The sequence below is a fragment of the Mucilaginibacter sp. P4_D1 genome (assembly GCF_056401935.1).
Genome location: NZ_JBFUIJ010000020.1, coordinates 57,672 through 115,342 on the forward strand (window position 1 = coordinate 57,672; position 57,671 = coordinate 115,342).

A 57,671-nucleotide genomic window follows, 5' to 3' on the forward strand; every position below is an offset into this window, starting at 1 on the left:
CCAAAGTAGTTGATAACCCTGAACTAACCAATGATGCCTACACCCAGTTCCGCTCCACGCTACTGAATGCCGCACCCGGCCGGTATGATTTCGTTCGCAACCTTGATCTTAAATTCAAAACTTTTAAGGCCGGAAAACAATCCGCCACACTTGGTTTTGAATATAAATACGATAATAGCTGGACGCGTAGCTCTTAAACTGCGGATTTCTCGCAGCGCTTCAACCTGAATCTCGACGGCAACGTCGCCTTCAAACGCGAACTGAACCCCAACAACCCTCTCGAATCCAAATTTACGTTTAACCTGTCCTGGTTCTGGGGCGGCCAGTCCCGCGACAACACCACTGAAGAAGCAGCCGAAGTAATCAGCGGCCTCCTCGTAAAGATAATATTGGATATCTGCCTGGCTAAGATACGCTGCGATCTCGCGGCATCTCGGTTTATCCACCCTTTTATGGCTAAGAAAATCGCAGGGCCGGTTTCGAACCTCATCGCTTTCAAAAATTACAGGTGTGCTTTACTGCCAATGGCTTTATTGATCCCCTTGGTCATCTCCAAAAATACAATAAGCACCAATAAAACGGGTGTGTGGAGGGCTCGGAACCGGGAAATTATTTTTTTTTTTAGCGACCTACTTGCAATTATTAATCTTATTTATTTAAATTACAACTTATTCTAAACCAATTCAATGAGTCCCGAAAGTAAACCTAAACCGACGGAAATACAGCAACTTTCAGAGTTTCTGTATGCCACTATAAGTGATGACATTTTAAGAAGGACAGGACAGTGCGTACTTATCCTTGGACCAGAACTTTCTATCAATGAAAATGGGGTCGGTTACAAAAAAAGGTTCAGGGAAATTGTCGATGACACCACCAATAATTCAAAGTATTTATACAGGGATAACCTTTTTCATTTCAACGACGATATTGAACGGCGATTAGTGATGAGCCAGATCATGGACTTCTACAAAAAAGTCGGAGACCCCATGCTGCTCGAAATGATCTCGCGAATTCCTTTTTCACTGATCATCAATGTGTGTCCTGACGAGGCGTTAAATAACGTTTATCGCAAAAAAGGGTATAAATTCGAGGAGGCGTATTTTTCTGCCACAAATGTAAATTTGAAGGCGGAAGTAAACGTTCCGACAAAAGAATGCCCGTTGATCTATAATATCTTTGGTTCCATCGAGTTCCCTCAATCGCTAATCTTTGATCATAATAAATTATATCAAACTATAGCGCAACTCCTTCCGCCATTATCCTTGCCACGGAATTTGGAGCAGTATCTGTTAAATACAGCTAACAGCTTTATATTCTTAGGCTTCAATTTTGATTCGTGGTATTATCAGCTGATATGTCACAAACTTGGCCTGGCACCCAAAGTTAATGTTTGTACCCCGAACATAGAAGAGGATGACCATGTGAGCATCCTAATGAAGAAAACCTTTAGCATGGATTTCACAGCTGACACGCCGGCTCAATTTATTCATGAATTGCTGATCAGATGCGAAAGCCAATTACGCGCAGCTGACACGCGTGGGAGATACAGCGCGTTTGTTTCTTACGCCTGGAACGGGCCTGAACAGGCTGACAGAGCCTTCATCGTGGATCTTATCGAGAAAAGCTTCATGAAAAAGCTTCCTGACACATTTAAATTGTTCAGTGATCATTCTGACCTGCACTATGGTGACAGCATAAATTCCTTTATGCACATGATCGGTACTGGTAAAACGGTATTCCTCGTTGTTAGCGATAAATATCTGAGGTCAAGGTATTGTATGACAGAGGCGCTTCGGGTCAATGACTATAATGATCCCGACAAACGAACGTACATTGTTTTACTTGAAGATGCTGCCAAAGTGATCAATGCCGATAACGTAAGTACAGAATCTGAAAGCACCTATGCTTTATTTTGGAGGTCGGAATGTGAGAGATTGTTAAAAAAAGGAGGTTTTGAAGATAAGAAAAAACTAGCACAGGCGATAGATATCTACAGGTTTATAGATTCGTTCATCGAATTGGTAACCGAGAGAGTGAACTTCTCTTTGCAGTATAAAGATATCCTCACGAATGCGGCAGGCGAGCTGGATATAATCGAAGGAAAAAAAGATAAATATGAGAAATTTATAAATGAAGTGGTCACCAAATTAACTGCGAACTGATATGGCTGGAAAAAAACTTCGCTATCCTGGCTTAAATTATTTTTCAGAAAAAGATGCGAATATATTCTGCGGCAGGAGCGAGGATTCGCAAAGGTTATATACGCAGATCATGGTTGGCCAGACCCTTGTATTGCACGCCGAATCGGGAACAGGAAAAAGCTCATTGATCAGGGCGGGCTTGTTGCCCCTGCTTCGTAACCTTCAACCTGAACTGGTCACCAGGATATTTAAATTTGATGAGCGGAGTTTTGCGCTCAAAAAGTCGGATGATTTTGACCCTAAAAACAGCAATGCGCTTGTGCAGGATATTATTAGTTCATTAAAAACTGGTTTAGATCCGGGTGATGAACTGCCGTTTTTAAAAGGAGCGGAGGAAAGCCTTTGGCTGATCGCAAAAAAAATATCAAAGAACAAAGAGGCTGGCGCAAGGCAGCCGCGCTTACTGCTGATCTTTGACCAATTCGAGGAATTTCAGACGTTTGCCAGCCCGGTCATTAAAACGTTTAAAAAGGAAGTAGGGGACCTGATGAGCCTCGATATCCCTCAAACCTATTATGACCGCATGCAGCGCCAGCTCGATGAAATGTTAACAGACCGGGAACTAACCCCGGTACAACGGGAAGTATATAACCGGGAAATCCGGTTCCTGATGGAACCCCTTAATGTAAAACTGGTGTTTGTTGTCCGGGAAGACAAGTTAGGAACAATAACCTATCTGTCAGACATACTGCCCGATATTTATAAGAATGATTTTTACCTGCGTTCGTTAACCACTCCCAATGCTAAACTTGCATTTATGAGGCCTTGCCAGGCAGAAGGTGAATTTGAATCACCACCGTTCCAGTTTGATAATGAACAATTGGTGGATGACCTAATCCTGGCTTTAAAGGATAAAGATACCGACCTGGTTGATCCTATAGAGATCCAGATCGTTTGCAGCAATATTGAACGGAATATCATCCACCGGCCAAAACTAAAACTATTATACTCAACGCTGAAAGTCGCGAAAAGTGACATTCCCGACATACTGGATATTATCAATAATTTTTACATAACCAGCTGGACGAATGTAAATGAGGTCTTATCGGTGAAATTTCCTGCGATCACAGAAGAAGTATTGGATAAGGTGCATAAAAAGATCGTTAAAGAATTGGTTGTCGGAGATCATCGTAATCTTGTAAATGAAGAAAAGTTGGTTTCTGATCCAAATAAAGGCGAAAGTCAAATTGCTGTAGCAACGCTGCTATCGGCAGGTTTGGTGCGTTCAATTTCGGCCGATAATGAAAAATATATTCAACTTTGCCATGATCGCTTTATTAAACCGGTATTGGAGGACAAGCTGAAGATCAAAGCGCTTGAACAGGCGGAAAAAGAGCAACAAAACTTAGCGGCCGCGCTACTTGCACGGCAGGAAAAGAATAAGCTCAATCGAATGCTATGGATCGGCGTGGGCATTGTTCTTTTTATCATTTTTGGTGCAATTGGCTATAATTTGTTACAGGCAAAAGCAAACAGGGAAAAACAACAAACGTTGGACATAGCACGCATCACCCGTCGAACTAATCCACAACTCAGTTTCCTGATTGCACAAAGCTGGCTGGACGACCACGGGAATGATGCCGATTTTAAAGCGTTTGCTGATGGATTTCGCGCATCGACCACACCGTCTCTTTTGGGAATCTTTTATCAGCCCTCTAAAATCAGTGAAGTTGCAATCGATCACGATAAGCTATCAGTGCTGGGTAGTAATGCTTTTGTCAACTGGGACATTAAATCAAGGCTGATTGATTCGAATAAAGACATATTCATGGGTGAATGCCTGCACCGTTTCACCAGAAACAAAAAAGTTTATTTCATGCTGCACACCGGGAAATACCTTGAAGTTCGTGATGAAAATAAAAAAATAATACTCCAGGACCAGATCGGCAATAAACAACCCACCACTGCTGTTTCGCATAATGGCCGGTGGATATTGGTAGGTAAAGATTTACTGGAGTTTGAAAATCCCAAGAAGATCATCAGCCTACCGGTATTTAATCCGGTTAAACATTCAGAAGTAGTGGCAGCGGCGTTCTTAAGGGACCCATCGCATTTGGCAGTTTCATTTACCACGGGTTATAAGATCATTTACAAGATCGACCGGGATGATATTTCCAAAACAAAGGTTATACTTGTACTGCCTCCATCCAACCACCAGTTATATACTGCTGCTAATGCAATTGCTATAGATACTGCAAATAAATACCTGGTGGCGGGTAATACAAAGAATGAGGTTGAAGTTTGGAGGTTACCAGCACTTAGAGGACTAGACTTCCTGTCAGCTGTAGTTCCAGATAAGGAGTTTCAAAGCAGGGTCGCTGATAGTATTATGATGTCGAAGCCGCTTTACATATTAAAAGGACATTCCGATAATATTTTAAGCATAGCCATCTCAGCAAGCGGAAAATACATATTAAGCGGTAGTCGTGATCATTATGCAATTCTTTGGCAACTGGCGACAGGAAAAAAGATCGCTGCATTAAAAGGGATGACCTCATCCGTAGTCATGACAGCATTCTCCAAAACGGAAGATGAATTAATTACCACAACAGCCCAAGGCGAGATGTACGTTTGGAGTACAAATAACATCGCACGTCTTTATAAAGAAAATAGGCTCAATAGATTTTCTCCATTTGATTATTACAACGCGGGCCTGGATCAGTCTAACCCACTTGTTAAGGACTTTTCTGACACAACGTCCGATATTATCAGATCTTACCAGTTAACATTTGATTACATTAGCAATATGCCGGATTCAAATGCTTATCTTCATGACGATGATTATTTGCATAATCTTGACCGCGCCTTTAAAGAAATAGCAAACAGGTACAATCGGTTGGCATCTAATCCAGCCTTCAAGCACTTGACCATTCCTCAACAACAATATATCAAGCAACTGTATAACCGTTTGATACTTCGTAAAAGCACGCTTTTAGATGAATCGGATGATGAGGAAAAAGCAAAAGTTCTGCGAAAGGGGGAGCAACTTTTGCAGGATGCCCGGATACAGGTACAAATCTTAGATACGAGTGATATGCGATCCGCTCTTATTATAAGTGAAAAACTGATCAATTATTCTATATACTACAGGGACTTGATCAAAAACTACAATAGCAGCCTCGAGTATCTTAATGCGGCCAACGATCTAATTCTAAAATATGAGAAAAAAAACCCTGATAACCCCGATTTGCTGTATAGTCAAACAGTGATCACCTATTATATGGCTTTAAACTATTTATACCTAAAGCAAATCAATAATGCGCAAGTAAAAGCCAAGGAGTTAAATCAGATTAACAATGGCAATCAATTGTCAAATGTAGTGATGATCCTATCTGATCTTTACAACAATAGTTATGACGCCGCCCTAAGTAATTTTTATTCCAAAGAAAACATTGTGATCTGGACTGGTGACCAAAATATTTCTTTACGTACAAGGCTCATTGCTTTATTAACAACTATTCGAAGTAAAAGACAACTGACACCAGCAGCCGCCAAATTCCTGGCAGCGATTCAATTAAGGCCTAACCCGGTCAAGCTTGTTAAAGTTAAACGACATAAAACTAAACACAGGCACGCATGAAATTAGAACCAAAAGCTAATTTCAATTATTAATAGGTCGGCATATCGAATTCATACTGGACATTCCGCCATGCTTGACCATGCTCTTCCGTGCGAATTAGATCAATTAGTGGTGTTGTTGAATAATAGTTATGACAATTTTAATTCAGCTATTTAGCATGGTCAAAGTGTAACGGAACACCCTGAACTCCTTTTCCAGAACGCGGTGATCATTGGCTCTGGAAAATCCAATCAGGAACTGATTTAGCGAAATATGTTCGTTCCTATTTCATTCCGAATTTCTCAAATTGGTCTTCTGAAGTTGAGTTCAGGAAGTCTGTTGAAAAATTGATTCAAGGTCTGCGACTCGAAAAACAATGATCCTACCCGCAAACGGGCCAGCAACGGTTCATCATCAAAAAGGGGGAGGACGGTCCTGGTTTGATTTGCCTATGTAAATTTAACGCTAAATTCACATAAATGCAATTCATTTCAATAAGCTTCAGATAGGGGTCGCAGTCCATACTTAGGCCAAGCTGCTGCCGGAGAAAGCCCAGGGGCGCGTAGAACGCCGACAGGTTGCCGTTGCTATACGCCGTGATGATTCTGCTGCGGTCCGCATTCAGCGCGATGCCGGGGATCCTGTTTTGCATGTGCAAGACGGTGAGGTCAAATTCGAAGAGCTGCTTACCCGCATAATCCCAGCTAATGACCTGAATATCCCAGATCCGGAGCATGTGCCCGGACAAGGTGACGAACCTTGTGTCCGAGAGCCAGGTCAGGGCATTAATCTCCAGCGGTTGACCGAAGAGAGCGCCGGTAAGAGGAAACATATCCGTTTAAAGAAGATCGATACCAGCGAATATGCGGCTTTAAGCGACCCCGGCGATCTGAAATTTATCGAGTCGGCTAACAAAAACCACCTCCCGATTACGCCTGCGCTGGAAAATATCAAATAACATTTTACAGGCGAGTGGTCGATCGAGTCGAGCTCCAGATCCTCCAAGATGACGCGTTTATACTCGCGGTCTTCAGTTTTGAAACATATGTAACATCTTCTTGCCATGGTGATAGGTTTAGGTTTGCAAAGCAAATGTAACTTTTAACTTTATTTCAAACCGTTTTTTTTTTTCTCGAGGTATTGTGCAACCAACTCATGGCCAATCTGTAGTTGATTCCCATCAAATTGAACCAGTGAATATTTCTCAAGAACGTCCAGATCGTTTTTGGCAGATAATGGATATTCGTCCTTGGAACGCAGAATCCGTTTGCCATCAAAAAACAGGGAAAATAATAAACTGGCCTGTGACGGAGTGAGTTGTTGAAAGGTCTGATCAAGGACTTTTTCGATTGTAACCTGCAAAATGTTTAGACGATCCTCTGTAATCCCAATAGCCTGGTCCATGCTTAACGGGGCATCTCGAAGCGTTAGTTTTTCATCTTCCAGTTTTAGTAGTTCCAGCTCGTTTTGCAACCGCTTATTTTCTTTTTCAAAATTGGATATTATCCGTGAATTCTCGTAGGTAAGTATTAAATTATTGCTTCCTTCGATAATTTCGTCAACTACGTCCGCGGAGTGTTCAATTATTCCCCCCTGCTGTTGGCTTTTTACAATGTTATCAACTTGCTCTCGTAGCGTTGGCCACATTACCGAAAATAATTTCTCACGTTGGTTAATTTCTAATTCGGTGCCAGTATTTTCATGCAGTATGCCAACAAGTTTCTCCATTCCGCTTTGATCCAGCGAAACTGATTGGAATTGGGATAACGGACCATCAAGCTCGCTCGCTGTAATGTCAAAAAGAAGGGGGATTACTTTACCATCAACCGGCCTGGCGATTGCGCCGGCTTCGAAATGAATCCATGGCGAATTCTTGTTCTCCTGGGTTACGCAAATAATTGCGATGTTGCAATGTTCAAGAGCATTGCTCAATACTAGGGCCCATCTTTCGCCCGGTGAGATATCTCTTTGTGAAATCCAGAAATCGGCTTTTTGAACTACAATGCCAAGCCAGTCCTGAATTTGCCGTGCAATGGCTCTGCTTGTGTCACCGGACCATGATATAAATACCTTCATTGTTTTTTTTATGATTTTATGACAGCTCTACCCTTAAAACGATGCCCCACCAGGCATGAAGGCATAAAATTTAGTCAAGCCATTTTACCTGTGGCCTTCTCTTTTTCATTTTTCTTATCCAGTTTGTCCAGCGATTGTTTCATTTGCTGCACCCAGCCGTCGTACTCATTTTTTAAAGTCGTTTCGGTGCGGAGCACCAGTTCGTCCCTGTTTTCAATGAGTGATTGCGCGGCGGGAGGCAAGCCATCCCACCATAGCATAATTTCGTTCAGGTTGACGGCATTTTGATTATAGGTGCTGACGGAATTTTCCCATTGCATCTGCCCGATCCAAGCGCTGATAGTTGTGCCAACCGTCGTGGCCACCGCTATCCAAACCTGCTGGCCGAAAACTGCAAGCAGCGCCCCGGCACCGGCCAGTATATATGTGGTCCATTGCAACCAGTCCAGTTTTTTTCGGAGCTCGCAGGTTTTTGTTTCGTAGTAGCTGACCTGGCCCTTCAGGCGTATTCGGATATAGTCTTCCGGTGATAGTTTGCTGAAGCCATCGTCAAGGGCTTCTTCACCGTACATTTTGGGCGGATATCCTTTAGCAGCGTCGTAGGGCTCAATATAGGTGCTGTTTATTTCTGTCCCCATGGCTTTGGTGACAATCCCTGACAGGCGTTGAGCAAAAAGGGGGCCCGGGGTCTTTCGGTAGGCACCGGTCCGGGTCCTGTAGGCAAATATCTCTCTTTTTAAATTTTCGGCTGCGGCCCGGAAAAAGATCCATTTCTTTCCGTTTTTGAAATTGTGAGAGGCGACGGTCACGACGGTGAGCACGACCGGGAGCGTGACGCTAAGCGCATAAAAGAACCATTGCCAATCGCTGAAGTCTGCCTGTTTGGTCCCGGTAAATAACACATGATACAAGGTCGCTGTCAAAGCGACTGCGATGCCCAGCCGGATGAGATTTTTCTGAAAGCTTTTATGCTTGTCCTGTTGTAGTTTGGCATTCAGGTCGAATTTGGCGAATTGTACCCAGGCGCTGTATAAAATGGCGTCGGTCGTCAGTGTTCGTTCGATCTGTTCGCTAAGTATTTTTGGCGGGCCGTCCAGGTCATAAAACAAAAGGTCGCCGTCCTGCAGGATTTCCCGTATCGCTTTATCCGGCGGCGGCGTTTTTTTTTTATCCCATGCCGCAAAGAGGGTGTCGGCAAAACCGCCGCTGTTTTTAATAATGATCAAGGTAATGCCTTCACGAACGGCGTTCAGGGCCTCCTTTGCAGTAATTGATCCGCCGCCGATCAAAACCGCCACCGAAGGTTTGTTTTTTTGCCCTATGGTTAAGGCCCGGGCCAGTTTGAACATGGTTTTGGTTTCGTCGCCCCACTGGGTCCCGCCCGTAACCAGCAGGAAATGGGAATGATGTTCATCAAGTGGGGTAAGGTGCTCGCCAGCTTTGCCCGGATAGCTGACTAGTTGCTCCGGAACTACGCCGACCAGTGGAAGGCAATAATTATCTTCCGCTATAGACGCGCCCATGAGCTGCATGATTCCCGCACGGGTGCCACCGTCGATGATGACGCCTTTTTTTTCTTTAATGGCAGGTATCAGGCCATTTTGAAAAAGCGTTGTGATCTGGTTTTTTTTTGTTTCATCGAGGGTGTCTGCTCCGCCAAACAGCAACAAGACGGTTTCATAATTTGGCAGTTTAAGGGCCGCCGCAATTTCTTCGCTGGTTGCTGCAGCGGACACGTTGTAACTGAATGCTTCGTGTTCATCGAAAGCGATATTGAAGGCGGCGATAGGTTCTTTTGCCTGATTCATGAGCTTGCTGTATTTATTTTGTGTTTTTAACGCTGTTAATCACTTCTAATATGGCGTAGCGGGCTTTTGCACGTGCGATAATGTTACCCTGTTCACGTGAACCGCTCAACCAGTTGGTCACTTCGCTGAACCGGGTTTTAACGGTTTGCGGGTTAATGCAGCCTTTAAGGAAAAATAGCTGGATGTGGGTATTCTTTTCCCAAAGGTATAAGCCAAATGGCGCTTTAATGACCGTGAGATCCGGATAGCCTACCAAATTTTTGGCCTGTCCTTCGGTCACATTCCCATAGACGCCTACAAAATGAATAATGCCGCATGCTAAATCTGACCCGAGGATTTGATCTTGCTCTTTTAAAAAGGGACGCCCGACCAGGTTGCGGGCCTCGGCTACCGACATATGATCCGGTATCCCGTAATATTGCCTGATCACCTGGGCAAAAGTAGCTAAGGGCGCAAATACCGCTTCCATTTTTTCTTCGAGTTGTTCCTTCCGCTCAGCATAACTTAATTTACTCCAATCCAGCGTTTCACCAAAAATGCTGGAACCAGCCACGATCGATTTTTGCGTGGTCATTGCTTTATTTATCGCGGCAAGAATGTATTGTTTGATTTGGGTAAGGCAATTCGCTGTCAGTTCCGCCATCGTCGTTGCCGGAACAGCTATCCGGGGTAAAAAGGAATTTATAATATCTGTCGTAAATGCCAGGTTCCGTTCAAAGGCATCGCCCTCAGCGGGCAGGTCCGCAAATGCCGTCAGGTCCAGCATAAAAGTCATATCTGAAAACTCGTTCATAGCCGCCAGCAATTCTTCATGGCAAATGCCGTTGGTGGATTCGGCGCCGGCTACCGACCAGCCAGCTTCGCCGTTGTAAAGTATGATGATAATATTGGATCCGCGCAATACCCGCATACAGGATTCGAATGCGTTTGTTGCGATGGAAGCGTTGAAGTTTTCTTCATTGATCAGGACTTCCAGTACCAACTGGTCCAGAAAAGTCTGTTTCTCCAGGTCAGCGAGAAGGGCGTGCCTGAGGTCTGTCAGGGTCGGATTGCCTGGCAGGCCTTTAAGGACGGAATTGACCCGGCTGGAAAAAAAAACTTTGATCTTTTCCATTTACAGGGGAACATTTGCCGGAGTGCCGGCGTTTTGACAATAACACTTTTGGCAGTTAAATACCTTAAGGGCTAAAAACACTTTCCAATCTCCAGATTTAGCCATATTGATATGATTTAGCAGCGTAAATATAATGATTACTGTTTAATGGGATTTTGGTAAATTTAGATTTAATTTCTTTAAATTGCTGACATTCAGCATTGGATTAATTTTGCCTGAACTGCCTTATGCCTGATCATCATCAAAAGCCATTATTTGACGCATTTATTTCCTATTCGCACACCGACTGCGGGGCTATCGCCCCGGCCATTCAAAAGGGGATCCAAACTATTGGCCGCCCCTGGTATAAACTGTCCAGAAACCTGAACGTCTTCCGCGATGAATTGAACCTGAAAGCCAGCCCGCATTTATGGAGCAGCATTGAAGAGGCACTGAAGGGTTCTGATTATTTTATTCTTTTTGCTTCCCCGCTGGCCGGCGCCTCGGGATGGGTTGCTGATGAAATAGCTGTCTGGATCGAAAAAAACTACGCAGAAACGGATGGTCTGAAAAAAATATTTGTGGTACTGACCGAGGGGGAGCTTGCGTGGAATAAAGAAAAGAACGATTTCGACTGGGCAGTCACCAACACGCTGCCGCAGCAGACACTGACCGGGCGGTTCAAGCAAGTCCCGGAATGGATCGATCTCCGGCCTTATGTTAAGCAAAGTGAAAACGGGAGGGAAGTGGATATCAAAGCAGCAGGTTTTACCACTGCAATGACCAAGATCATTGGCGGGATTGAAGACAGGGAGCCCTGGCTGGTGGAATCCGACGAGTTAAAAAGTCAGAAAAATGCACGGACGGTGCGCACCGTAATAGGACTGTTATTGCTTTGCCTGACGGTGGCTATCTTTATTTTATATCAGAAAGCAAATACGGCGCAAAAAACAGCCGTGGCCGAAAGAAAAATAGCCGTCGCTCAAAAGGATACGGCAATTCAGAACCTGAAGAAATTTAAAGTCGAAGAGTTCAACCGCAATATCCGTAACGGCAGGGTATACCTTGACGCCCAGGAATACGATTTGGCCCGGTCCGCTTTTTTGAGCGCCGATTCTACCTTAAAAAACCATGATTTTGGTAGCATTCCGGCCATCGCCGGCCGAAAAGCAGAAGTGGAAGGCGCGCTGCAGGAATGCATGGAAAAATTGAACAGGCAAAGTGCGACGAAATGAAAAGTTTGATCTTAACGATATTCGTAATTTTTGCGAGCCTGACCGCCACGGCGCAATCGTGTTCGGGTATATATGACCAGGCCCGGTCCCTTTTCACAAATGGTAAATATGACCTGGCCCTTAAAAAACTTGAAGCCTACAAATTGTGCGCCCCTGACAAAATTCCCCGGGCTGATTCCCTGATCGTCAAAATCTATCAAACAGTCAATAGCCAGCGGGTCGAGGCCGAGTACCAGACCACTATTGCCAATCAGCGCGCGAAAGTTATTGAAACCCAAAAAGATTCTATAGAACGGGAGAATATAGCCAACAAAGCCGCCACACAGGCCTTGCAAGTCAATGAACTGGATCCCACGTCAGCTATCCAATATGTTTATGCCGGCTTGTGTTTTTCACCGGGCAACCCTTCCCTGGCCGAAATAAAAAGAAGAATATTTGCGGATGAGATGATCCGGAAAAATCTGGCAGGCGCGTCCCGGAATAATACCACTGCGATCGGCCAGGTGACCGGAGATCTGCTTTATTCCGGCGACGACGAAGGTAATATCAAGCTGTGGGACGCCGGTGGTAAAAAATTAATTGCGACCATAAAAGTCTTCAACGGCCGGATTTCGGCAGTTACCGCGATAGGGTCCCGTTACCTGCTGGTCTCCGGAAACGATAGTAAAGATTTCAGGCATCCGGCGGCGGGCCTGAAACTGGTGGATTTGAATGGTCCCGGGATAAAGCAGATCGCCGCTGATATGCCCGCGATGGTTGACCATATTTCGTATAAGGGAGACAGCAGCACGGTCGTTTTGAGCGATGCGCAGAACAGGCTCAGCAGTTTTTCACGCGCAGGGCTGTCGCTTAAAGTCCTGAAAACGGACAGCAACAAGATCATAGGTATCCAATGCTGGCAAAAAGCGAAGCGTACGTTTTATGCGACGGCATTTGGCATTTACGAACTTGAAAGTGGTAAAACCATCTATAAAGCAAAACCCAACGTATTCATCACTTATTTTGGATTTTGCCAGTCCACAGGGATGATGTACATCGGAATAGGAGAGGACCTGGTGCTGTTCGATTATTTAAGCAACAACGAGCACTTGCTGTACCCTATCCACCGGCAAATGATCACCTCCTGTCATTGTGCAGACAGCACTGGCGCTTTTTTAACGACGAGCCTTGACGGAAACGCTGTTTTGTGGACCGCGGACGGAAACGTGAATAAGATATTAAAAGGCAACAAGCCGGAACTCTATGACGGATACCTTCCCCCGGACGCGGGGTATGCGATAACGGTTGGGCGAAGGGAATTGAATGCAGGAACGTCAGCCGATACGAATACTGTAAAATACTGGTACCTAAAAGGGTTCTTTAATAAAATTGTAAAGTATGCTCACTTTACCGGTGCAACTGCTGTAATCAACACAGGTACAACGGATCTTTTTATTACTTCCGGCGTAACGGGGTCGATAAAGATATGGGACACTAACCTGAAGCTGCTCCACACCAGGCAGATAGCAGGCGCGGGTATCAGTAAACTGGCCTGGGATCCTGAAAAAATGCTGCTTGCCTTCTGCACGTTTTCGGGCGAAAGCGGAACACTGACGGTCAGCATTAGCGGGGAGATCGGGGAACCGTCATTTATAAAAACGCACACGGCAAGCGCGGTAACCGCCCTTGCTGCCCGTGATCAAAAGATCTATACGGCAGGTAAGGATGGCATGGTCTTCATTCAGTCCTATAAAAATCAGCGCCTGGATTCCATTTACTTTAATGCCGCCATTACAGCAATGGATTATTCCGGGGGCGACGGCCGGCTGCTGATCGCTTCGGGAAACAAGGCTATTCTCTTTGCAGCTCCCGCGAATCAAGTCCCGTTCGAACACAAACAGCGGATCAATGCACTGGCCTGGCTTTCACCGAAGCGTTTCGTAACGCTATCGGGGCAAATGCTGCGCATTTGGGACGTAAACAATAACCGGAAGCCCATTTTGGAAGTCAATAACAATATTCAGAACGAAATGATGTCACTGTATATCGACAAAGAAAACAAAGTCATTTATACCGGTACCTGGTCAGGGTACATCATCTGCTGGGATTATTCCGGAAAGCAGCTATACGAGTTTGACCAGCTGGCCGGTCTCGGCAACACGAATATCGTTAACGGGATCGCTGCCAGTAACGATGGTTCCAGGATCATTACTGCAGATTATAATGGAAACATTGGCGCATTMTATTCCCCATTTGCATTTTTGGAAAGTGAGCTGAAAATTAATATTGATTGTGGGAAGTTTTTGAAAATGATGAAATGAAAAAATGATACTGAATAGTAGTTATTAGCTTTTATTTAGGCAATTTAGAAGACAGAATTTTTATTTTTAATCGACGATTCATTTTAATGACTGCCTCGGGACCCTGTTTTTTTTCAATAGGTTTCCATAGAAGGTTATCAAACAATTCTACTAACTTGGTAATATTAATTGGTATAAACTGAACATCGCAGTCTTCCGACAAAAATGGAGAATCTTTGCATCTTGCTGAAACTGCCCAGTGCGAATTCGGTGTCGAAGATAATTCTGCATTTTGAAACTTATAGAGATTATCAGATTCCCAACCTTTGATTTCTTTAGCTACTTCTAAACCTCTAATTCTATAGGGCACCTCGTTTTTATTTTTAAAATAAGCCCGATTAATCAGGAATGGGCTCAGTTTATTGAGACCTATTGAATAATTATATTCCCGGTTTTTTCCAAGGACATGAGCATTCAAAGTATCCCCTTTTATTTTCAAGTTAAAAAATTGGCGGTCATTTTCTAATAAGGGGAAATTAAAGAGTTGCCATGATTTTGTATTCCATATCCTAACTGTGTCTCCTGTTGCCAAAATAAGCCATCGCCCGTCTGTTGAAAATTCAATATCGTCTGCACCTTTATTGAATGAATATAAATTGCGTGTTTCGCCCGTTTGTATATTTCTTATTTCAATACCCGAGGTCACTTCTTTATCTATGAACGGAACTGCAAGCCATTTGTCCAGCGGGTCTGCCGCCCCGGCACCTATATAGTGTCTGTTCTTCATGGATTGGAAAGACCAGAACTCAGCTGGCGATTTTTTAGCCTCCCATATCCTTACATCGTTTGCTGAGGATGAAATGAACGTATTTCTTATTCGATACAATTTTTCAACACCTTTTTGATATGCTTTTCTTGTGATCGATCCTGTTGCTATGTCGATAACGCAAATATTTCCGTCATAATCACAAATAGCAAGATCTTTGTTGCCTGATAAAAAGATCATGCTTTTAATAGGAGCTTTGCCATTATAGTCAATAGTTTTTATTTGGGCAGGAAAATCAACATCGATAACTTTAATTGTGAAATCAAGCGCGTTTATAGTATTCCCGGAATAGGCCAAAAGATGATCGCCCTTACTCCATGTATATGAATCGGTAATCCATCCGTCGTGACTAAGCCATTTAAAATACCTTTTTGTTGGGTCCCAAATTCCCAATTCATTTTCACCGTTAGTTGCCAAAGCAAGATACTTTTCATCATCCGACCACTGACCGCCCGTTTCAGAACGGTCAAAAGAAACATTGGTGTCAGTGTTTTTTACCAGTTTCCCACTTTTATTTACCAAAACTAACTCATTATTGTATTTGGCAGCCCAGTAGCCATCGTTTCGTATTGCTAGTGGTTGATAGAGGCCGAGATCGTCGGTAGCCGGGTAATTGTCAGTTTCGTGTTTTATGTAATTTTTTTGGCCTGAAGCAAGGTCCCAAATGAGCGTACTATCTTCCTTGTTCAAATAAATACTAACTTTTTTTTGGTCAAAAAACTGGACCCTTGTTAAAAAGTGTGCTTGTACCTTTTCACTTATTGCTTCATTTCTGTCGTTCCAGAGTTGGAATAGCGGCATTTTACTCCCAGCCCTTCCCTCAAAGGTTTCTGCAAACAGCCGCCAGGAATGATCAACCAGTATTATCCAGGCCTTTTCTGCAGAAATAGGTATTGCAGCAAGATGAAGGTTAGTTAGGTTCAACATAAAGAACTCTTTATTCCCGCTGCCCGAATCTTCTGTTAATAAAACAAAGGGCTCTTTAATATCCTCAACGGTATATCCCGCAAATGCGCTTTTGAAGTATAGATCTATTTTAGAAAGRGCGCCCATTATTAATTTACGGTTTTCATAGTCTGGACTCATAGTATAAGCCTGCTGGGCTAAGCGAAACGCAATGAGCGGCTCGTGGGTTATTTGGTTCATCGCTTCAATCCGTAAATCCATCATCTTTTCCGTGTCTTTTAAATTGTCAGATCGGGATTGTAATAGGTCAACTTGCCGGCTTATGCTGTCAGCAGTATGGTGCAGGCTAAAGTTGGTCTTCATAAGTTTCAGCGAATTGTTTTGAATAGACTTGTTTTTGTGTGTCAAGAATTGATTACTAGCAGACAATCTTCTCGTAGAATCGCTAATGGCACTTAATCTGTTTGCTTTAAATGAAATTTCGTTCCTTAATGAGCTCTGATAAACCAACGTGGCTGCTCCAACAAGAATTATTAAGGCAACTGACAACAGCATAGTTATCAAAAACCGTCTCCATGTGTTCATAAACGAACCAGCAGCTGAAAGCTTTTTTATGACTTTGGGATCTGGCACCCCTTCGAGTAATGCCGCCAGTGTATCCGGTTCGTAAACAAAATTTGAAAGTCTGCCCCAGTTCGGCTTTCTGGAAGAGGCCGAGCTGAGTGCCTGGTCGACATTGATCGAAATAATGCGCGAGAAGGGCCTTCGGTACCATTTATCGATCCGGTTCGCTAAATATCCTGAAAGTTCGTCGTAAACATTTTCGGATTCATAAACACCTGCGGTTACAATCATAACCAGGCACCGGGCGGAACAAGCTAGTTTAACAAATTCATCTATGGAAGTTCCCGAATTATCTTTTTCCGACTCGTCACGGAAAACTATAAGTCCCTTTTTCTCCAAAACTTCATGTAAATTTTCAGCATAAACTTCAGCATCAAGGTGCCGGTAAGATATAAAAATATCATACCCTCCAAGTTTGGTGGCAAGTTTTCTTGTGACGCCTTTTGGTTTAATTCGCAAAATATTTTAGTAACTCTGATTATATACCGAAATTACTCGAATTATTGGAAATGGCCAAGCGTCCGGAGTTTACTTCGAACGATTTTAACAGGCTGGAATGTCATCAAAACAAAATCTAAAGAACGTCAAAATTGGTTTGGAAACTTTTATTCTGGAACATCCGGAAATTCCTTTTGTTAATTTCCTTCATTTAAATATCAAAAGGATGGAATATGATTTTTATCTTAACCAATCGCAGAAAAACGTATTGGCAGATGCGATAAAAGAAATTAAAAAATTGCCTTGATCGCATGCTTAAGCTTTGACTATCAGACGGAGCAAAAATAGTATTGTATCCGCGGTAGAAAATATTCCTTACATTTATCCGCCCAAAAACCTGGATCATGGCCAAAAAGAAAATTTTCATTAGTTACGATTATAATAATGACCGGCATTATAAGAACCTGTTGCTGGCCTGGGATAAACACAGGGACTTTGACTTTTCGATAAACGATCATTCTATCGATATATCTGTCGACAGCACCAGGGCAAAGTATATCAAATCTGTCATTTCAAGAGCTATAAACGATGCTACCTATTTTTTAGTGATCGTCGGTGCAAAAACTTATCGAAGTGAATGGGTAGCCTGGGAAATTGAAAAAGCTGAATCGCTCGGAAAAAGAATAGTTGCGGTGAAAACCGACCGGGAAAACCCCTCGCCCGACGAATTGTATGGTATCGGGGCAAGCTGGGCCATGTCTTTTACTTATTTGTCGATAGTAAACGCCATCAATAATGCCCGCTGATGAAAAAGACTTGTTTTGTGATCATTGGCTTTGGGCCTAAAAAAGACCATGCAACCAACAGGATGCTCGACCTGGATAAGACCTTCGAAAACCTCATTAAGCCCGTTTTTAAAGAGCTCAAGATCGATTGTTTCAGGGCCAAAGAGATAAGGCATACCGGAACGATCGATGTTCCAATGTATGAGTGGATATACAAGGCCGATATAGTTGTAGCGGATATTTCCACCCTAAACCCGAATGCCCTTTACGAACTTGGTGTCAGGCATGCTTTAAGGCCATTTTCAACGATCGTGATATCGGAAAAAGAATTAGACCCGCCATTCGATACCAACCACACGGTTATAGAAAAGTACGAGCACCTTGGCTCAGATATTGGGGTTTCGGAGGCCCGCAGGTTTAAAAAATCATTAAAATTAAAAGTTCAGGCAATACTTGATGCGCAAAAAAATGACAGCCCGGTCTATACCTTCCTGCCAAAACTGATCCCGCCCAAATTTGAGGAAGCTGCGCTTACACCCATTGTATTAGAAAAAACAATTGATCCGTCCTTTTCTGACCTTATACAAGATGCGGAAAGGGCAAAAGAGAAAAACGAATTAAAAATCGCTGCAGAGCTGTACAAAGTTTGCCTTGATTTTGAGCCCGGCAATACCTTTTTGCGGCAGCGGCTGGCACTCGTAACGTACAAAGCAGGGAAGCCCAACCCGGTGAAGGCATTGGAAGAGGCCGAAAAGATTTTGGACGACCTGAATCCGGAAACGACTACCGATGCAGAAACGCTCGGTTTGTCAGGCGCGATCAATAAGCGTCTTTATGAGATTAACGGAAACCTGAAATGTTTGGACAAGGCGTTATGGTTTTATGAACGCGGTTATTATATCCAGCAGGATTATTATACCGGGATCAATTACGCCTACCAATTGTCGCTGAAAGCAAGTATTACTGACGATAGAATGGAAGCTTATAGTTACTTTCTGTTAGCTAACCGGGTAAGGTTAAACGTGGAAAAATGGTGTCTCGGGCTTATTGCGGATAACAATTTTAAGGAGAACCCTGATATAGAGTGGATTTACCAGACCTTAGCGCAGGTTTACCTAGCCATGGAACGGAGAGAGGAACTTAACCAGGTAATCGATAAGATTCAAGCGTTCTCAAAAGGGGCATTTGACCTTCACACTTTTAATGAACAAAACTGGAAGCTAATTGAAATTTTAGAAAATTTCAAAAAGAAGCACGGCGCCTGAACATAAATGTGACTTTAACCTAAAAACATGGCAAAGAAAAAAGTATTTATCAGCTACGACCACAGTGAAGATCTGCTGTACAAGAACCTGTTACTGGCCTGGCACGCGAACGATTCATTCGAATTTGAATTTGACCAGCGGTCGCCGAACGTGCCCATTGACAGCTATGACGCCGTCAAGATAAAACAATCCCTGACCACAATGATGAAGAGCGCCAACTACCTGCTGGTGATCATCGGCGCAAAATCATATACGAGTAAATGGATGGCCTGGGAAATCGACAGGGCGAAACAATGGGACTCGAAACTAAAGCTGGCTGCCATTAAGATTAGCTATTTCAATACCACACCGTCCGGCTTGTTAGCTTGTAACGTTGCCTTTGCTTCGGCTTTCGAACAGGACAAGATCATGGACGCTTTGAATAGAGCGACCAATAATTATTGATGAAGAAAGGTATCAATAAAGCGAACAAGCTGGAAAAGGCCTTCTCCCTGCTTGAATCAGGTTACGGCAGAAATGATCTGTGTGTTTTTTTGAGTTATAAAAGCGAGGACAAAGCCAGCGCCAGGAAGATCGCCGACTATCTCCGTGAGGCGGGCATCGATTATTACCTCGATGAATTCGACGATGCCCTGCAGCAAGCCGCACTTGCAAAAGATCCGCATGCGGTGACCGAAAGTATAAAAAAAGGAATCCGGGAAAGCACCCATATGCTAGTTATCGTTTCCGCGGTTACTTTTGATTCGCCCTGGATACCTTTCGAGATTGGCTTCGGTCATGCGGCGATCGGTACCCAGGGGCATAGGCTGGCTTTGCTGACCCTTAAAAGCGCCGCGGACCTGCCGCTGCCCGATTTTATGCGGACCGCCTATGACATCCGGGGAACAAAAAAGCCTGAATGTCTATATTTTCGGCATCACTGGCTTAAATGAATCGCTTTTAAAGTCTGAAACCCGCATCTTTTCGCATACAATGCATAATCATGTACTCGACAATGTGCTCAAATGGGACGCTTAAATAGGCTCACCTTTTTCCCCGGTGCAAATATCAGCGGTCAAAAATGAGCAAATGCACCTGGGCCGGTAGCCAAACGAGCGTCAGCACGATGAACAGGCTTAACATCTTCACCAGGTTGACTTTGACCGAGAAAATGCTGAGTAAAAGCTGCAGGCTAAGCACGGCGCCAAAAATAAGCGTTGCGATGCCGCCTATTTCGATCCAGTCATGAATAAAAGGCCGGCAGAAAAAAATCTCCGCGACGATCAGCAGCAGGGAAGGTATGCCGATCATCCAGCGGAGTTTCGGTACGAGCCGCCATATCTTAAAGAATTTTTCGTGTGAGATGTCCAGCAGCCGCAACATGGGCGGATGAGCATCGATGAACGGCATCCTGACCGGCGGCTCCGGGGATCCAAATAACGGGAAATTCCCGGGGATTACGATCATTACACAGGGATATGACTACGCGCTACCTTCGCACCGGCTGGATTTCGGTTTAAACCCGCTCAGGTGGTACCGGCCATTTATCCGCATGTTCCCCGGGCATGGCAGCTGGCTCAAACCCCCCCATGCAATTGCGGGGCATACTGGATGCGCATGTTCAGCGAGATATCGTCTATACATGATTTTCCTGTTTAACGAAATGATCATCTGCACCGGCGACCTGTTCTGTAAAATGCCGGGCGTTGGCAATAAAGTATTCCAATCGATTCCCGCTGTTCGGTCGGGGAAAAGGGCTGGACCGACGAACTGCACCCCCTTGCCCAAACATTTTCGGATGACCGCCGAACCTTTATCGACTGCATCAACGCGAAACCCTCGCTGCACGGACAGGTATATGTTGTTAACCAATTACACCCATTGCCATGAAAATACTCCTCTGGATCGTTTTTATCAGCCTCGTCCTGTTGATGGGCTTCCAGGCGCATGTCTTAAAATATGCAACAAGGCAGCAATATACCATCGTCCGCCTAGAAAAAGCCGGCAAGGCAGAAGGGCAAACCATACTGAAAGCATGGAACGGCCTGCCTTATCGGAACGGTACTATGCTGGAGCTGGCAGTACGAAATACGCACTGGGACTTTTTATTTATTTTTTGCTATGTCTCCCTGCTATTGCTCCATTCCAACGACCGGATGCAAAAGGAGAAGGCGCTTTGGCTCAATACCCTGCTGCGGCTGAATCTGCCCCAGGCAATACTGGCAGGTCTGCTGGATATTGCGGAGAATACCATCCTCCTGCATAATTTCCGCCATGTTGCGGACGGACGCTATTACCTGGAGACACTGTTCGTCACTGCCCCGAAGTTTGCTTTTGCAGGTTGGGCATTGCTGTTTTTTTTGGTATCCCTTGCAAAAAGCCAGCTCCGGAGCTGGCTTCCGGCCGAAAGGCCAAATAGCCCCGTAACCGCATAGACGCAGCTATCGGAAGTGATTGATTTTTGTAAAATATTGGCAGGATAGCCGTTTTGTTTTCGGTTTTTATATTTTGATAAGTTTCAGAATAGCAGGGGCCGACAAGAGGCAATTGTATTACTTCAACTTATATTTCACCTTTAGGTCATTGTCCATTTGCCACACCGTACCCAATTGCTTTTGGACATCAACCTGCCTGATCAATAATTCGGGATTAATGGTTTTAATAATTACCTGGCCATTCTGGTCGCCTTTGTTTTCCTCCTCTTTCGTTTCGCCGGAATGCCAGCGCAATCCATGGGTAGCCTTGTTTTTGATATAGATATAATTGGAATTATCCGCAAATCCCACTTCATCGGGCGCTTTTTTGAGATCGTCAAAATTATAGATCTCGTTACCATGAAAGTCCCACAACCTCACGGTTCCGTCTTCTGAGTAGGTCAGAATCCATTTGCCGTCTTTGGAGACATCCACTTTCATGATCTTTTTATAATGCCCTGTCAGTTCCAGCGGTTTTTGCGTTTCAATATCCCAGATGGTGATATTGCGGTCAAAATCATAGGTGATGATAAATTTCTCATTTGGGGAAATCTTTGCATCTGCAATTCTGATATCCTTGCCCTTGAATTGAAAGGAACGGTTTTCTTTAATATCCCAAAGTTGAGGGATCCGCGCCAGGTCCGCTTTCCCGGAAAGCCCAAACGAAAACATAGCACCGAGCGTTTCGGTCAGGCCTTCTTCAACGTCTAAAACGCCGACGGTAAGAAAATAACGTTTGTCTTTTGTAAACATCGAACTGAAGCTCATCATCCCCTGGTTGTTTTTAAATAGCGGGCGATTGTTGCCGATATCCCAGTAAATCATTTTACCAAAAATATTTGTGGTCATCGCGTGCTGCCAGTCGCCGTTAAAGGTAATTTGCTGGGGCACTGTATCCCTGTAAGTCCAGATCTTTTTCCCGGTAAGGGTAAAAAGCGAAACAACTGATTTATTATCGATGGTGATGACGGTTCCTCCCTTTCCGTCATGTGCCAATCCGCCCCCCGAATTTTTTGTAATTACGATATGATCGCTTTCCGGCGTGAAAGCTACCGATGTTACCGCTTTTAGAACAGGAAGGATCATCGTTCCGTTCAGATCGTATACCGCAACGGAATCCCTTCCGAAGGTAATAGCGATATGATTGCCGTTAGGGGATATTTCTGTACGATCGATTTGGGATCCTGACTTGATAATATTAATCGAATTCCTGTCTTTCCATAATACACCGACCGAATGATCACCCAGGATCAGGCTATAAGGTTTCTTTTCAGCATTCGTTACGCTGGTTATTTTTTCCCCGAATACATAATTTTTCCATGCGCCCTTATCGAGGATAAGAATAATGTTCTTTTTAATAATATAAGGTACCCCATTTGTTAAAAAACCGGCATCGTCGACATCCCCCAGGCCAGAAAATTCTGATTGTCTGCCGGTTGCTATATCTTTGACAACCACTTTTTTAAAGTCATAGGCAATCAGGGCAGGAGAGTTGATATCCGCCTTCATATCTGTAAAATCACTCATTTTGTTTTCGGCGGGCAGTTTATTGTTCCAGAGGATAAAATAATTATCGTCGCCAAGACTTGCGATCTCCCCCCCGTCAGGGGAAAATTTCAACTGGTTGATCTTGTTGCCGTAATGTCCTTTCAGGATGGTCGGACTATACTTGTCCTTTGTCAGGTAATCCGAAGACGCAGCCTTGTCCGTTAACAGGATTAAATTATTTTTGCTGCTCAATTCCAGGTTCCCATGAAGCTTTTTATCAGGTTGATCACCGGCCTTTTTTGAATCTGCGAGGTGCTTATCGCCGCCAGTCGGGGCTGTACTCCCATCGGCGTTCAGTAAAACAGCTTCGGGTATCAGTGCGTTTAGCAGGCTGCCATCTGCGGAATAGTCTACCTTCAACCGGTTAAACAACCCTTTATTACTGAGTTTGACGGTTTTTTGCCGGCCGGATGCCCGGTCGTAGAATATCAGGAAGGTGTGGCCGTCCTCGCCGCCGATTATAGCGATCGTCCGGCCATCAGGGGAGTAGTCAAAATCCTCCACGCCCTTGAGATAGAACCGGGCTTTGTAAAAGGGGGCTCCCCGGATGCTGGAATAAATGGCGCTATAGCTGTCAACATTATCAGGCGCAGTATAATAAGCGACCTTTGCCAGGTTATAAGAAAGGGTTGGGTCGTAGCCACTTGCTCTTGAAGCATTCATTGCAAGAAAATTGGAATGCGAAAGTCTCCCTGATTTTAGCGCTTCAGCTTTGGCCAGCCGGCTGAGGTTTTCCGCTTTTATTTTTTCAGTCAGCGCTGTGTCCCGTGCTTTATCAGCCGCCTGTTGCCGGGTCAACGCGGCTGATGCCTTTGCATCTGCTTTTACCGCGCGGGCTTCAGCCGCTTTGCTCAGCGAATCCGCCATTAACTTTTTTTGCTCGGCAATGCCTTGTGATTTCAGCGCCATTGCTGCTTTTGTGCTCGCGAACCAGGCGAATCCGATCAGCACCAGGCTAAGACATGCAATTGTCACTGAAAGGTACCTGAGCCTGGTACTTTTTCTCGTAAAATGCATGGCATTGATAATTCTGTCAATAACATCCTGTGCAGGGGCGCCTGACCGCAAGTTATCCAGGGTATCATCGATGAGGGCGAGGCCTTCAACAGCATAGAACCATCGTGCCGCCGGATTGATTGCCCCCCCGATGGTTACCGGTATAATCGGTTGATTCCGGTTCTCTTGCAGGAAAAGCTTAATTTCGTTTTCTATGGGTTTGGATACCTGCGCCGCTTCGCTCCCGACCAGGATAAATGCGGTTGCTTGCCCTACAGCCTTCCGGATGTTGGGCGGCAGTTCCTTTCCGGGGCTGATGCTTGATAACTGGTCAATATAACATTCGTAACCGTTCTTCATCAATCTCGATGCAATCGCGTAAGCATAATCCAGGCTGTCCCTTCTTGAATAAGAGATGAAAATATCATAGCCAAAAATTGCTTTTTTAATTCTGCGAAAGATAGACATAACAAGATAAAGATTAAAAGTGATAACCCCGTACAGCGGCGCTATTGCTGTTATAAGCCCGTTTGCAAATACCCCTGGAAAGCCCCCGCTATAAGCGTGCGTTCTTTTGGAGCAGGCCGGAGCTTTTCCATGAGTAATTTTGCTTGTTTCCAGGTCGATTCATGGTTCCCCTTTGAGTTTTTTTCATAGGAAATCGCTTTGCCGTACATATATGCGGCCTGGTCATATTTTTTCTGGATCAGCATGACCTCCGCTATCGTGGCTGTTTTCCAGTAATTGTTGGGCACCTCCTTGGAGCCTACAATTTGCTCTACCTGCGCGGCGAACCCGGCCGCCTCGTCTAATTCACCCAGGAACACGCTTTTGGCGGCGGCATTGATCCCGGTATAATAATCATCATCTGTCCGCTGAAAGGCTTCTGCATAATAGTCCCTGGATTGTCTGAGGTCCTTGATTTCACCTGATTGCTGGTAACGGTCCATCCAGGTCCTGGCATAAATACCCAGGGTCTCCGGGTCCCTTTCGCCCTGCTCATAAAGTTTAGCCAGAATCCTTTGTGCCTGTTTGAGAAAGTCCGGGCTACCCTTTCTTGCAAGGGCCAGCGCATGGAGCTGTTTTGGCCTGACCGCCATCTTAAACCTTTCTTCCGTCTTTTCCAGGATGTTGATGGCCTCGTCGTATTTTCCTAATTTAGTAAGGTTTTCCGCGGCTTTGCAGGCCAGTGAGGGGGTAGTTTTCCACGGTAGCGTATCCGAGTCGGATAAGGCGATAATATCTTCCGGGTAACCATTCCTTACCGCCGCATCCAACTCCTCGGAAGCGCTCACCGATGCCTGTTCCTGTTCATCGGCAAATTTAACTGTGGCCGCGTCCATTTTTTTACCGACAATGCCATGAACAAGCCGGATCAGTTCCCCGCCGTTCGGCCCGTCCGGGTAGGAAGAGAAGTCTATAAATATCCTGCTATCCGCAAATTCGGGCAGTTCGGCCCGGTCCAGCTTGATCGGGACAAAGTTAAAATCAGGGTTTTTCGTGGATTTGGTTTCCAATCGCTCGTATTCCTTATACACCCAGGCTGAATCCGCAGCAGCATCCGACCAGATCAGTATGCCGGACTGACTTTTTCCAAGCGCTTCATTCAGTCGGTATATCAGTTCCTCGCCTGCTTTTAGTTCGCACTGGTCAATAAATACTTTATACCCCAGTTCGCTTAAAATATCATATAAATTGAGCACCCAGGTACGGTTAACTGACCTGTAGGATAAAAAAACGTTCCATAACTCAGTCTTTCCCAGGTCTTTGGGTTTAGGTGCGTGGTTTAGCCATTCAGTTGGTATCATATGATGAAGGTATTATAGCAATGGTATCAGGGATATTCAGCAAACAGGTGTTGATACGGTGTTAAGGTTCAATTTTTAAATTTAAAAACAATTCGCTGGTATCCAAAACAATATTCGAGGTATAAAAATAATTTTTCTGCCAGAGGGTACCCTAAGCCGCTCCCCAAATTGTCTGGTAGCAAATGAAGCCAGGAACAGACATGACCAAATTCAAAAAATGATATTGCGCCCGGTCGTAACCAGGCGATCTTGTTGCTGGCGAATGGTAAAAAGATATTGATTTCGAAAAACCTGAGGTGGCAGATCGCGGTGCAGGGGTATTCTGTTGTTGATCAGGTTATTGTTTATACGGCTAACCAGCAAAGCAAAGATATTACTTATAATACGCTGACGACGGCGAGGGGTGAGCAATCGCCTTATACACTGGTGCTGGCTGATGGTACGAAGGTTTTGCTTAACTTGCGCCCGCTGCTGGTTAAATCCCAGTCCTGCGGAACGATTTATGATGCGGCCGTCGTTCTGTCCGCGCAGGGAAAGTATGACCTGGCGCTGAAGAGGCTGGCGGGCTATAAGCTGTGCGCTCCGGAGCAGGCCAAGCGGGCGGATCTGCTCATCCTGAAGATCTATCAGACGATCAATGATCAAAAGAACCAGGCAGTCACGCAGCGCAAGCTCGCCACCAGGCGCGCAATGACGATTTCCGCACAGAAGGATTCTAATCAAAATGAGAATATGGCAAATATATTTGCGACACAGGCGTTGCAGCTGAACCAAACCGATCCGACCACTGCGATCCAGTATGTTTATGCCGGGCTGTGCTTTGCACCGCAAAATCCCTCGCTCACAGAGATTCGGAAAAATATCCTGAACAACGAAGTGATCCGGGCGAATCTGCCGGGGGCTGGTCGGTTCGCGACCAACTGGATACAGCGCTTGTCTTCCAGGTTGCTTGTCACATCCGACACGGAAGGCTACCTGCGCTTCTGGGAGGCCGAAGGAAAAAAACTTAATCACAGGTACCGGGTCTTCAAAGGGGCGATAACCGCCTGCACGGTTATCGACAGCAGCCGCGTGCTGGTAGCGGGCAGAAATCATACAGATCCCGGCAACCACATTAATCAGTTAAAGCTGGTGGATACCGCCGGTAACGTAAAGCTCCTGGTAGCGGACCTGACCGATCCTTTGCTGTTCCTGGCTTGTTTGAATTCCACTGGTAAGGCGTATGCCGCTAATTCGCGGGGAGTGGTCAGTGAGCTGGACCTGGCCGGCGGATCGCATGTCATCATCAGGAAGGATAGCAGCGGAATCGTCGGCCTGCAAGCCTATAATGCTGCAAAAAAGATCTTTTACGCCACACCACGCGGTGTATATGAACTGCTCAGCGAAAAATTGGTCTACCAGCCGAACAGTTTCGCCGCGACCACCGCCCTGGGCCTTTGCCCCGCTAACGGGGACCTTTATATCTGCAGCGGAAGGGATATTATCCAGTACAATTATTTTACGCGAAAGGACCGGCCGCTGTATCCCATCCATCAGCACCTGGTGTCTTCCTGCCATTGTGATGCGCTTTCGGGAGATTTCTTGAGTACGGACCTGAATGGCCTGGCTGTGCAATGGAATGCGGCTGGCAGTCTAAAAAATACGCTCAAAGGTAATAAGGGGGAGCTGCTCGACGGTTATCTTTCACCGGGTGCAGGTTACGCCCTTACCGCCGGACGAAAAGAAATGAACAATGTTGTTGATACGATCACCCTTAAATATTGGTATTTAAATGGCTTCCTAAAGAACGCGGTTAGTGAGGCGCACCGGTTCGGCGCCACGTCGGTTGTTTACGCAGTGGGGCGCGATATGTTCATTACCGGAGGTATGGATGACCAGCTCAAATTATGGGATAGGGACCTTCACCTTCTGGATATCCGAAAAATTGGAGGGACCGGGATCGGCCCGCTGGCATGGGATGAACAGCGGGGGGCGGTAATCTTCGGCGACCTGTCCGGCCGGACTGGCTCCCTCAAGGTCGGTAGTCAGGGCAATTTCGGCATGCTTAACATCCTTCAGGGGAAGCAGATCCCGGTTGCCGGTATCGCCGTCGATCGGGGTATGATCTATACGACCAGCAGGAACGGTATCTTATACAGTTATAATGGAAACGGCGCAAAAACGGATTCGGTCTTTTTCGACCGCGAGCTAGGTGCGGTCAGTTTGTCGCGGGATGGGGGGCGTGCCGCGCTGGTGGCGGGCAAGGACGTGTTTATTTATGAATTTAAAACAAAGATTAAACGGGGGCTTCCGCATGTCGTGCGCGTTAATGCCGTGTCCTGGCTGGCGCCCGACCGGCTGGTGACGCTGAGCGGGCAGTTCCTGTATATCTGGGACACCGGTCATCGGGATGCACCATTGCTGAAGATAAACAACAACATCCAGAATGAGATGAATGCCCTGTGTGTGGATGAAGAACACCGGATGATCTACAGCGGTACGAAGAAAGGCTACATCATTTGCTGGGATTACGGCGGGAAACAGCTGTTCGAGTTCGATCAGCTCGGCAGCCTGGCACCACCCAGCATTGTGCAGGACCTTGCACTTGACGGGCAGCACACGCGGCTCCTGGCGGTCGACTATAACGGAAGTCCCGCAGCTTTTTATACACCACCATACTTTTTGGGAACGATCCTGCAGACCGGTATTAATTGTCAACTCTTATTAAAGCAACTCAAATGAGATTACGCCTGACTTGCCTGTTCATGATGGTCTGTCACCTGGTCATGGCCCAGCGGCAAACAAAAGATGCCGACTGCCGGCGGATGCTGGCCGAGGCCCGCGCTTCTGCTGCCGGCGGGCACTACGCCGCTGCGATCAACAAACTTGCGGCGGTCGGTACCCGTTGCCCGGATTCCGCAGCTGCGGTTAGCGGGGAACTGGTCCGGATCTATACCGACATCAATAGTGCTAAGGAGAACGAAAAAAACGCGCGGAAACGAGCCATCACGGCAAAGGACGAAGCCATCCAGGCGGCAAAAATAGCCGAAGCCCGCCGACTGGCGGCCGAGTCGCAGAACAATCTCATCTTGTACCCGGCCTCAGTAGAGGCGAGCGCTGCGGCTGCTGTCAGATCGATGGAACTCTATCCATCCCCGGAAGGGGATCGGGCGCTCCGGGCGCTGCTCCAAGTCGCTGCTCCGTTAAAAAAGGCTATACCGTTTAAGCTTAACCCGGACTATGTAGCTATTTCTGGGCTTATGGCCGCTGCGGGGGGATTTTGCACCGAAACGCTCGAGGACGAACTATTTGTTTATGACGCCAAGACAGACCGGCAGATGATCAAAAAGGATTTTGGTAAATTTAGTATCTCCGCAGTTAGATTTTCACCAGACGGTCAATACCTGGCGGTGATTGCCTATGATATGGTCCAGCAAAAATGCCGGATAGAGGTGATGAGGGGTATAAACCTCGCCCCGGTATTCCGCACGGAACGCACGGCTTATTTTGGAAGTGTAGCGTTCAGCCCGGACAGCCGTTTCCTGGCCTTCGCGGAATCTGCCGGTCAGGTTGTTATCTATGATTTACCGGATGGGAGTATAACCCGCCCGAGTATTCCCATGATCTTGAGCGGAGGCTCGAACCGGTCGCTGGCATTTAGCCCTAGCGGCAACTACCTGTTGATAGAGCAGGCCAGCGCAGTCACCATTTGGTCTGACTGGCTATCCGGTACTTTAAAAAAAGTTTTCTCCCAAACCAGTACGTCGATTTCCGGTTTTCAGTATGATTTTGACAGTACCGGCAATCGCGTAGCACTGGCCATTAATGACACGATACGGTTAACCGACCTGTCCTCCGGATCGACCGGAACAGGTTTTGCCATAAAGCAACTAAAAGCACTGGCTTTTAATGCACAGAATCAGCTGCTCACTTTTGATGGCAACGGTATATTGGGAATTCGGGACCCACTGGCACTGGCCAGCCCCACCAACGTTTATATGGGGCCGGTTGACCTGCCCGACAAAAAGATAATGCTGGCGAACCAAGGGGCTTACCTTGTCACCAGCCGCCGTGACGATGGTAAAGTTTTTAACGCAGCCAGCTTACAGGAAGTAAATTCCGGTAAAGAGGTTACGCGGATGTATCACAGCCAGTATATCAGGTCGGTCGGTCCGGCAGCGCGTGGAAGTTCGGCTATTACTGTCGGAAGTGATGACCAGGTCCGTATCTGGGGCGCGATCGATGAAGGGCAGCGTGTTTACCCGAGTGCAGAAGCGATCAGTTGCTTTAGCCTTTCTGAGGACCAGCAGGTCCTGGCCTTAGCTACTCGTAGTCGGTTAATGCGGACCCGTGAGATCCACATCTCGACTCAGGGTAAGCGGGACGTTGAGTTGGCCGCGTCTGCCGATATCAGTCAGATGCGTTTAAGTGCAGATGCCCGTGATCTCGCCGTACTAACCCGGACCGGAATAGAGTATTGGCACGGGTGGCAGGGTAAAGGGCGCACACTCGAGCGCCATGACCTCCCGTTGCTACACGAACCGACAGCCCTGGGATCTTTTGATAAGATTGGTCGTATAGTTATAGTATGCGACGGGAAAGGTCACCTGTCTGTGTTAAATGCAGCAGATGCTACCCTTATTAAAACAATCAGCTACTATAACCCAACAGGCGTGAACTCGGCCGGTAATGTGTCAACCATTTGTGTGAGTCCGTCGGGGAAGTATGCAGGGCTGGTATTGGATGACGGTGTTGCGCTGATCAGCCTGGCTGAAGGGCGGCAGCTGAAGTTTATCCCGGAGGCGGTCCGGCTGTCAAATTTAGTTTTTAGCCCGGACGAGCGTCAGTTCATGTTCGTGGCTTATAATATACCGGTACAAGGTTACTTAAATCCATATCCAAGCCTGGTCCGCACAGATACCGAAAGTCCGGCGCTGGATGTCATCGATTTGCCTGATACTTATAATGGCGATATAACGGTTGATGACGCCGGAAAACTCATTGCATTTACGTTTGGAAAACTCATTCGAATATACCGGCTCCCCAAAAAAGGGGATAAGGCCCTGGAACTGCTTTCAGAGATACAACGAGAGGCGACGGTTAAAAAATGCGCCTTTTCTGCAGATAGTCGTTGGCTGGTATCTTGCTACGGGCAAACCAGGGATGAGCTCCTTTTTTCGCTGGTCCAGCCAGATGACCTTGTCAGGGCGGTCAAGCGAAGGTTCCCCACGTTGTGGCCGCTGGGGACCGCTCCCTGAACCGAAACCCCGGCCGGTCAGGGCCAGTTCGTTACGATGAAATATATAGCGAAGCACCTTTACAAAACAAGATTTTAAAACGGAAAATAATGGCGGAAAATAAATCGATCAAACTGATTGGAGCGGTCAAAGAGTTGAATATATGGATGGGCGCCATCGTTGATTTTCTTGCCTATAAAGGTTACAAGGTTGAAAGGCAAACTATGGCCAAATTGGATGAGGAGATGTATCAGGTTATCAAAAAATTTAGATAATTGCCAGAAAATTATTATTGGGGTGTTAAGTATCCTAGCTGGCTTATTTAGCGGTCTTGAAAGCTTGTTTCAGCACCAGCAAAAATGGATCAATTTCCGAATGGCTTCAGAACTGTTAAAACAGGAAAAAATATTTTTCCAAAGCCAATCAGGCCCATACTTAACTGATAGCTCGTTGCATTTACTTGTTAGCAGAGTAGAAGGAATTATTGTTTCGTAGAATTCCGAATGGAAAATCATAGCTCAAAATAACGTTTCGGATAAAAAAGACAAATAATTTTCCTAATGAAACTTTATTTATCATCCACTTACAAAGGTCTTAAGATCTATCGTGCAGCTATCGTCAATCTTTTTAATTCAGAAGCGTTATCCAGCAGATTCACGCTTTTGCCGATGGACGGTTTCGTAGCCAAAAGGGGAATCAGAACGTTGAATGCATTAAAGAATAACCAATACATTATGTGGACCTTGAAGGACCAAAGACTACCTTATTCTGAAAAATATAGGGTTGACGATTCTGGTGGACTTTAATTATCCTAAACTATTCAAAGTAAATATATTCTCTGCTTTGAATTTACACAAATTGCTACTCCAAATAGCACAGAGTGAGCTGGTCAAGGTCATAGGAACCTTCAATGGAGGTGGAGGTGTTGTGGACGAAAGAAAAACATTACAGATGTTGCCATTTACAGTTAGAGTGTTTTCTAATTGCTAATATTGGTCAATAAATATCCACAATAAGGAAAACTTTTCACATAGTGATAAATAAAATTTGCAAGAACTATAATATATCACAAAAGATTATGATATTTAATTTTTAGCTATAAACATATTCTCCAGCAGCAAATACAACCAAATCAATCATTAAATGTAGTTCCTATATGTTCATCCATTGTGGCTTTAAGAAAATGTGTGTTAAGAGCAAGATGCTATGAATCTAAACCTTGATCAATCGATCGTCATATCAGAATTTGCGTTAACGCAGCTTAAGACAATAAATTCTCAATCCCGTGATATTCAAAATTTAGTACATAACACAATCCAATCAATTTTACGTCGTGATCTAGCTTTTGAATTATTGCATATTAAAGGATACTTACGTCCTATTTGGCGTCATGAAATTGACAACGAGTATGTGATTTACTATACTTTCGGCAAAGGAAAGGAGAGAGAAGAATTGCGTATAGCTTACTTGGGCGGACATTTTGACCATAACAAAGAAACTTTAGGCAAATTGTTAGTTCTGGCTGGGGAAACGTCTTACGGTGCGCTTTCCGACGAAATTTGCATAAACGAGCTACTGACTATGTGCCAAATTCCTGAATTTCCGGAACGAAAATTAAAGCCTCATGGTACTTTGAAGGAATATTTAACGCCGAGTGAAAAGGATCTACTTGATGCGATATCTCAGGAGAATAGAGAGGAAGACCTTTATGGCATGTCGTATAGAGTTATACCCAATTTGAAGTCAGCAGCTTCTTTTCCGATAAGGCTGAGTCCACAACAAGAAAGAATTTTAGATAAGCCATTGCCTTTATTGCTTCAAGGAGTGGCTGGTAGTGGCAAAACTACAGTTATGGTAGCTTACGCACATCGATTATTACTAAAAACGATGGGGGAATCATCGATATTAATTCTTGCATACACAAATCAATTAAAGTATGCTATTCTGCAAATTTTGGAATCTACTGCAACATTAGTATCCGCAGATGTGTCTTGTATAAAGGTGCAAACCTGGGAAGAATTATGCAATGATCAGGCAGAAACATTAGGAATTAAACCATTCAACTGGGCTCCCGAAAGTTTTTTCCTTGATTTTCTCAATATGTACTTAAAGAAAAATTCAAGTATAAAGAAGGTTGCCGAGATATCGACTGATATACATGAATTCATTCGAGGTACTGTGAAGGGAGGTTCTATGGGGTTATCAACTGTAATACCAACTAGGGCGGAATTTTTGGAGCTAAGGAAAACGCCGCTTGATGAATACATCAAACGCACGGAACTCTATGACCTTATACAACATTATCAATATGCTTTACAAAATCGTAATCTGCTTGACCAAACGGATGTTGCCAGATCACTGATTCAGTATATTGGTAAGTTAAAAAAATACGACTATGTTCTTGTTGATGAAGTCCAAGATTATGCAGCAGTACAACTTGAATTGATTACTCGAATGGCAACTAGCGCCAAAGGAATCCTTTTTACCGGAGATTTGAACCAAGTGCTTTACCCAAGTTATTTTTCTTGGGAAAAAGTAAGATCCGCGATTTGGAATCCGTGGAAAATACAAGCCCCACATCCTATCTCAATTAATTATAACTATCGCAATCCACGCCCAGTTGTTGAAATAGCCAATATACTAATCGAAAAGCGAGACGAGGTAAGTGATCATTCGCAAATAAAAAATATTATAAGTAACCAATCTTTAACACCCAAACCATTAAGATTTGTTGGCACACAGAAAGACATTAATAATATTATTGAACAACTAGCCATAAAAATCGGTTCATTGGCTATTATTCGAGAAGAGCAGCAAGATGAGCTAATTATTCAAAATATAGCAGTCGAACGAATATTTACGCCGCAACTAGCAAAAGGATTGGAATTCAATGTCGTTTGCCTTGTAAATTTCAACGAACGTTATCACCATCTTACTTCGAAGAATTTTTTTTCACAAAGACGATTATTACAGGACTATAACGAAATTTATGTTGCAATTACACGTACACGAGTTCAACTTATTTTACTAGACAGAAATACATCTAATGCAGGTATTTGGGGGATACCTGAAATTTACGATCATATTGAACACGAAAACGACAAAGTGAGCCTGATCAACATAGTCAGTGCCCGTTTTAGTGATAACACTAAGCAGGCATGGGAGTTTGATGCTCGGGATTTCGAGTCGCAACTAGCTTATGCGTCAGCTGGTGAATGTTGGGAACGAGCGGGTAATCCGCTAAAAGCTGCAAAGAACTACGAACTTGCGGAGAAGTGGCAAAAGGCATTAAATATATATTTAGCGAATTACAAATTCCGAGAGTGTGCAGAAGTGTTTGAAAAACTTGAAAAACTTGAAGAAGCTGCTGCTTATTACGAAAAAGCCGGTTTGTTACAAAAAGCAGCAGCCATTTGGGGTAGAATAAGGCAGCATTTCCACGCAGCAAAAATGTATCATGAAGTCGCAAAGTCAAATAACACACATGAGGACTGGCTGAACGCAGGATTTCATTACGAAAAATGCAACGAATTTGAGAGCAGCGCCGAATGCTATTTAAAAGCTTCCGATGAAAAAAATGCTGCCCGGTCTCTAGAACGGTGTAAACAGTTTCTAAAGGCTGCATCGTTATGGGAACGAGCGAACGACCCCAAAAATGCAGCCGCTTGCTATAGTAATTGTCAGCAATATGCGAAGGCAGCTGAAATGTTTGAACTCTGCTTTGAATGGGAAAATGCTGGTGATAATTGGGAACTCGCCACACAATTTCCTGACGCAATAAGATGTTTTCGACGATCGAGCAATAAGGAAAAAACGGCACGATTACTTTCATATACAAACCAATGGCTCGAATCCGCAAAGAACTACGAACAGGCAGGGCTTTATGCTGATGCGGCTGTATGCTATGAAAAATCTAATAATAAAGAACGTGCAGCAACTCTATTTCATCATTCCGGCCAATTTTTGAGAGCTGGTGATTTATGGGAAGAAATGAATCGATTTGAGGATGCATTGCAAAGCTATATAGAGGCAAAACATTCAACTGGAGCAGCAAGGTGTTTCGAAGCATTAAACCTTTGGGATCAAGCCGGCAGACATTGGTTGCTTACTGGTGACTTAGCGAAGGCCGCAAACTGTCTTAACAAATTCGGTGCATATGTAAAGGCTGCTAAAACTTGGGAAAAAATAGCAATGTGGTCAAATGCAGGAGAGTCATGGGAAAAAGCTGATAAATTCTCGAATGCGTTAAAATGTTATCAAAAAGTCGATGATGCTTCTGGAATAGCCCGTTGTTTGGTAAAGTTGACACGATACAGTGATGCAGCACTGTTTTATCAAAAAGCAGGCGACGACTACCAAACTGCGGTATGCTACGATATAATTGGCAACCATACTAAAGCCGCGGAATTTTTCGAAAAGTGTAATGGTTATGCGAAGGCTGCTGAATCCTATGAAAAAGGAGAAAACTTTGACAAGGCAAGTCTATTTTATCAACGTGCAGGGTTACATAAAGAATCTGCAGATTGTTACGTAAGATGCAAAAATTGGTTTAAAGCTGCAAAAATTTATGAACTTTTAAAAGATTTTGAGCAGGCGGCTATTAATTTTGAAAGAGCCGACCATAAAAAAAATGCAGCATTGGCATTTCAGAATGCCCATAAATGGATTGAGGCATCAATCAGATGGCTTGCCCTAAATCAGTATCAGCAGGCCGAATCTTGCCTTCTTCGAGAAATTAATTCAAAAGCAACCATAATGCTTATCAACCAAGAGTTGCTAAAGGACTTAATATATAACTGCGTTCATACCTCACAGCGTTGCAAGGCAAATCGAGATAGAGCTGGGGCTCGTACATGTTTCAGAATGCTAGGCATAATTTTCGAAAAAACAAAAAACTATCAAAACGCAAGAAGATATTATCAAAGGGGGGGGTATTACGGGCATCCCGCAATTTCCAGCTGCCTATGATATTCACACGAGTAGTACAGTCAGTAACATGACAAAAGGATTATTAACGGCTGAAAAGACTTATTTAATAAATACGCCGACTGAATTTCTATGGGCAGTTCATTATTATGATGATTTTGGCATGGATATAAGGACGTTTAGGCAACATTATCTTGGAGGGTCTTCAGCTCTAAATCTGAATAATTATGATGATCTCACGACTAGTTACACTTTCACAAAACAAATAAATTCGGTTACTCGACGGCACTATTTTAAAAATTCTGGGGGAACAGCTACTCTTGCATTAACGGCATTGGACGCGTACACATATGATCAAATAGATAGGAAAAAAAACTATTCCCAAACGATTACGGTCAATGGTGTTGCGCAACCTAAGGTTATGCTACTATCTCAAACCTATAATGAAATTGGACAAATGATAAAAAGGGGGCTGCATTCTGCGGTTTCACCTTACACAAGTTTCTTGCAAAATGTTGATTATCGTTATAATCCCAGAGGATGGTTGTCCAGTATAAATAATTCTGATTTATCAAATGATCAAGGAGTTACAAATGCCGATACCACTGATTTGTTCGGGATGAATATTCTCTATAATGAAGCAACGACAGTAACGCCTCAGTATAATAGTAATATTTCAACTATTAGATCAAAATCCGGCAAATACGGTTCAGTCACTCCGACAAATCTTAATTTTGATTACGCCTATGATCGACTAAACAGATTAACAAATTCATTTTCCTATTCTTCATCAAAATCAGCTTCGACAGCTTATTATAATGAAAATCTTAGCTACGATGAGATCGGAAACATTAAGACACTCGGTCGATATGAATTTTATAATGGTCAACCGCAACAGATAGATTCACTTGCTTATTCATACACAGGCAATCAATTGACCAGGGTGGATGACAATTCTACATTCACCGGATCTTACGGGTTTTTAGAAGCCCAAAAAGCACCTAATGAGTACACATATAATGGCAATGGTTATCTCTCAAAAGATTTAAATAAGGGAATTTCAAACATAACTTATAATGAATTAAATCTACCTGAAGTTATAACTATCAACGGCAAAACTGTTACATACACATATGACTCTGATGGTAATAAATTAAAGAAAGTATATTTAGATGGTGTGAACACCACAACGACTGAGTATGTTAGTGGTATACAATATACCAATGGTGTCATTGATTTTTTACAAACAGAGATTGGCCGTACAAGAAAGAGCGGCAACAATTACATCTATGAATATGATTTGCAAGATCATCTGGGCAATACAAGGGTAACAATCAAACAAGATGCTATTACGTCCAAGCCTATTGTTTTACAGGAGGATGATTATTACTCGTTTGGTTCGACTATAAAATCGAGAGAATATATTGTATTTCCTAAGAATGAGTATCTTTTTAATAAGAAGGAATATCAAGAGGAAACGGGATTCTACGATTATGGTGCGCGCTTCTATGATCCTTTAATAGCCAGATGGAACGGCGTTGATGAGTTAGCAGATAAATTTAACGACCTATCTCCGTATAGCTATACGGCCGACAATCCGCTTAATTTACTTGATCCAGATGGAAAAGATATTGTTTCAGTCGGGCGAGATGTATATTTTGACAACAAAAACAACCCGGATGCGACAAATTTCTTTAAAATACTTAAAGGCACTGCTAAAAGTTTGTATATTGACATTGAACGTAGGCCAGAGTTCAGAAATTCAATAAATGACCAAGAAAAAAGAGACTATTATAGTGAAAGGTGGGTTGTTTTCTCTACTGCAAGCTTAAAAACGGCTGCCGCCGCTGTTGCCGTTATTCCAAATAAAAGCCTGGATAATTTGGTGTTAGAAACACATGGGGGTGAAAAAAAAGGAGAGGATGACATTATGACTGCAGACGTTACTCCTGACGATAAAAATTATAACAAACGAAGTAACTATCTTACTACAAGTGAAATTCGAACATTTGCAAAGACAGGTAAAGGCTCTTCAAATGCCGCCGCGTTAAGCTTATTAGGAAGTAAAGTTGCAGATAAAGGCAGGTTTATTTTTGCCGCCTGCAACGTTGTTCGAAAAACTGGATTAGGCAATGATTTTGGAAAAGCAGTAAGTGCGTTGACTGGGAACAGACTTAATATTTTTCTACCAACAAGTTTAATAAGTACACCCGACTACATGACCGTCGAAAATGGCAAAGGAAAACCTGATACTGATCCTGCGTTGGGAATGCATTATACAAATTCTTTTTTTGTTGTGTCCGCCGAAGTCGGTTGGCTGCAAATCAAACCAAGTGGTAAGACGAATAGTATTAGGGCCATAATATTGAATCCATTTCCTGACCCTAAGCTTCCGCCTGTTATTGTTAAACCAGTTGAAGATAAAAAGAAACATTAAATTTTTAAGCATGAGAAAGTTACTGATAATTTTTATCGCCAATCTTGCCTTAGGTAACGCCTTTGGGCAAAGCTTAAATCCCAACCAACATTTATATATTATGGCGAAATTTCTGGATTCGGCAAAATTAACGAAAGATGTGATTGAGAGTAAAGAGATAGCAAGTATTTATAAAAATTTAGCAAAAAAGAATGACTACGTTAATTACGAGTATTATTTTTCAGTGTCAAAAGACGGTAAGGTAACGCCAAAATTATACCCTGAGAATGCTATACTAAAACAGTTTTTTTCTAAATTTAATACCTATGGATGGCTGCCAGCATGTAAAAAAAAGTCGGCGGCGAAATTAAATAGCCAGGGCACTTTCACTTTAACGATTTCACCAGTGAACAAACTAATAATTGCAGTTGTAGATGTTTCGGCTGGAGAATCAAATAAATCTTTTGGCACAGGAACCGTTTTTAGAAAAGAATTTAAAAGATAACCTCCATTCCTTTATCGACCCAATGTGAGCATTGGCAATGGGTTTGAATTTACATTTCCCATTTATTATAGATGCCATAATTGCATTCGCAAACTTTGGATTCTTTAATGGAGATTATGATGAATGAGACCACACTATTTCGGCGCAAGCCCTGATAACAGTAACATTATTGACGCATTGCTGGTGGATTACTTGGAACAGGAGCCCCACCTGCACAATGTGCTTATGTTCTTTGACCTGCCATTTTTAATTCGTTTGATGGACAAAAGATTAAATCCAGCTGAATTTAAAGATTGCTATTTTGTAAATAAATACGAAAAGTTATTGAGCGGAAGGGGAAAAGATACTTCTAATTCATTAAAACGAATCAAACGTCGCTTCAACACTGAAACATACAAAATATACAAGACCCTGGTGTTGGACGAAAAGCGATTTCAGGGGCGTTATGACGATTATGAAATGCTTCAACAGGAAAAACTGGTTTATTTATGGCGACTTTTTCCCGTAGCTAGCGTATCTGCCTTTCAATCACTTTATCGGCACCTCCAGGTGATTTGTACATTTAAATTCAGGCATCAGTATTCAATAGCCAACGGATTAGGACTTGTACTGGTAAATGCAATCAATAATGAATTTAATACTGGGTTATCGATACTTCGTTTTTACCTTCAGGAAGGAAATATTGCTTATTTAAATTCATACCCGATTTTCCTCGCGACTTATAGACAAAATAAAGATTGCGTCACCCAGCTTTATCAGTTTATTGTAGAAATTGATTTCCAAAATCGTCAAACCTGGCTTGAAAATTATTTCTATTGGCTGCCCGAAGATTTGGTGACTGCTGACAGCGCTTAACAATTATTAGCCTGTTACAATAACTCCAATACATCCAATCATAACCTGTCACCCGACGTCCTTTGGAAATACGAACGGGCAAAACCTCAGCTCATTAAACAATTACTTTACTTATTATACAATAAAAAACAAGCTGAGCCAGAGTTCAAATTTCAGATGCATCACGAATTTTTTCGTACCGTAACTTATATCAGCGATGAAGACATGGTTTTTTCAAAGAATCTTTATTTTCAGCAGGAACAAATGGATAGTCACTATGATTTATACGGTAATGAGTTTTATTATTTGCTCGAAAAGGATGCGAMTWTCTTTGATGATTATATAGACCAATTGCTTGATAATGTTGAGCGCGGAACAGCTAAAGGAAGGAAGCCATTATCAAAAGTTTGGAATTATCCTGACGCAGATAATTTAATCCATGGTGCACTGGTCAAAATTCGCCAAATGAAATACCATAACAGCATCGACCATATCAGCAGTATTTTTTTTATTCAACTCGATGAAGATAATAAGCTTAAAGCTTCGCGCCTTATCAGCAGGTTAATTCAAGAATTTAAAGAAGATTTGATAATGCTCAATATATTACTTGATAATCTGCGGAATTACCTGAGTGAGTTTCTGGATCGCTTTATTGCCGAAATACTCACAGCCAATCCTGACTTTGAAATATTTAAAAGGTTAGTTTTTTATAACAGTCACTTTAGCTCAACTGGTAACCAAATCTGGGCTGAATTTAAGGCTACCAAACTTAAACATGTCTACGAAGTGATCCACAGCCTGCATAATCATTATGATTACATCGAACATAAAGATTTTTTGGCAAACCGTATTGCTGACCTTCAGGAGACTACCGCTTTTGAGAGAAAATTAATTTTCAGAGGGTTTCGATAATACATTCTCATATACACGATTGTGCTCAAATAAGGAAATATCCGGTACGATGGTCAATATGAAATTAAATTAGTAATCATATGTTCCCTATCTACGCAAATAGGCTGCGCAATGGCATTTTATTTTTGTGCTGTTAAGTCAGAACATCCAAAAACTATAGTGATATACTTAAGTTTAAATTAGGAACTTGACCTTACAAGCCCGAAGAAATGGTACTTTAAAATAAAAAGCTCAAAATGAAAATGCACACATTTCGTTGGTTTTTGCCAACATCAATCAGAAGCAGAACCAACTATTTTGAATTTGACATAACAAAAGACTGCGAGGTTTTTCTAACCCAGCCGTTATACTATAATAGAGCAGTAAAATTCGATAGTCAGTATAGCCTTGACCAGGCTTTTACTGAACAAATAAAACAGATCTCCATAAGGATCCATCCTTTTACAAGTGCACCAATGAGTAATACGCATGAAGCAAATGCGATTATGTCGAAAGAAATTGGAAGCTTTCCTGATTTCGATCATATTATTCATAGAGGGAATTTGAGGCGTGCAAAGGGTTTGGTCATTGTTGAAATAATGTTTGAAGGGGAATACACTTATACACAAAATTTAAAGACTGACGAGGAAACTGATATTGAAAAGATGTTGAACTGGAACATGGATTTTGAAGATATGAGGCGTAAAATGATCTCTTTGGCCAGTGACATTTGTTCATTCTTTCTTTTAGGGCTTCATATCACGTACCCGACCCATTCCAATTCACATGAATCTCATAAACCCCAATCAAGCGGATTATTATCCTTTGTCGGGGATGGAGAGTATATCATGGACGAGCATTCTGATATTTTTTCTTATCCATTATTGTTGGAGGAAAACAGGGTAGAGGCTTTGAAAACTGTTTTGCCGCAAATTGCCCAAGTCTGGCACAAAAATATTTGGTCGTTTTACCGTTTTTTAAAGGGTGTTCGCTCGGATTATATAACAATTGATAATTTCTTAGATTTAGTCTTCACCCTAGAGAGTTTTTACGATAACAACACTTCCACAGAGATTATGAAATTGGTGTCATCCGTTATTGTTGCGGAAAATAAAGGAGACGCAAAAAGAATACAGGAATTGCTCACCTATTGTTTTAGGATACGGAACGAAGTAGCGCACGGCGGTACAAACTATAGGCTATATGATCACGTACCCAAAAAGCCGAGCGAACCGCAAGATGAACTATTGATTGTTCAATTGTATTGGGACCTTAAAAACCTCAATCTCCAATTGCTTTACCACGGAATCCTCAAAATATTAAATAACAAGCATTCAATGCCACCCACGGCGATTCGATTTGGTATCTCTGATATAAGCGACAAATGTATTCTATTATAAATTCAAGATTTTTGGTTCGGAGCATCATCTCGATCAAGGATTTTTGAAAAGCCGCCTATTTCAATCAATTCATCCACAAAACGGTGCGGATTTTGCACCGTTATCCACCCTTCACGGGGCAAGAGATTTTTAGAAGTCTTTTGCCCCTTTTTTTTGTCTCTTAATTGCTTGTTTGCCAGATATATAGACCGGAAGCTATCACTCACTTTAGCGGTTCGATGTTTTAGATTTTCAAGAATGATGGTATGGGATGCTCCGGATAGCCATCTAAACGACAACCTGTAACAAGCTTTATTTCGGGGTAAGTTCGGGCATGGTTCGTACCATAGTATTGGTAACTCGTTTGTTTCAGAGGTAGGTTATTTATTTTTCGCAGACCAAATAACGGAATCGACAATTTTATATCGTTAATTACGAATTTATTTTACTTTTATGCTATTCAAGTGTACTGGCTTGCTAAAGACCCGGTTCCTGATTTAGAAATCTCAACCAATTTTAATGCGTTTAAAACTATATATTGTCGTTTCAGTGTTGTTTTTTGCTTGCACGAACAGTTTTGCGCAAAGCAATCAATACCGATTTTCGCACCTTGACATAAGTAACGGGCTGTCGCACAATCAGATCACCAGCATTTTTAAGGATTCTGAGGGGTTTATGTGGTTTGGTACTTCTTCCGGTCTCAACAGGTATGACGGTTATAACTTTAAAGTATTCAGGCACGATGCAAATAATAAATATTCTATTAATTTCGATTATATAAGAAACATTTTTGAAGGCCCTGATAAAAAATTATGGATATCAACACCCCGCGGCTTCTGTTTCTATGATCCGGAAACGGAACGGTTTAATAATGATATGTCATTATTGTCACGTCCTTTGAAGCTACCAGTTAATGATCCTCAAAAAATAGAACGCAGCAGCGCTGCAGACTTTTGGTTTTTATATGCCGATTCGGGCATTTACAGATACAACGCTATAAGCAAAAAGACGATGCATTATTATCACAGTGTTAACGGGGGGCCCTCGTTATACCCAGGTTCCATTGCAGATATCACTTCTGACGTTAAAGGCAATATTTGGATAGTTTATACTGACGGAATGGTGGAGATGCTTGATGTTAAACTTAACAGGATCAGCTATCGCACCAGCATATTTAACAAGGTAACTAATAATAAGAAAGATCATTATGCATTGTTCGTCGACCGCGATGGTGATCTATGGTTTTACTTGCCGTACAATGATTTGGGCCTATTTTATTACCGGCCATCAACAGGGACTTTCAGGGATATTGATAAAGAATCACCCGGGATAAAGTTAAAAACGAACCTTATTACTAACATTGTTCAGGCTGATGATGGCTTGATATGGATCGCAACTGACCATGGGGGGGTAAATGTGCTGGATAAAAAGAATGCGACAATCACCTATCTGCTAAATAAAGGAGATGACCCTACCTCATTAAGGCAAAATACCGCAACACTCTATAAGGATAACTTAGGTATTATATGGGCCGGTACTAATAAAAAGGGAATAAGTTATTATCATAAAAATATTATCAAGTTCCCGATTTTCAGGCATTTAGACTCTGATCCAGCCAGTTTAAGGTTTAACGATATCAATAAATTTGTAGAAGATAAACTGGGGAATTTATGGATCGGCACCAATGGCGGCGGCCTCATTTATTTTAATCTAAAAACGGGCGTATACACCCAATACAAAAACAATCCTAATGATAGCAACAGCTTATCGAGCGATATAATTATTAGCCTCTGTATAGATCATGACCAAAAATTATGGATAGGTACCTATTTTGGCGGTTTGGATTGCTTTGACGGGAAAACGTTTAGCCATTATAAACACAACGATAAAGTGGCCACCAGTATTGCTGATAACCGTGTATTTAGCATTTTGGAAGACTCGTCTCACCGTTTGTGGATAGGAACGCTTTTTGGGGGCCTCGAAATTTTCGACCGTGCAAAAAAAATATTTTACCATCCATTAACGCATGCTGATATCAGCTCTACTATCATATTCTCAATCTTCGAGGATAAACATGGCAATATTTGGATAGGGGGGGGATGGGGCGTAGATGTTATATGGAAGGACGGCGGGCCGGTAAGCCACTATACCACAAAAGATGGTTTAATTGACAATGAAATAAGCAGTATCAGTGAGGATAGCCGGGGTTTGATATGGATAGCGACCGCAGGCGGATTGAGTGCGTTAAATCGCAAAACAAACACTATTATCTCGCTGACAAAAAAAAGCGGGCTCCCGGCTAATTCAGTGACCAATACGTTGGAGGATAACAAAGGGGTAATGTGGTTAAGCACTTCGAATGGTTTAGCCCGCGTCAGGTTAACACCAACAGCTGGTGCTTTTAATTTTCACGTCGACAGCTTTGACGATACAGATGGTTTGCAGGGCCGGGAGTTTAACAGAAATTCAGCTTTAAAAACACGCGCCGGTGAATTGATATTTGGGGGTCCAGATGGTTTTAATCTATTCGACCCCGCAAGCATTGTACCCGATACCGCCAAGCCTAAATTAATCTTTACCGACTTTCAGTTGTTCAATAAGAGCATATCAGCAAATGAGGCGGTTAATGGCCATATTATCCTTCCAAAAAGTATATCAGTAGTACATTCAATAGTCCTTAATCACGACGAAAATATCTTTTCGATAGAATTTGCCGCCCTCGATTATATCAATCCGGGTAAAATAAAATATCAGTATATGCTGGAGGGCTTTAATAAGGCATGGGTAAATGTAGATAATAAAACGCGAAAAGCCGGCTATACCAATCTGGATGGGGGAGATTATACTTTTAAGGTACGTGTGTCCAATTCTGAAGGTGTTTGGAGTCTGCATGGTATTTCTTTAAAAATTAAGGTATTGCCGCCCTTTTGGAAATCTACTTTAGCTTATGTTATTTACCTGTTGCTGATAACCGGGACCCTCTTTTTTATACGCCGGCGCGGAATACAGAAAATAAGAAGACAATTCATAGCAGAGAAAGAAAAACAGGAAGCAAAATTGATAATTGAACAGGAGCGGCAGGAGATTAAGCGAATGCAGGATATTGATCAGTTGAAAACCAAGTTTTTGACCAACGTAAGTCACGAGTTCAGAACACCGATTTCGCTGATCATGGCACCGGTCGAGAAAATGCTTACCCGAGCTGATCAGGAACAGCAACAACAGCTGGGCATGATAGGAAAAAACGCCCGGCGATTATTGAACCTGGTAAACCAGTTGCTTGATTTCAGGAAGATGGAAATTCAGGAATTGAAACTACATAGCAAGCCGGGGGATATGGTGAAGTTCATCAACGAGATATACCTTTCATTTACTGATATCGCTGAACAAAAAGAGATTAATTTTATTTTTGATACCTCGATCGATTCGCTGTTTACCAGTTTTGACCATGATAAGATAGAAAGGATATTGTTTAACCTGCTTTCAAATGCCTTTAAATTTACACTGCCTGGCGGCCAGGTAAGCGTTTTGCTTAATGTAAATAGCGAAGCCGGCGATGCCCCGCTTGAAATTAAGGTGATTGATACCGGTATTGGTATTCCGCATGAAAAACAAAGTAAAATCTTCGAACGGTTTTTTCAACACGACATTCCAGAGTCGATGATTAACCAGGGCAGCGGCATTGGCCTTGCAATTACGCATGAGTTTGTGAAGATGCATGGAGGCGAATTAACCGTTGAGAGTGAGCCCGATCATGGCAGTTGCTTCACCGTTAAACTGCCGTTTGTCATCTATAACCGTGGAGATATAGATCTGCCATCGGACGATGACATTGATGAGGAAATCGTAAACGAGATTACTCACATTGAAGATAAAAGTATCGTCAAACCGCAGCGATCAAATAAAAAGCCGGTGGTTCTGTTGGTAGAGGATAACGATGACTTTCGTTTTTACCTGAAAGATAATTTAAAGGATATATATAAATTAGTTGAAGCTGTAAATGGAAAAGATGGTTGGCAGAAAGCGTTATCCCAGCACCCGGATCTTATTGTAAGTGATATTAGCATGCCCGCAATGACAGGTATTGACCTTTGCAAAAAACTAAAGAATGACAGCCGCACTTCGCATATTCCGGTTATTTTGTTAACCGCGCTAACCGGCGAAAGCGAACAATTGAAAGGTCTTGAAATTGGAGCTAATGATTACATAACAAAGCCTTTCAATTTTGAGATACTTCTTTCGAAGATCAAAAACATCCTCGTACTTAAGGATGTCTATAAGCGGACATACAAAAAGCAAATGGACGTTCAATTACAGGAAATACCTTTACAAAACGAAGATGAAATACTATTAAAGAATATAGTTGAGTACATAGAACTTAATATCTTAAACGACAACCTTTCAGTGGATGAATTAGGTCGTCAGATGGGAATCAGCCGGGGATCGCTTTATAATAAAGTTTTGATGCTCACGAACAAATCGCCTGGTGAATTTATCCGTTCGATAAGGTTAAAAAAAGCAGCGTATTTGCTCGGGAATAGCCAGATGACCGTTAGCCAGATCTGCTACGAGGTAGGCTTTAATACCCCCAAGCATTTTGCGAAAATGTTCAAGGAAGAATATAACATACTTCCTTCTGCGTATGTCAATTCCATTCGTCGGAAAAAAAGTAATTCCGAAGCTGAAAGTAAAGAATAACGATCTCTATGCTGTTTGTTTGCTGTGAATGCGAACGAATGAGCGACAAGTCACCGGGCAAAAACATATATTCAAAACGGTGTTGCAAATATAGATATGCCTTTTACCGTTCGGTAAGCCCCAGAAAAGCATAGCATTTATACAGGAAGCGGAAAGGCTTGGATGCACCAATTATTGTTTATTTCAAATTTACGTGTCATAACAAAGGCGAAGCTGTTGTCAGCGTTTGTTTTGGCCGGTCAATGACCATTGGTCATTTGCATTTTAAAACGGTTCGTTCGGCTCCAAATTACGACTCCCGTTCGGTATTTATGGTAAAATAAGTTAGTATTAGTTCTTAAGTATCTTATTTACAAGTAGATATGTAGTTTGGATTTTTGGTCTATACTTTTGGCTAAAACTACCCTTTCCCATTTTTTAAGTTACCATAGCTTCATCCCCGGAATATGAGTCCAAAGTAATTTACTTAAAGAAGGTTGCCTTGAAACCATATCCCACTAATAACCAATAGGACCAACAGTTAACTTTTTTGAATTAGTAAACATGCGCCTGACTGCACCTGAAGTTTTTTAACTGATTGTTCGGGTAGCTGTTTCATGTGAGCAAACTAACAGTAAAGTAGTATCAAAGGTTGCTTTTGGGCTATCTAAAAGATGTGATAACCAAATAAATTATGAATGAGAGAAAAACCAATTAATTACTAACCAAACACCAATGAACCAATTGTCAAACCTTAAAATCCTTTTAAAAGATGGATAAAAATTTACAAAGAAAAATGAAACACCAGATTTCATTATTTATCACGGGCATGTTTCTTTATTTTTCAGCCCATGCACAAACGGTAAATATTACCGGCAAAATAACAAGCGCCGACGATGCCCAGCCAATGCCAGGCGTAAGCATCAAAATTAAAGGGACGGGCCTGGGCACTGTGTCCAGCATTGATGGCAGCTACAATATAGCGGCTGAGCCGGGCAAGGTACTCGTTTTTAACTTTTTAGGCTATGCGCCACGGGAAATAACTGTTAAGCAGGCCGGTTCAATTAACGTCAGGCTCAGTTCAACATCCAGCAATTTGAACGAGGTTGTTGTTATTGGTTACGCTAAAGCAAGAAGACCGGATATAACCGGCGCTATCAGTTCCATAAGGGGCGACGATTTGCGCCAAACGCAACCCACTACTTTTGACCAGGCCCTGCAAGGTAAAGTTGCCGGGGTTGTTGTTCAACAAGTGTCGGGCCAGCCAGGTGGCGGTGTCTCTATTCAAATACGGGGGGTATCTTCCATAAGTGGTTCTAACTCGCCAATGTATGTGATAGATGGTATTATTATTCCCCCGGTTGGCGATCCCGGGAATGGTGGAAATCCGTTAAACACTATCAATCCTGCTGAAATTGAATCAATAGATGTATTAAAGGATGCTTCCGCGACTGCCATATACGGTTCGCAGGCAACCAATGGCGTAGTTGTTATCACTACAAAAAGGGGTAAAGTCGGACCGCCAACGGTAAATTATGATTTTTATACAGGTGATCAGGAGTTGCCCAAGAAACTCCCTGTAGTTAACTTGCAACAGCTCGCTACTATTTTGAATGACCGGGCACAAGTTTGGGGCTTCGATGCCAGACCCGAATTCGAAAATCCTCAATATTTAGGTACAGGTACCGACTGGCAGAAAGAACTGTTCCGCAGGGCGCCAATGAACAACCATAACTTAACAATAAGCGGTGGCGATTCCAGAACCCAATATTTACTATCAACCTCGTATTTTGACCAGGAAGGGATAGCCCTTGGATCTGATTTTAAAAGATACTCCGTAAGGCTGAATTTAGATAACAAAACCACTAATTGGCTAAAAGTAGGAACCAGCCTTCAATTGGCCCATGTTTATGAAAATCAAAATACTACTGCCTCGGGCGTAATTAATTCGGCGTTAAACATGACACCAGATGTTCCGGTTCAAAACTCTGATGGCTCCTACGGCGGTGTTACCAACCCGAACGGTTATACCGCACCTGTTCCTAACCCGGTGGCGATGGCCAAGATTGTCACAAACGTAAGGAGAAGGAACCAGATATTTGGCAATGCGTATGCCGAAATACAATTTACTAAAGATTTGTCGTTGCGCAATGAAGTATCCGGTAATTTCGATTTTAGTTCTGAAGATAATTTTAACCCAACTTATAAATTTGGTTTATTTACTAATGGTATTAACAGAGCTAATTCGAACCTAAGCCAAAATTTTTATACGGTAATACGCAGTTTTTTTACTTATAACCATAATTTTAGTAAATATAGTGTAAATGTTTTGACAGGGCATGAAGCGCAGATGAGCTCTTTCGAAAATGTTGGCGGCTCACGGACAAATTTCCCTTCAAACAATGTGACGGCCCTTAATTCCGGCGATGCGACTACAGCCAGAAATAGTGGCGATAACTCAGGCCCTAAAGGTAATGGCGGCACGGCACAGGAATCCTATTTCGGACGTGTTAATTTTTCCTGGAACGATAAATACCTGATCACCGGTAATATTCGGGACGATGGTTCTTCGAATTTTATGGTCAACCGAAATTGGGCTGTTACCTATTCGGGCGCAGTGGCCTGGAAAATTAACAATGAGGCATTTTTAAAAGGCGTAAAATCTATAAATGAATTAAAGCTCCGGCTTGGTTATGGGCTTACCAACAATCAGGGCATACCCGGCAATACATTTGTTACCCAACTTTCATCAGTGGCCAATGGCTTATCGGGTACGGCACAGTTTCAAAACAATTTGGCAAACCCTTTTGTAACCTGGGAAAAAACAAAATATTATAACGTGGGCCTTGATGGTACGTTCTTTAACGGGCGGATTAGTTTTTCATTAGATGTTTACGACCGCGAAACAAACGGACTTTTATTAAAGGTACCGTTGCCATTGTACAGCGGTACTACATCAGGGTGGTCGCCTGGATCCATGCAGGCACCTTTTGTCAATATCGGTGCTGTAAGCAACAAAGGGTTCGACTTCCGGGTCAGTTCTACCAATGTTAACAGCAAAAATTTTTCCTGGAAAACTGATCTTACATTATCACGCAATGTCAATAAAGTACTTAATTTAGGTTCAGGCGGATCTGATGCTAACTTGAGCCAAACCTCTTATGTGATTAACGATGTGGTGGAAAAAACGATGGTGGGGCAGCCCATCGGCGAATTTTATGGCTATGTATTTGATGGCGTATTTGCAACCTCAAAAGATTTTCTAACACATGCCTTGCCAGCTAACCAAGCCGGGGTACCTTATCCGGTTTCTGCGGTAGGGGGCGGTATTTGGTACGGCGACCGCAAGTTTAAAGATTTGAATGGCGACGGTATTATTGACTCAAGGGACGAAACTTTTTTGGGTTCCCCGCTCCCAAAATTCCAGTATGGCATCAATAATACCTTTAGATACAAAAATTTCGACCTGAATTTTTTCTTCAGCGGCAGCTATGGCAATAAAGTATTCAATCAACTGGCTGTAGCACAAAGCAATCCGCAAAATAATAGCACCTATTTTACATCAGTATTAAATTATGCCCATTTGGCTTTAATTGACCCAGCCGGCTCGGCATCCGATGTTAACAATGTATATGTTACTAATCCGAATACAACCACTGTGGGGTTAAGAAACGACAATACCAACGGTAATAACCGTTCTAATAGTCTGTTTATCGAAGATGGGTCATTCCTGAAGTGCAAAAACATCACCTTGGGTTACCGATTGCCAGAAAGTATTTTGTCGAAAATATACGTGCACTCAATCCGGGTTTATGGTACAGTGGCCAACGCCTTTACAATTACAAAATATACCGGCATGGATCCTGAAATTGGTTCATGGAACCCACTCCAGGCAGGCTGGGATGGTGGTTATTATCCTCAGCCAAGAGTATTTACTATTGGTGCCAGTATAACATTTAACAAATAAGGAATCACCAATTAAAAAGGATATTTATGAAACCAATTAGTAAAATGATAATTTTTTTGGTATTTGCAGCAGCAATTGCCGGATGTAAAAAGAGTTTTTTGGAACGCCCTTCCAACTCGCAGATAAGTTCTAATAATTTTTACAAAACTACTTCCGATTTAAGGCTGGCCACAGCAAACCTATATGGCGGTTCCGAGTGGTGGCAATTTCATTCTGCTTCTTTGTTGCCAATTAGTGACGCATTGAGCGGAAATGGCTATAAAGGGTATTATCAGGATTTACATGAACTTTTTACGCGCACCATTACAGCGCAAAATGGCATTGTATCGCAAGCCTGGATAGGCTTATACAACGTTATTGCACAATGTAATACGGTTATTGATGCGATTCAAAGCCAGGCATCATCTTCAATTTCCGTTTCTGATAGAAATGCCGCCATTGGCGAAGCTAAATTTATCCGTGCCGTAGCCTATTATCATTTGGCAGTTTACTGGGGCGCCGTACCTATTATTGAGGATAACAGTAAACTAATACAAAACTCCTTGCTTAACCGCAATACTGTTTCGGATGTTTATAAATTTATTGCCAATGACCTGACTTACGCGGCGCAAAGCCTTCCTGCAAAAGATGTAGCTGGCAGGGTAACCACATGGTCGGCGCAAGGGATGCTGGGCAAAGTATATTTAACCTGGGCGGGCTTGGGGAAAAGCGGCTCACGCGACCAGGCATTGCTGGACAGCGCCAAAAAATATGCAGGCAATGTGTGTAATAACAGCGGCTTGTCATTGCTTCCCAGCTATTATGATCTTTTCACGGTGCAACACAACGATGTCCCCGAAGATTTATTCTCCCTTCAATGGGCAGGAGGCGTGGGTTATGGCAGTGGCAACACCTGGGCCGGACTCCTTGCGCCAAGCACCGATGTAACCGCGCAGAAGGAAGGTGCGTGGAGTACCATACAGATCACCTACGACTTTTATCTGGCATATACAGCGCAAGATAGCCTAAGGCGCAGGGCCACTATTATGCTCACCGGAGAGCATTATCCTGAATTGAATGCTGCGGGTGGTGGTTATACGGCAACACAGGTGAGTTTGAAAAAACACATTATCGGTAACGAGAAAGATAACAACTTGCCAACAATGGATATTTGGTCATCTCCCGAACATAATGCAATGCTTAGGTTGGCCGATGTGTACCTGATATATGCCGAAGCCATTTTGGGCAACAATGCAACCACTTCCGATGGTACAGCCCTGAGATATTTTAACGCGGTGCGGTCAAGGGCTGGGGTGAATCAGGCTTCGGTGTTAACCCCTGCAACCATCCTAAATGAAAGAAGAATTGAATTGGCTTTTGAGGGGCAATATTGGATAGACCTGGTACGGCTTTCTTATTACGACCCCGCAACGGCTATCAATATCCTCAATAACCAGCAACGCGTTACATTCAGTTATAAAAGTGGGGTTGCAACACCAACAACAGCGGGTAATGATGGCGGGCCGCAAACTGTTAATCCGGCAACAATAGACTCATTTACATTGCCAATACCGGCATCAGAGGTGACCAGCGACCCCAAATTGCTGAACCCGCCGGTACCTTATTATTAATTTTTTAACAGCTAAATTATATTAAAATGAAAAGAAATTTAGACATCCGCTTGTATTTTTTGCCGCTATTTTTGATGATGGTGGCTTTACTGCCGGCTTGTAAGAAAAATACCGAGAGTTCTTCTATCCCCCCTGTTATTACAAGCGTAAGATTGTATCATGCGGCAGGTAAGGATACGCTTTTGAGTACTGGTGATCCACAAACTGATCCTACCTGGTCAGGTGGATCATACAAATATGTGGTTATAATTGGGCAGAATCTGAAAAATGCAACAGAAATTGAGTTCGACGGCGTTTCTGCATCCTTTAACCCTGCTTTATTAGCATCGGGAAGCGCGGTAGTACGAATACCAAACATCATATATTCAAAAATTGACACAGCTAAGCTCTATACCTTAACCTATAAAACACCGGCAGGTTCAACAACCTTTTCTTTTAAATTAGGGCCTGCGGCACCTGCTATTTACGCTATATCCAATGTATTTGCTAACCCCGGCGACTCGGTTTATCTTTTTGGTGCCAATTTAGTGCTGGTTCAAAAGTTTGTATATGGAGGAACCCCAATCACAAAGTTTAATTCGAGCTTTTATGGCGACTCCCTCGGCTTTTTGATGCCGGCAACGACATCCAACAAGCTAGTAACGGTAACTACTAAGTCTGGTACCGTTATGGATACAATAAGAGCCACACCAGTTACTTCCTGGATTTCCAACGAAAATCCCAGCCCTGGCGATTCAGTTTATATTTATGGCACTTATTTTAAGGACATTCAATCGCTAACCTTTGCGGGTACCGCAGTTACTTCTTTTACAACATCAAAAGATACAAAGTCTGTTGGTTTTGTTGCGCCTGCGCTATCGCAAAGCGGACCGGTATCTATTACCACATCGTACGGCACGGGTACTACTCCTTACAATGTTTATACTCCAACATATCTAAAAAACGGTGTTATAGAAAATATGGATGGTTCTGGTGTCCTTTATGCGGATTATGGTGGTAATGCTTCTAGCTGGGGGGACGGTATTGGTGGTATTGATGCCAACAACAATAACCGGTACGGCTGGTTTACAGAAACAACTGCCTTTAATGGCGTAATGGGCACAAACCATACTATGTTTATTTTTGTGAATACCGGTGTTTTGAGTGGCGGTTCTTCTAATGGTGGTATTATTTTAGCAAGTAATCAATGGGTACCAGCAGCCAACCTTACTGACGCCCCGGACAACTGGGCCTTGAAAATGGAAATAAGTGTACCGACCGACTGGAATGGTGGTGCACTGGATATTAAAACAGATGTAGGCGGCTATATATACAGATGGGAACCATGGAAAACCGGAAAAGCGTACAAAACAAAGGGGTGGGTTACTATAACTATCCCGTTGTCGTCGTTTCGTGCAAGTAATGCATTGGGCGAGGGTATGGGAGCTCCCTTAACTAAGATCACCGATTTGGTGGGCTCATCAGGAAAAACCGGCGCCTACCTATATAGGCATAATTATGACGCAGCAACTACAACAACTGGCTTTTATGTTGCATTCGATAATATTCGTGTTGTAAAAATTAAATAAGCTAAAGCCTCCACGGCAGCATATCGCTGTGGGGGCTTTTTGCCTCGAAAATATTGGTAAAAAGGATAGGGAAGCGAAACGAGGGAAATAGGGAAGAGAACTTAGGGGATCCTGATATGACAACCCCCAATTTACCATTTTGGATTCGCCAAAACGGAGAAGATGTTAGAGTAACGAAATTAACAGTAAAAAGATCAACGTACAATTGAGCCGCTATCATAGCGGGCAAAAAAAAAGATATCATGCTGATATTTTTTAGTGCGGGAGATGTTTATGCAATTTTTTAATTAAATGATAGAACAAAATGAAAAAAATGTATTTTTTTAAATCCGCAGTATTTCTTGCTGCGATTATCGCACTTTTCGCCTGCACAAAGGTGAAAACTCCGGCACCGGCCCTCACGGTTAGCGTGTCGACAATTTCTTTTGCGCCCGAAGGAGGAAGCCAGGACATAACCGTTACCAGCAATGCCGACTGGAGCGTAAGCAACCCCGCTTTTTCATGGCTGCAATTAAGCGCAACTGCCGGCAAGAGCGGGAGTACTGTTATTCATGTGACGGTGACGTCGCCAAATGGAACCGGGGCAAGCCAGTCGGGCATTTTAAACATAAGTTCATCAAACGGGCAGGCCAGAAGGGTGACGGTTACCCGGGGTCCCACCATATACCCAAGTTATAACACCTCGCCCAAAGCGCCAGACATGACCGGAATGACCAGTACTGCCGTGCAACTGGCGGCAAAATTTCAAATGGGAATAAATTTTGGCAATACTATGGAATCCCCAAACGAAGGTGATTGGCAGAGTAGTAAAATGACCCTATCGTATGTCAAATATGTCAAACAATTAGGTTTCAATTTTGTACGGATTCCCTGTAACTGGGTTTGGACTCATTTAAGCGATCAGAAAAAGGCAACAATTGACCCTGCATGGCTTGCGCGGGTGAAAGAAGTGGTTGGATGGTGTGTGGCTAATGATATGTATGTGGTACTGAACGATCATGATAGTGCCAATACCAATGTCAATGCAATCAAGCAAGATTCTGTTAATGCGATGCAAAAGGCGATTTGGGAGCAGATTGCTACAACCATGCGCGATTTTGATGAGCACCTTATTTTTGCCGGTTTGAATGAACCTCCGGCTGATAATGCCGCGCAGATGGCCACACTTAATGGTTACCACGAAACATTCATCAAGGCAGTTCGCTCTACCGGGGGCAGGAACAGTTACCGGGTGCTGGTCGTGCAGGGGCCTCACACTGATCCTACTTTAACTACTACTTTGATGACTACGCTTCCTCACGACCCGGTACCTAACAAATTGATGCTCGAAGTACATGACTACACGCCCTATGCATTTACCATTTTGGCGGATGGAGATGCAAGCTGGGGCAAGATGCTTTACTACTGGGGCGCTGGGAATCATTCTACTATTGAGCCAGACCGTAATGCCACCTATGGAGAAGAGGATGCGATCACTGCTGAACTCCAGGCGGTGAAACAGAATTTTATTGATAAAGGTATCCCTGTGATACTGGGTGAATATGCAGTCTGGAGGAGGACTGCCGCCGTCACCAACCCCAATTATCTTCCTAAGGATATGGCTATGCACAACAAGTCTGTGGATTACTGGACAACTTTTGCGACCAAAACGGCTAAGGCGGATGGTCTTATGCCATTCTGGTGGGAGGTAGGGTTTCTCCTAGACAGAAGTAATAATGTGATAAAGGATCAGCCTATGTTTGATGCCCTTAAGGAAGGATATAAGTAAAAGTAATATTGAACTAAGGCTTTCCCGGGATAATAGTACTATGAACAGAAAGGAGAAGTATGAAATAATGCATCAATAAGCACTAAAAAGAACATGAATAGACAGGTAATAACAAGCCTACGTAAGGTAAGCCTGGCCTTAAAAGCACAAAGACCTGACAGAAGCCATAATGCTACGCAGCAGGTGGTTTTCAGGCTTTTTCAAACAAATAATGAAAAATTTTTAAACTATAAATTATTAATATTTAAAACTCAAGTAAAATGAAGAAAATCACACTATTATTTTTGGCCCTTACAACAGGGATGTTCGCCAAAGCACAGCAAACTGTGTATGCCGAAAATTTTGAATCAAATGTTAAGGCCGTTAGTGATCGCTATACGTATACATTTGCACCATCTACAAAGGCAGGAAAATGGAATGGTGGAGTAGATTTAAAAACCGCTGGCGATGCCAATATAAATTTGCGTCAAGGGTGGGGTGACGGATTTGTATTGAAAATAGAATTCAAAGGTGCTCCTGTTACCATACCTAATATCAATGTGGCTGGTTTTACAAATTTAAACCTGTCTTATGAATTTGCTGTTGAAGAAGGTGGAGATGCTGTAAAACCAAAAATTGAAGTAAGTATTGATGGCGGTGCTTCTTGGGTATCTCTACCTACAATTGCCAGTGGTGCAGGGTGGAATAAAGATGCAAAATCGGTTGCTTTGCCTTCAGGAAACTATAAAACAATAAGCCTCAGATTGAATCCTAATACTGAAACTTCTAATGCTATAATGTTTGATAATATTATAATTACTGGAACGAAGTAAGCCTGGCGACTGAATCGAACCAATCATGTGACAAGTCAATTGTGGTTTAGATTGAAGGAGTAAAATCAAATTACTTMTTCAATCATTTAAGTTGGTTAAAAATAAATCATTGAATTTTTTATATGAAGGCCAGACGCATTACTATTGAGCCGGACTGCAACGCCGCTTTTGGAGAAGATGATGTGATCGATTCTGAATTCCAAAAAGATTAAACAGAAGTTTGTTGATAAAGGTATCCCTGTGATACTGGGTGAATATGAAACTTTTAGACGGACTCCCGAATGCAAAGCGGTACTCCCTTGGATATGGCGGCGCACAATAGGTATGTGGATTACTGGCTAACTTTTTCGACCAAACTATGAGAGCGAATGGTCTTTTACTATTCTGGTGGGAGGTAAGTAATGGTTTTGACAGAAAAAATAATGTGGTTAAGGACCAGCGGATGGTAAATGCCATTATTGCTGGATATAAGTAAAATTTAATGTTAGCCAGAGGCAAATAAACGCTGATTCAACAAGCCTAAAATTATCCTGAATAATTAATAAAAAATGTTATCAGATGTTTTTAGTGCCGAGATTATTTATAAAAAGTTTAGTTATAGACAAAAATGAAAAAAAAATATTTTTTTAATTCTATAATATTTCTTATTGCGATTATTATGCTTTTCGCCTGCACAAAGGCGAAAACTACCGCGCCGGAACTCACGGTTAGCGTGTCGGCGATTACTTTTGCTCCCGAAGGAGGAAGTCAGGACATTACCGTTACCAGCAATGCTGATTGGAGCGTAAGCAACCCTGCTTTGTCATGGCTGCAATTAAACACTACATCCGGCAAGAGCGGGAGTACCGTTATTCATGTGACAGTGGCGTCGCCAAATGGCACCGGTGCAAGCCAATCTGCAATTGTATATATAAGTTCGTCAAACGGGCAGGCCAGAAGGGTGAGGGTTACCCAGGCTCCCACCATATACCCAGGTTATAACACCTCGCCTATAGCGCCAGACATGACTGGAGTGACCAGTACTGCCGTGCAACTGGCTGCAAAAATGGGAACGGGAATGGGAACAAACATTGGCAATACCATGGAGCCCCCAAACGAAGCTGATTGGCAGAATGGTAATAAAATTACCGATTCATATATAAAATATTTGAAAGCAACAGGTTTCAGTGCGATACGACTTCCTTGTTCATGGAATTGGAATC

Annotated in this window: 35 protein-coding genes (2 of these 35 cut by a window edge); 27 read left to right on the forward strand and 8 right to left on the reverse strand. The window is 43.0% G+C overall.

Annotation, left to right across the window (positions count from 1 at the left end):
• The 3 genes from AC1DV1_RS17775 to AC1DV1_RS17785 all read left to right on the forward strand — a co-directional run.
• Positions 1 to 197: the 3' portion of a hypothetical protein gene (locus AC1DV1_RS17775; RefSeq protein WP_477361599.1), read on the forward strand. 106 nt of this gene lie to the left of the window's left edge; the window shows 197 of its 303 coding nt (coding positions 107–303); its start codon lies beyond the left edge, outside the window; it ends in the stop codon at positions 195 to 197.
• A 489-nt stretch (positions 198 to 686) separates the two neighbouring features.
• Complete coding sequence (locus AC1DV1_RS17780) at positions 687 to 2,162, forward strand: toll/interleukin-1 receptor domain-containing protein (protein ID WP_477361601.1); 1,476 nt, start codon at positions 687 to 689, stop codon at positions 2,160 to 2,162.
• Position 2,163: 1 nt separating this feature from the next.
• Positions 2,164 to 5,781, forward strand: a complete 3,618-nt coding sequence (locus AC1DV1_RS17785; RefSeq protein ID WP_477361603.1) for a WD40 repeat domain-containing protein — start codon at positions 2,164 to 2,166, stop codon at positions 5,779 to 5,781.
• A 361-nt stretch (positions 5,782 to 6,142) separates the two neighbouring features.
• Here AC1DV1_RS17785 and AC1DV1_RS17790 read toward each other — a convergent pair whose 3' ends face one another.
• From AC1DV1_RS17790 to AC1DV1_RS17805, 4 genes are all read right to left on the reverse strand, one after another.
• Positions 6,143 to 6,592, reverse strand: a complete 450-nt coding sequence (locus tag AC1DV1_RS17790; RefSeq protein WP_477361605.1) for a hypothetical protein — start codon at positions 6,590 to 6,592, stop codon at positions 6,143 to 6,145.
• Between the two features lie 275 nt (positions 6,593 to 6,867).
• Entirely contained in the window at positions 6,868 to 7,836 is a 969-nt protein-coding gene (locus AC1DV1_RS17795; protein WP_477361607.1) for a toll/interleukin-1 receptor domain-containing protein, read from the reverse strand.
• Positions 7,837 to 7,910: 74 nt separating this feature from the next.
• On the reverse strand, positions 7,911 to 9,644 hold the full coding sequence (locus AC1DV1_RS17800) for a DUF4231 domain-containing protein (protein WP_477361609.1): 1,734 nt from the start codon (positions 9,642 to 9,644) through the stop codon (positions 7,911 to 7,913).
• 13 nt (positions 9,645 to 9,657) lie between these two features.
• Complete coding sequence (locus tag AC1DV1_RS17805; RefSeq protein ID WP_477361611.1) at positions 9,658 to 10,758, reverse strand: hypothetical protein; 1,101 nt, start codon at positions 10,756 to 10,758, stop codon at positions 9,658 to 9,660.
• Positions 10,759 to 10,985: 227 nt separating this feature from the next.
• Between AC1DV1_RS17805 and AC1DV1_RS17810 the strand changes: the two genes are divergently transcribed.
• Together AC1DV1_RS17810 and AC1DV1_RS17815 are read left to right on the forward strand one after the other, a co-directional pair.
• Positions 10,986 to 11,972 carry a toll/interleukin-1 receptor domain-containing protein gene (locus tag AC1DV1_RS17810; RefSeq protein WP_477361613.1) on the forward strand — a complete coding sequence of 329 codons (987 nt, stop codon included), beginning with the start codon at positions 10,986 to 10,988 and terminating at the stop codon, positions 11,970 to 11,972.
• Positions 11,969 to 14,272: a WD40 repeat domain-containing protein gene (locus tag AC1DV1_RS17815; protein ID WP_477361616.1), complete on the forward strand. Its 2,304-nt coding sequence runs from the start codon at positions 11,969 to 11,971 to the stop codon at positions 14,270 to 14,272. The genes AC1DV1_RS17810 and AC1DV1_RS17815 overlap by 4 nt, the downstream gene beginning before the upstream one ends.
• Positions 14,273 to 14,303: 31 nt before the next feature.
• Here the strand turns inward: AC1DV1_RS17815 and AC1DV1_RS17820 are convergent, their stop codons facing one another.
• A complete protein-coding gene (locus tag AC1DV1_RS17820; protein ID WP_477361618.1) occupies positions 14,304 to 17,066 on the reverse strand; it encodes a toll/interleukin-1 receptor domain-containing protein in 2,763 nt (920 codons plus the stop codon).
• A gap of 383 nt (positions 17,067 to 17,449) precedes the next feature.
• Here AC1DV1_RS17820 and AC1DV1_RS17825 point away from each other — a divergent pair, with 383 nt between their 5' ends.
• From AC1DV1_RS17825 to AC1DV1_RS17840, 4 genes are read left to right on the forward strand one after another with little or no spacing between them, the layout of a single operon-like run.
• Positions 17,450 to 17,851, forward strand: a complete 402-nt coding sequence (locus AC1DV1_RS17825) for a TIR domain-containing protein (protein ID WP_477361620.1) — start codon at positions 17,450 to 17,452, stop codon at positions 17,849 to 17,851.
• A complete protein-coding gene (locus AC1DV1_RS17830) occupies positions 17,851 to 19,095 on the forward strand; it encodes a tetratricopeptide repeat-containing protein (RefSeq protein ID WP_477361622.1) in 1,245 nt (414 codons plus the stop codon). Before AC1DV1_RS17825 ends, AC1DV1_RS17830 begins: the two co-directional genes overlap by 1 nt.
• Positions 19,096 to 19,122: 27 nt before the next feature.
• A complete protein-coding gene (locus tag AC1DV1_RS17835) occupies positions 19,123 to 19,539 on the forward strand; it encodes a TIR domain-containing protein (protein ID WP_477361624.1) in 417 nt (138 codons plus the stop codon).
• The gene (locus AC1DV1_RS17840; RefSeq protein ID WP_477361626.1) at positions 19,539 to 20,027 is read left to right on the forward strand and encodes a toll/interleukin-1 receptor domain-containing protein; all 489 of its coding nucleotides are present in this window, start codon (positions 19,539 to 19,541) and stop codon (positions 20,025 to 20,027) included. Before AC1DV1_RS17835 ends, AC1DV1_RS17840 begins: the two co-directional genes overlap by 1 nt.
• A gap of 115 nt (positions 20,028 to 20,142) precedes the next feature.
• Here AC1DV1_RS17840 and AC1DV1_RS17845 read toward each other — a convergent pair whose 3' ends face one another.
• Positions 20,143 to 20,541: a hypothetical protein gene (locus AC1DV1_RS17845; RefSeq protein ID WP_477361628.1), complete on the reverse strand. Its 399-nt coding sequence runs from the start codon at positions 20,539 to 20,541 to the stop codon at positions 20,143 to 20,145.
• A 419-nt stretch (positions 20,542 to 20,960) separates the two neighbouring features.
• Between AC1DV1_RS17845 and AC1DV1_RS17850 the strand changes: the two genes are divergently transcribed.
• Positions 20,961 to 21,509, forward strand: coding sequence for a hypothetical protein (locus tag AC1DV1_RS17850; protein WP_477361630.1), 549 nt, complete (start codon positions 20,961 to 20,963; stop codon positions 21,507 to 21,509).
• A 117-nt stretch (positions 21,510 to 21,626) separates the two neighbouring features.
• Here AC1DV1_RS17850 and AC1DV1_RS17855 read toward each other — a convergent pair whose 3' ends face one another.
• Positions 21,627 to 24,560: a TIR domain-containing protein gene (locus AC1DV1_RS17855; RefSeq protein WP_477361632.1), complete on the reverse strand. Its 2,934-nt coding sequence runs from the start codon at positions 24,558 to 24,560 to the stop codon at positions 21,627 to 21,629.
• Positions 24,561 to 24,610: 50 nt separating this feature from the next.
• On the reverse strand, positions 24,611 to 25,900 hold the full coding sequence (locus AC1DV1_RS17860) for a TIR domain-containing protein (protein ID WP_477361634.1): 1,290 nt from the start codon (positions 25,898 to 25,900) through the stop codon (positions 24,611 to 24,613).
• A 249-nt stretch (positions 25,901 to 26,149) separates the two neighbouring features.
• Here AC1DV1_RS17860 and AC1DV1_RS17865 point away from each other — a divergent pair, with 249 nt between their 5' ends.
• From AC1DV1_RS17865 to AC1DV1_RS17945, 17 genes are all read left to right on the forward strand, one after another.
• Positions 26,150 to 28,621: a WD40 repeat domain-containing protein gene (locus tag AC1DV1_RS17865; protein ID WP_477361636.1), complete on the forward strand. Its 2,472-nt coding sequence runs from the start codon at positions 26,150 to 26,152 to the stop codon at positions 28,619 to 28,621.
• Complete coding sequence (locus AC1DV1_RS17870; RefSeq protein ID WP_477361638.1) at positions 28,618 to 31,137, forward strand: hypothetical protein; 2,520 nt, start codon at positions 28,618 to 28,620, stop codon at positions 31,135 to 31,137. Before AC1DV1_RS17865 ends, AC1DV1_RS17870 begins: the two co-directional genes overlap by 4 nt.
• Before the next feature lie 89 nt (positions 31,138 to 31,226).
• Entirely contained in the window at positions 31,227 to 31,391 is a 165-nt protein-coding gene (locus AC1DV1_RS17875) for a hypothetical protein (RefSeq protein WP_477361671.1), read from the forward strand.
• Positions 31,354 to 31,611, forward strand: a complete 258-nt coding sequence (locus tag AC1DV1_RS17880) for a DUF4231 domain-containing protein (protein ID WP_477361669.1) — start codon at positions 31,354 to 31,356, stop codon at positions 31,609 to 31,611. Before AC1DV1_RS17875 ends, AC1DV1_RS17880 begins: the two co-directional genes overlap by 38 nt.
• A gap of 711 nt (positions 31,612 to 32,322) precedes the next feature.
• Positions 32,323 to 36,084, forward strand: coding sequence for a UvrD-helicase domain-containing protein (locus AC1DV1_RS17885; RefSeq protein ID WP_477361640.1), 3,762 nt, complete (start codon positions 32,323 to 32,325; stop codon positions 36,082 to 36,084).
• Between the two features lie 28 nt (positions 36,085 to 36,112).
• Positions 36,113 to 38,479, forward strand: coding sequence for an RHS repeat domain-containing protein (locus AC1DV1_RS17890; protein WP_477361642.1), 2,367 nt, complete (start codon positions 36,113 to 36,115; stop codon positions 38,477 to 38,479).
• Between the two features lie 10 nt (positions 38,480 to 38,489).
• Positions 38,490 to 38,963, forward strand: a complete 474-nt coding sequence (locus AC1DV1_RS17895) for a hypothetical protein (RefSeq protein ID WP_477361644.1) — start codon at positions 38,490 to 38,492, stop codon at positions 38,961 to 38,963.
• A gap of 123 nt (positions 38,964 to 39,086) precedes the next feature.
• Positions 39,087 to 39,818 (forward strand): hypothetical protein, encoded by a 732-nt coding sequence (locus tag AC1DV1_RS17900; RefSeq protein ID WP_477361646.1) that lies wholly within the window; start codon positions 39,087 to 39,089, stop codon positions 39,816 to 39,818.
• A gap of 156 nt (positions 39,819 to 39,974) precedes the next feature.
• On the forward strand, positions 39,975 to 40,709 hold the full coding sequence (locus tag AC1DV1_RS17905; protein WP_477361648.1) for a hypothetical protein: 735 nt from the start codon (positions 39,975 to 39,977) through the stop codon (positions 40,707 to 40,709).
• 455 nt (positions 40,710 to 41,164) lie between these two features.
• On the forward strand, positions 41,165 to 42,088 hold the full coding sequence (locus AC1DV1_RS17910) for a hypothetical protein (protein ID WP_477361649.1): 924 nt from the start codon (positions 41,165 to 41,167) through the stop codon (positions 42,086 to 42,088).
• A gap of 498 nt (positions 42,089 to 42,586) precedes the next feature.
• Positions 42,587 to 46,765 (forward strand): hybrid sensor histidine kinase/response regulator transcription factor, encoded by a 4,179-nt coding sequence (locus AC1DV1_RS17915; RefSeq protein WP_477361651.1) that lies wholly within the window; start codon positions 42,587 to 42,589, stop codon positions 46,763 to 46,765.
• A 775-nt stretch (positions 46,766 to 47,540) separates the two neighbouring features.
• On the forward strand, positions 47,541 to 50,711 hold the full coding sequence (locus tag AC1DV1_RS17920; protein WP_477361653.1) for a SusC/RagA family TonB-linked outer membrane protein: 3,171 nt from the start codon (positions 47,541 to 47,543) through the stop codon (positions 50,709 to 50,711).
• A 26-nt stretch (positions 50,712 to 50,737) separates the two neighbouring features.
• On the forward strand, positions 50,738 to 52,321 hold the full coding sequence (locus AC1DV1_RS17925) for a RagB/SusD family nutrient uptake outer membrane protein (protein ID WP_477361655.1): 1,584 nt from the start codon (positions 50,738 to 50,740) through the stop codon (positions 52,319 to 52,321).
• 26 nt (positions 52,322 to 52,347) lie between these two features.
• Complete coding sequence (locus AC1DV1_RS17930; protein WP_477361657.1) at positions 52,348 to 53,889, forward strand: glycan-binding surface protein; 1,542 nt, start codon at positions 52,348 to 52,350, stop codon at positions 53,887 to 53,889.
• A 409-nt stretch (positions 53,890 to 54,298) separates the two neighbouring features.
• Complete coding sequence (locus tag AC1DV1_RS17935; RefSeq protein WP_477361659.1) at positions 54,299 to 55,657, forward strand: cellulase family glycosylhydrolase; 1,359 nt, start codon at positions 54,299 to 54,301, stop codon at positions 55,655 to 55,657.
• A gap of 260 nt (positions 55,658 to 55,917) precedes the next feature.
• Positions 55,918 to 56,469, forward strand: a complete 552-nt coding sequence (locus tag AC1DV1_RS17940) for a hypothetical protein (protein ID WP_477361661.1) — start codon at positions 55,918 to 55,920, stop codon at positions 56,467 to 56,469.
• 658 nt (positions 56,470 to 57,127) lie between these two features.
• Positions 57,128 to 57,671, forward strand: partial view of a cellulase family glycosylhydrolase gene (locus AC1DV1_RS17945; protein ID WP_477361663.1) — the beginning only. The gene runs 884 nt beyond the window's last position; only the first 544 of its 1,428 coding nucleotides appear in the window; its start codon is at positions 57,128 to 57,130; its stop codon lies beyond the right edge, outside the window.

Coding starts and splice junctions, on each gene's coding strand:
- AC1DV1_RS17915 (WP_477361651.1), top strand. CDS start 42,587: ATGCGTTTAAAACTATATATTGTCGTTTCAGTGTTGTTTTTTGCTTGC.
- AC1DV1_RS17870 (WP_477361638.1), top strand. CDS start 28,618: ATGAGATTACGCCTGACTTGCCTGTTCATGATGGTCTGTCACCTGGTC.
- AC1DV1_RS17930 (WP_477361657.1), top strand. CDS start 52,348: ATGAAAAGAAATTTAGACATCCGCTTGTATTTTTTGCCGCTATTTTTG.
- AC1DV1_RS17890 (WP_477361642.1), top strand. CDS start 36,113: ATGACAAAAGGATTATTAACGGCTGAAAAGACTTATTTAATAAATACG.
- AC1DV1_RS17875 (WP_477361671.1), top strand. CDS start 31,227: ATGGCGGAAAATAAATCGATCAAACTGATTGGAGCGGTCAAAGAGTTG.
- AC1DV1_RS17780 (WP_477361601.1), top strand. CDS start 687: ATGAGTCCCGAAAGTAAACCTAAACCGACGGAAATACAGCAACTTTCA.
- AC1DV1_RS17835 (WP_477361624.1), top strand. CDS start 19,123: ATGGCAAAGAAAAAAGTATTTATCAGCTACGACCACAGTGAAGATCTG.
- AC1DV1_RS17785 (WP_477361603.1), top strand. CDS start 2,164: ATGGCTGGAAAAAAACTTCGCTATCCTGGCTTAAATTATTTTTCAGAA.
- AC1DV1_RS17845 (WP_477361628.1), bottom strand. CDS start 20,541: ATGATCGTAATCCCCGGGAATTTCCCGTTATTTGGATCCCCGGAGCCG.
- AC1DV1_RS17900 (WP_477361646.1), top strand. CDS start 39,087: ATGAGACCACACTATTTCGGCGCAAGCCCTGATAACAGTAACATTATT.
- AC1DV1_RS17800 (WP_477361609.1), bottom strand. CDS start 9,644: ATGAATCAGGCAAAAGAACCTATCGCCGCCTTCAATATCGCTTTCGAT.
- AC1DV1_RS17920 (WP_477361653.1), top strand. CDS start 47,541: ATGAAACACCAGATTTCATTATTTATCACGGGCATGTTTCTTTATTTT.
- AC1DV1_RS17830 (WP_477361622.1), top strand. CDS start 17,851: ATGAAAAAGACTTGTTTTGTGATCATTGGCTTTGGGCCTAAAAAAGAC.
- AC1DV1_RS17940 (WP_477361661.1), top strand. CDS start 55,918: ATGAAGAAAATCACACTATTATTTTTGGCCCTTACAACAGGGATGTTC.
- AC1DV1_RS17860 (WP_477361634.1), bottom strand. CDS start 25,900: ATGATACCAACTGAATGGCTAAACCACGCACCTAAACCCAAAGACCTG.
- AC1DV1_RS17840 (WP_477361626.1), top strand. CDS start 19,539: ATGAAGAAAGGTATCAATAAAGCGAACAAGCTGGAAAAGGCCTTCTCC.
- AC1DV1_RS17795 (WP_477361607.1), bottom strand. CDS start 7,836: ATGAAGGTATTTATATCATGGTCCGGTGACACAAGCAGAGCCATTGCA.
- AC1DV1_RS17925 (WP_477361655.1), top strand. CDS start 50,738: ATGAAACCAATTAGTAAAATGATAATTTTTTTGGTATTTGCAGCAGCA.
- AC1DV1_RS17910 (WP_477361649.1), top strand. CDS start 41,165: ATGAGTAATACGCATGAAGCAAATGCGATTATGTCGAAAGAAATTGGA.
- AC1DV1_RS17895 (WP_477361644.1), top strand. CDS start 38,490: ATGAGAAAGTTACTGATAATTTTTATCGCCAATCTTGCCTTAGGTAAC.
- AC1DV1_RS17825 (WP_477361620.1), top strand. CDS start 17,450: ATGGCCAAAAAGAAAATTTTCATTAGTTACGATTATAATAATGACCGG.
- AC1DV1_RS17805 (WP_477361611.1), bottom strand. CDS start 10,758: ATGGAAAAGATCAAAGTTTTTTTTTCCAGCCGGGTCAATTCCGTCCTT.
- AC1DV1_RS17850 (WP_477361630.1), top strand. CDS start 20,961: ATGAAAATACTCCTCTGGATCGTTTTTATCAGCCTCGTCCTGTTGATG.
- AC1DV1_RS17790 (WP_477361605.1), bottom strand. CDS start 6,592: ATGTTTCCTCTTACCGGCGCTCTCTTCGGTCAACCGCTGGAGATTAAT.
- AC1DV1_RS17885 (WP_477361640.1), top strand. CDS start 32,323: ATGAATCTAAACCTTGATCAATCGATCGTCATATCAGAATTTGCGTTA.
- AC1DV1_RS17880 (WP_477361669.1), top strand. CDS start 31,354: ATGAGGAGATGTATCAGGTTATCAAAAAATTTAGATAATTGCCAGAAA.
- AC1DV1_RS17855 (WP_477361632.1), bottom strand. CDS start 24,560: ATGTCTATCTTTCGCAGAATTAAAAAAGCAATTTTTGGCTATGATATT.
- AC1DV1_RS17810 (WP_477361613.1), top strand. CDS start 10,986: ATGCCTGATCATCATCAAAAGCCATTATTTGACGCATTTATTTCCTAT.